The organism is Jutongia huaianensis (assembly GCF_014384985.1).
GTDB lineage: Bacteria > Bacillota > Clostridia > Lachnospirales > Lachnospiraceae > Jutongia > Jutongia huaianensis.
Genome location: NZ_JACRSX010000019.1, coordinates 1 through 54,770, shown reverse-complemented (window position 1 = coordinate 54,770; position 54,770 = coordinate 1). Strand labels below are relative to the sequence as shown.

Sequence of the window (54,770 nt, the reverse complement as noted above, 5' to 3'; positions counted from 1 at the left end):
GAATGTTGAAGATATAAAAAAACTTCAGAGTAAATTATTGGTTCGATTGGTTAAACGAATGTATATAAATGTGCCATATTACCAAAAAAAGTTACGAAATTTAGGTATAGATTTAGAAGAAATTAAGGGGATAGGAGATATATATAAATTACCATTTATGACAAAGGATGACTTGAAAAAAGCATATCCAGATAAATTATTGGCAGTGCCTAAATCTGAGTGTGTGAGAATTCAATCTACAAGTGGTACGACAGGAAAACGTGTCATTGCATATTACACTAAAAATGATATAGAAATATGGGAAGAATGCTGTGCGAGAGCGATAGTTGCAGCTGGGGGAGATAGTCAAGATGTTTGTCAAGTGAGCTTTGGATATGGCTTATTTACTGGTGGTGCAGGAATGAATGGAGGGGCGCAAAAGGTAGGATGTTTGACATTACCAATGTCAATAGGAAATACTAAAAGGCAAATTCAATTTATGACAGATTTAAATACGACAATATTATGCTGTACGCCATCTTATGCAGCAAATTTAGGTGAATATATAGAAAAAAATGATTTATTGGATAAACTTTCTCTAAAAACTGGAATATTTGGTGCAGAACCATGGACTAATGAGATGAGAAGAGAACTTGAAAAAAAATTAAGGATAAATGCGTATGATATATATGGATTAACTGAAATAATGGGACCGGGTGTAGCTTTTGAGTGTATTCAGAAAGATGGAATGCATATTCAAGAGGACCATTTTTATGCAGAGGTTGTTGATCCGATAGATGGACATGTGTTGCCAGAGGGGGCATTAGGGGAGTTAGTGTTGACGAGTTTAACAAAACAAGCATTTCCTTTGATAAGATATAGAACGAGGGATTTATGCAAGATATCGAGAAAAAAGTGTTTGTGTGGCAGAACACATATAAAAATGAGCAAACCCATAGGGAGAAGCGATGATATGATTATAATTAAAGGAGTAAATGTTTGGCCTACTCAAGTGGAAGCTGTTTTGTTAGAAAATGGATACTCGTCAAATTATTTATTGGAAGTTGATCGTACAAATTGTCAGGATTCTTTGGTTATAAAGGTGGAAAATGATAAAAAGATACGAGATGAAGAAATAAAAAAAAGAGAGATTATTAAGTTAGAGAATGAACTGAGATCGACGTTAGGAATTAGAGGGACAGTGGTATTTGTTGATATTGGAGTAATTAAACGAAGTGAAGGAAAGTCTCAAAGAGTAATTGACCATAGAAAGTTATATTAATATGTGTTTAAAAAGAAATAAGTTGAAACATTGTAGGAGTGCTGAGAATTCGATATATATGATATGTATTATATATTGATAATATGCGAAAAATGCTGTTTTCTACATGACAATTTCCGTAATTTGCCTAGTACAAAACGGCATTTATCTAATTCATATTGCGAACCCGTTATCTTCCTGTTATACTGTCGAAAATTACAGCATAACAGGAAAGCAGACATTGTTACAAAGGAATATACGAGAGAACCTCATGTATTTGCAGATGCATTTAATTTTTTACCGTATGATGGCAGACATGTGATCAAACCGTCGGAGCTGAAGGAGTTGGATACGGCATAATTGATGTATGTTTTTGGCAGCAATATTTCCAAGAAGGTAAAAGGTGTACAGAAATATAGGGATGTTTTGAAATACATGACGGCTATGAGAGAAATGGAAGCATCCTATATCATATTTGGAATGGAGAATCAAACAGATATTCATTATGCTATGTTGGTAAAAATATGATCTATGATGCATTGCAGTATGTTGGACAGGTATCAAAAATATCTGCTGTTCATTTGGAAGAATCGGGATATGAAACAATGAGCAGTGCTGAGTTTTAGTCCGGATTCACGAGAGGAGATAAGCTGTAGCCAGTGATTACTCTGGTGGTACATTTTGGAGCAACCCCATAGGACGGCCCTCTGTCTTTGCATGAAATGTTTTCTGTGCGGAATGATACAATACTGAGATATGCACAGGATTACCGGGTACATTTGCTGGATTCCAGCAGAATATCCCAGAATGACTTCAAAAAGTTTGCATCAAGCTTGTGGGAAGTGTTAAAATATATAAAGTATTCGAAGGATGAGAAAGGGCTGGCAAGGCTTCTGTAGGAGGATGAACGCCTCAAGACACTGGAGACGGGAGCAGTCCGTGTAATAGAGACAATAACCCATACAGATTTTGCAATCGATGAGAAAACAGAGGTGGTCAATGTTTGCCAGGCAGTAGAGGATATGATGAAGACGAGGGAACAGAAAGGCAGGGAACTGGGACAGGGGGATATGTTGGTACAGTTAGTCCGGAAGGGACTTCTCAGCGTAGCAGACGCTGCATCTGAGGCAGGACTGTCCAGTGAGGTATTTGAGCAGCAAATGAAGTCGCAAAAGTCTTAAGGGCTTTGTATTATTTTTAGTATTTTACATCAGGAGGAACTGGTCAATGGTTACATTTATTCCCCCGTATATGGGTGAGGAGATCAAGAGCAATGCAGAACGGAAAATGTATGATGTATTGCAGGAGTTGAATTTAAAGAATGCCTGTGTGCTTCATTCTTTGGGGCTTCCCAGACATCGGTCTAAGATTTACGGAGAGATTGATTTTGCGGTAGTTTGTGAGCGGGGCGTTGCCTGTCTGGAGATTAAGGGGGGACGCGTGGAATGTCGTGACGGACAATGGACCTTTATTGATCGGTATGGGACGGAACGGGTGAAGCCGGAGGGACCTTTTGCGCAGGTGACAGGCAATATGTTCAGTCTGCGTGATATCCTGAAAAAGCGTTTTGAAGGAAATCCTCATATGAAAAACATTCTGATGGCCAGCGGTGTGGTATTTCCGGACATTACATTTCATTCTGATTCCCAGGAGATCATCCCGGAGATTATTTATGACCGCACGACGGAGGATATTTCTGAGTATATGAATCGGGTGTTTGACTACTGGCAGCAGAGACAGCACCGGGAGCCGAGCAAATTATCCCCGTCGGATATCCGTGAGGTTGTCCGGTTTTTGCGGGCAGACTTTTGTTTTATTCCTTCCCTGAATGATCGTTTGGAGCAGGTAGAGCAGAAGCTGGTTCGCTTGACGGCAGAGCAGGCACAGCTGATGGAGGCATTGGGGATGAATGATCATCTGATTGTAGAAGGCGGAGCGGGCACCGGCAAAACTCTTCTGGCTGCAGAGTTTGCGAGACGTCAGCTGGAGCAGGGGGCCAGAGTTCTCTACCTTACTTACAATAAAAATCTTGCACATCATGTAATGCGTTCGCTGCCGGAGACAGATCAGTTAAAGGTAGTAAACATTCATGCTCTTTTTGGTGAATATGTCCCGGTGGATGTGGAGGAGCTGCAAAAGGATCCCCAAAAGTATTTTGCCCAGATTTTACCGGAGAGATTTTATGATTATATCAGTGAGAAACAGTCTACAGATCCAGATGCGGCTGATATGCAGTATGATCTGTTGATCATGGATGAAGGACAGGATATTTTAAAGCCGTTATATTTGTATTCTCTGGACTGTCTGCTGAAAGGCGGGCTGGATCACGGGAAATGGGCCGTGTTTTATGATGAGAAGCAGAATATTTACAATCCGGAATATCAGGACGGAATGGATATTCTCCGGTCCTATTCCCATACAAAGTTCCGTTTATTTGTAAATTGCAGAAATACGGTGCAGATCGGCACATACAGTGCAAAGGCAAGTGGTGTGACGTTTGCGGAATTTATGCGGGAAAATGGGGAAGAGGTAGGAAAGATTTCCTATGAGGATGAAAAGGATTTTGGTGGGAAGATTAAGGAGATAATGAAAACTTTAAGAGAAGGAAAAGTATCTCCCGGAGACATTACATTTTTGTCGCCCAAAAAGTACCAAAATTCGAAACTGGCAACATTAAAGCTTACAGTAAATGAATTGCGGGATGATTTTAAACCGGACCCGTCCGTGCCTGTCTTTGCAACGATACAGGGCTTTAAAGGGCTGGATGCGAAGGTTGTGATCCTTTGTGATGTAGAGGCTTTGCGGCGTGAGACGTTTTCGCAGTATATATATCTTGCCGGGACGAGGGCCCGGACGCTGTTATATATTGTTGGGACGAAAGATTTTTGGGAGGAGCATCAGGTGGAATAAGTGCAATAAAAGGAATTGGATAGACGGTAGAGGATATGATGAAGGCGAGGGAAAAAGGCAGGGAACCGGATCAGAGGGATACTAGGAAAAAATGATCTATTGCCGTTTTCTACACTGCAATTTCGGTAATCTGCCTAGTACAAAGCGGCATTTACCTAATTCATATTGCGAACCCGTTACCCTCCTGTTATACTGTCGAAAATCACAGAATAACAGGAGAAAATTGGTATGGGACAGGCAGATATTGTTACGAAAGAATATATGAGAGAGCCACATGTATTTGCAGATGCATTTAATTTTTTGTTGTATGATGGCAGACAGGTGATCAAACCGTCAGAGCTTAAGGAACTGGATACGGCAGAAATGATGTATATTTTTGGTGGCGGAGCCCCAAAGAGGGGGACGGGCGTGCAGAAGTATCGGGATATTTTGAAATATGTTACGGTTATGAGTGGAGCGAAGGCTGCTTACATTCTTTTGGGAGTAGAGAACCAAACAGATATTCATTATGCTATGCCGGTAAAAAATATGGTTTATGATGCGATGCAGTATGCCGAGCAGGTATCACGAATAGCTTCTGATCATAGAAATAATTCAAATAAGGGAACTATGAGCAGTGCCGAGTTTCTGTCCGGTTTTACGAGAGAGGACAGACTGCAGCCGGTGATTACGCTGGTGGTACATTTTGGAGCAGATCCATGGGATGGACCTACATCGTTGCATGAAATGTTGGCAGTGCAGGATGACACAATACGGAGATATGCACAGGATTATCGGGTGCATATGCTGGATCCCGGCAGAATATCCCAGAATGACTTCAAAAAGTTTGCATCAAGCCTGCGGGAAGTGTTAAACTATATAAAGTATTCGAAGGATGAGAAGGGGCTGGCAAGGCTTCTGGAGGAGGATGAACGCCTCAAGAAGCTGGAGGTAGAAGCCGCCCGGGTAATAGAGACAATAACCCATACAGATTTTGCAATCGATGAGAAAACGGAGGTGGTCAATGTGTGTCAGGCAGTAGAGGATATGATGAAGACGAGGGAACAGAAAGGCAGGGAACTGGGACAGAGGGACATGTTGGTACAGTTAGTCAGGAAGGGACTTCTCAGCGTAGCAGATGCTGCATCTGAGGCAGGATTATCCTGTGAGGCATTTGAGCGTGAGATGAAATCAGGAAAAAACTGATCTAGCAATCTGTGGCATCAGTTGGGGGCAAAATACTTTTTGCCCCCAACATCATATGATGGCGGATGATAGAAACCAGGTGATCGTATCCTTTGGGTCCATTCTATCGGATCGCTTCCCTGCACAGGCGCTGCAGATAACCAGATACGGATTCGTCTTCTTTCCGCTTGCTGAAATCGTTGCCGATTTCCTGAATAAGCTCTTCGATTTCCTGACAGTAGTATTGATATTCTGACTGTGCGGTATTAAAGAAGGTATTTGCGTGATCATTGATATCATCCTCCATTTCTGAGATGGCAGAGTGAATATCGGTGATCGTGTATTGGATACTGCCACCTGCCAGAGCTTCGAGGGCACGCAGGAGTCCTCCGTCAGAAATCCGGTTATCGTGTTCTTCCATTTCAACCTGATCCATAAAGTAATCAAATTGATACATTGCATAGAAATCGGCATTTTCGTGCAGCTCTGCTTCAAATAAAGAGGAGAGTGCTTTTTTACTTTGTTTGATCTTCTCCTGCAGCTTTTGAAAGAGCGAAGTTTTCTTGCGGATTTCACAGAGGTTCTGGAGTTTTTCCAATACCTCCGGAGTAAATACATCATGGATCTGCTTGCTGTAATGTTCGGTTGCAGCTTTTGCGATACATTTTGAATCTCCGGGAGAGATATAACGGCGGGCTTCGTTGTAGGCTTTTTCCAGAGCAGCTTTTTTGGCAGCAGTACATTCGGAACGGCTGTCAAAAAAGGTTCCCATAACAGACGAGTCAAAGGAAAGATGATAATGCTCATATATCCGGTATGTTTTCAACCGGTTATGAAACAGGGTTGCCAGAGCAGAATGGGATTCGTGGAAACTGTCATACCCGTTTGCGGCGGCAGCTACACGGGCGGCATCGGCTGTTTCCGGATTCTCTGTGACCGGAAGGGAGATATTTGTCATGGTAATCCCTGCTTTGCGGTACTGCTCCGGTGTGAAAGGATTCTCAATGGAAACATCGCCGATACCAATATATTCAATACCGGGCTTGGAAATAGGAATGGAGAAGCTTTCATTGCAAAGATAGATCTTTGGTTCATCGGCGTCGATCAGATGGGCAAGCTCTTCCTGATCGGTGGCAATGAGGGCTAGTTCTTTTAAGAGATTTTCATCCGCTTTGGTGTCGGAAATTACTTTTTTTACGGTTTCTTCTTTTTGCTTCTGCTGCTTTTTCTCTTCCTCTGATAAAGAGATGTAATCCATATGATTAACCCCGAAAACACGGCAGATTTTACGGAAACAGTTATTGTCACCGGAGCCGATCATGCAAAGCTGTTCCGCCTCTGTTTCATAATAGTGCTGCTGAAGCCACAGAAGCAGGTGGTCATCAGTAAAAGTTGCCAGGATCTCGTCGCGGTTGAAATGTTCCCGGAGCTCTTTCATGGAATGGATTGTTGTCCCTTGAAGTGTCAGTGTTACATTTTCAGGATTTTTGATATTTGCTTTTGAAACAGAACTTAATAATTGATTCATCATATACGTTCTCTCCTTTCGCTATGGTTCGTTGTTTGTTTGATAGATGTATCATAGGACTTGAAAATGACAGAAAGTGTCAATATAAAATAGCAGGGTAAAAAAAATTTTTATTCTAAAATGAAATTTTGATGATAAGCGGACTGAGCAAGCTCCCTCGCGTTGCGAATTCATGATATAATACTGGGACAGAATATATAATAAAAAAACTCGCATAAATTCATTAAAAATAGTATAATAGAAAGGGCATGAGCGGAAATAAGCAAAATGTGAGGTGAACCAGTATAGAACTGAAAATAGCAATTTGTGATGATGAAAAATACTACAGAGAACACATTAAAGAAATAGTTGAAAAATGTTTGGATGAGAAAAACATTATATATGATATTGTTCTTTTCAAAAGCGGAGTTAATTAAAGGGGGAGGAAGATGCAAAGAAAAACAGGTAAAATAGTGATATTTAGCTTTTTGATCTTAAATGTTATATTACGAATTATTTATCAATTTGTAATAAGAACGAGAATACCTTATACTTGGTGGGATGCACATAGATATATGCATTACCCGCAGAAAATAGCAGATCATTTAGCAGACTGTTTCTTTTTTATGAATTGTTTTATTGCCGGGTATATGGTATTTGAGGAAAAACACTATTGTAATAGTATAACAGAAGGTAGGCTGAAAAATAAATGGAGATATTGTGCCCAGATATGTCAAATCGCTGGACTGGCTGTTTACGCTGTTTTATGGCTTGGATTTACTGATGATTTATTGTTACCTATAGATACACCGAGGTCTTACGTATCTATGTTGTTTTATGAAAAGTTGTCTGAAAGACAGTGGCGTAATAGAGGTTATATATATTGTCAGAATTTAGCAATTATTTTAGCACCAGCTTTTATGTTTTTTGTTCTATATTGCATACAATTTTTTAGAATAAAAATTTGGCAAAAAAAAGTAGGATGTTTCGATAAAAAATGGAACACATGGAATATAATATATATTATTATTTTTTTACTTGTTTTTTGCTGGACCTTTGAAGCGCTTAGAGGCTTTGATTTGCTGTCAAAGATTCCGGTATTTAGCTCTTTTCTAAGAGAATATTATCGGAGAAATCCACCTTCAATACCTCCATCAGGGGTTTTTTAAGAGTTAAATTATACGAACAAGACAAGCAAGTGTATTCTGGAGAAACAGGATGCACTTTTTTGCTTTATAGGAAACTTGTCGTTTCCTATAAAGCGAAAAAAAGGATGATTACAGATAAGAAAAAAATGCCCACCAAAAGATGGGCATAAAAATAGATGAGATTGCTTAGAAGAGATAAAAAGTTACGCCATCGGTTCATGGAAAGATAAAACTTCCGTTTGGAAGGATGGATGGCAAAGTTGAATTTGTAATGAGCAATGTTTTTTCTGGCATACAGGCCGTAATATCGGATCTGCTTAAAGTGCTTCTCGGGAATATGCTGAACGAGCCGGTTGATAAAATCCAGGGAAGGGATCGTTTCCTGAACATATTTATCGTCCTCGTGCCGGTTGTAGTGGAAGGTTACAGTATCATTGGCAGGATCGTAATCATCGATACGGGAAGTGGCGATGACAGGGCGGTCAAGATAGCGTCCGATGTATTTGATGACTTTGGAAGGATTGCAGCGGTTAGGTTTTGCATAAACATAAAAACCGTTATTGTGATGTTTGTAGATCTGAGAAACCGTTTTATTAAAAGAAACAGGAGTTTTTTCTTAAGTTCCTTTAAGAGAGTAGTTTGGAAGGAATTGCGCATGAAAACATAGTTACAATGGTTTACGTTACGCCAAAGTCCGCTTTTGTCTAAACCGCCTTCGGAGAGAAGGCAGTGGATGTGGGGATTCCATTTGAGATCACGACCAAAAGTGTGAAGAACTAAAATAAAGCCCGGGGTAAAGAGCTCTGATTTGTTTTGCTTGTGAAACATGCGTAAGATAACACTTTTGACGGCAGAGAACAAGCAGTTTAGAAGAGAACGGTCTTTCAGAAAGAAAGGACGCAGTTTTTCGGCGATCGTGAAAACACAGTGTCTGTGCTTGACATGAATGATCTTAAAGGACATAGAAGTGGTGCGGTCGATGGAGTATTTGTTGCCGCAGGTTGGACAAAAACGGCTTTTGCATCGAAAAGGAGCAAATTTAAGATGTCCGCAGTTAGAACAGCCATACATGGCACCGCCGAAGGAGGGGGCGCCACAATGGATCATCCGATTGATATTTTCCATAACGGAATGACGAGGATGATTTTATAAAATATGTGCAAATTTTGTGAAAATTTCAGAAAACACTTTCATTTTTTGTGAAAATTTACTATAATATAGCTATGAAAATCACCGTTATATTTTTATAAAGAAAGGGAGAGTAGTATTATGGTAAACAGATTTGTATTGAATGAGACATCTTATCACGGAGCAGGAGCGATCAAGAGCATTGCAGATGAGGCAAAGGGACGTGCATTTAAAAAGGCCTTTGTATGTTCTGATCCGGATCTGGTGAAGTTTGGTGTCACACAGAAGGTTCTGGATGTATTGGAGGGAGCCGGTCTTGATTATGAGTTATATTCGAATATTAAGCCAAACCCAACGATTGAAAATGTTCAGACAGGTGTAGCAGCATGTAAGGCAGCAGGCGCTGATTACATTATTGCGATCGGTGGAGGTTCTTCTATGGATACCGCTAAGGGCGTTGGTATTATTATGGAGAATCCGGACTTTGCAGATGTGCGTAGTCTGGAGGGCGTTGCCGATACCAAACACAAGAGTATGCCGATTTTTGCTGTACCGACGACAGCAGGTACCGCTGCAGAGGTTACGATCAATTACGTTATTACAGATGTAGAGAAGAACCGCAAGATGGTATGTGTGGATCCGCATGATATTCCGGTTGTTGCATTTATTGATCCGGAGATGATGTCCAGTATGCCAAAGGGACTGACCGCAGCGACAGGTATGGACGCTCTGACACATGCGATCGAGGGTTACATTACAGCAGGCGCATGGGAGCTTTCTGATATGTTCCATCTGAAGGCAATCGAGATCATTTCCCGCTCATTAAGAGGTGCTGTTGATAACACACCGGAAGGCAGAGAGGGTATGGCACTGGGACAGTATGTTGCCGGTATGGGCTTCTCTAATGTAGGTCTTGGTATCGTTCATTCTATGGCTCACCCACTGGGAGCACTTTATGATACTCCCCATGGTGTGGCAAATGCGATCATTCTGCCAACAGTTATGGAATATAACGCAGAGGCAACAGGGGACAAGTATAAGTACATTGCACAGGCAATGGGCGTTGAGGGAACAGAGAGTATGTCTCAGGAGGAGTACCGTAAGGCCGCTGTAGATGCTGTTCGTAAGCTGTCTCAGGATGTTGGTATTCCGGCAGATCTCAAGGAGATTGTCAAGAAGGAGGATATTCCATTCCTTGCACAGTCTGCATATGATGATGCATGCCGTCCGGGTAATCCGAAGGAGACATCTGTTGAGGATATCACTGCATTGTATGAGAGCCTGATCTAATATGGCAGGTGATACGTTCTGATCGGTGATCGGATTTATTAAAGCATATATAGTAAAAACGAATAAAACGTGTCTGTGTTATCTTACGATTACCGGGAGATAATGCGGACACGTTTTTTGTCGGAATGTCCCAAAAACAATGGGGGTTATTCCGGGGCTGTACTTGCATTATCGGGAAGATAATGGTATATTTAGAAACAGTTTAGTAGAATTTACCTATGGAATGGAGGACAATCATGGAAAAAACAATGGAGAAGATTCAGGCATTGGCAAAGGCGAGAGGTTTTATCTACCCTGGATCAGAAATTTATGGTGGACTCGCCAATACATGGGATTATGGTAATCTCGGTGTAGAGCTTAAGAATAACGTAAAGCAGGCATGGTGGCAGAAGTTTATTCGTGAGAATAAATATAACGTTGGTATTGATTGTGCGATTCTGATGAATCCACAGACATGGGTTGCATCCGGTCATCTTGGAAGCTTTTCTGATCCGTTGATGGATTGTAAGGAGTGTCACGAGCGTTTCCGCGCAGACCAGCTGATCGAGAAGTTTGCTGAGGAGAACAGTATTGCGTTGGATGGCAGTGTAGATGGATGGAGCAATGAGAAAATGCAGGCCTTCATTTCAGAGCACAGCGTGCCATGTCCAACCTGTGGCAAGCATAACTTTACCGATATCCGTCAGTTCAACCTGATGTTCAAGACATTCCAGGGTGTTACCGAGGATGCCAAAAATACCGTTTATCTCCGTCCGGAGACAGCACAGGGTATTTTTGTCAATTTCAAAAATGTACAGAGAACATCCAGAAAGAAAATTCCATTTGGTATTGGCCAGGTTGGTAAGTCATTCCGTAATGAGATCACACCGGGTAACTTTACATTCCGTACACGCGAGTTTGAGCAGATGGAGCTGGAGTTCTTCTGTGAGCCGGATACAGATCTGGAGTGGTTTGCATACTGGAAAGATTTCTGTATTAACTGGCTGCAGACTCTGGGAATTAAGCCAGATGAGATGCGTGTTCGTGATCATGATAAGGAGGAGCTTTCTTTCTATAGTAAAGCAACTTCTGATATTGAGTTCCTGTTCCCGTTTGGCTGGGGTGAACTCTGGGGTATCGCTGATCGTACCAATTACGATCTGAGCCGTCACGCAGAGACCTCCGGTGAGGATATGAGTTACTTTGATGATACGAAGAATGAAAAATATATTCCTTATGTAATCGAGCCATCTCTTGGAGCTGATCGTGTGACGCTCGCATTCCTTTGCAGCGCATACGATGAAGAGGAGCTGGAAGGTGGAGATGTCCGTACCGTAATGCATTTCCATCCGGCAATTGCTCCGGTAAAGATCGGTGTGCTTCCATTATCCAAGAAGCTGGGTGAGCAGGCTGAAAAGATTTATGAGACATTGTCCAAAACATACAATTGTGAGTATGATGACAGAGGAAATATTGGAAAGCGTTATCGTCGTCAGGATGAGATCGGTACTCCATATTGTATCACATACGATTTTGACTCGGAGGAGGACGGTGCAGTGACAGTCCGTGACCGTGATACCATGGAGCAGGAGCGCATTAAGATCGAGGATCTGCCAAAATATTTTGAGGGAAAATTTACTTTTTAATATGAAATGTGGCAAAAACGTGTTATGAAAATGAGCACATATGACAAGGAAAAGAGATGGTGATTTTGTTTGTTCGACAAAATCACCATCTTTTTTTTAGTTTTGGAGAAAGTGACGGATATGTAATAAAAACTTAATAATCTTTTGTATATTGTGACGGTTGAATTGTGTCAGATGCCATGCTAGAATTCCGTCTGTAACAAGAAATCCATTATTATAAGGGGGAATAATCATGAAGACTTCTATGAAGAAAGTACTTTCATTGGCTCTGGCTGGAGCACTTGCACTTACAAGTGTATTTTCTGCAAATGTAGCAGATGCTTCTAATGCCAAGAAGGCAGCCGCTGTTCCTACAGCAAAGCTTTCAATCGCTGCAGCAAAGGATAAGGCAGTTAATGCTTCCACAACAGTAACAGGTGTTGCTGTTTCTACAAAGGGTGCACTTGCCTGCAAGTATGATGCAAAGCTTGCTACAAGTATTGCTTCTGCTTCCGCAGTTGTAGTTTCAGGAGATGCGATCAAGGTTACAGTTACAGCTACTAAGGCCGCTGTAGCATGTACAGATGCAGCAGTTAGCGTATTATCTGCTAATAAAGAGGTTGCTAAAGTTCTTGTAACAATTAAGGGCGCAGCTAAGACAAAGGCTACAAAGTCTCTTAAGTTCAAGAAGAATAAAGTTGTAGTAGCTGCGGGTAAGAGCACAAAGGTTGCTTACACCGTTAAGAAGGTAGCTACAGCAGACGCTGCAAAGAAGGTTACTGTGTCATCTGCCAATAAGAAGATTGCCAAGGCTACTCTTATAAAGGGTAAAAAGAAAGTTAAGGTTTCTGTACCTCGGACCGCTAAGGCCGGCACATCTACAAAGGTAACTCTTAAGTCTGGTTCTAAGAAGGCAGTTCTTAAGGTAGTTGTTAAGAATCCTGCAAAGAAGGTTACTGCAAAGAAATCTACTGTTGTGATCAAGAAGAATAAGACAAAGAAGATTAAAGTGACTGTTAAGGCTAAGAACAACAAGAAGGCTACAACAGATGCTGTTAAGGTTACATCTTCTAACAAGAAAGTTGTTAAGGTTAAGTCCGCAGTAGCTAAGAAGGGGAAAGTTGTTATCACGGTAAAGGCTAAGAAGGCTGGAAGAGCAAAACTGACTGTTAAGGTTGGTAAGAAGAAAGCAGCCGTTAATGTAAGAGTTAAATAATTACATTCTTTTGTGATGAAGCTTAAGGGTGTCGCACTGGTGACAGTGTGGCACCTTTTTTTCTTAGCGTATAGGAAAATATTTATAATATCATACGGAGGAAAATGAAATGGAAAAGCCAAGGAGAAAGAAACGCTGGGGGCGGAGAAAAGTACGCTGGACGGTTATGGGAGCCTGCATGGTATTTGTATGTATTTCTTTCGTGGTTTCTTCTATATGGAGCGATACAAGAAGGTTTTCCAAAGAAAAGGAGCGGAAGGCACAGGTATCCGAGAGAACCTTTGACCCGGCAGAAAAAAAGCGGCCGGAGACAGAGAAAACGGCAGAACCTACGACAGAGCCGACACGAAAGCCGGTGGACAAAACATTGCAGATCTATACTTATCTGCAGGGACCGAAGTCGTGGAATCAGGGGATTGACTGGTCAGGAGAGTGGGGAGAGAGCTATATGGACGGGGGATCTTTTGGCGGGTTTGGCTGTGGCTTGTGCTGTATGGCCAATATTTATTCTTCCCTGACACCATACCAGTGTTCTCCGGTGGACATGTACCGATATGTTAAGAAGCAGACGGGGTATGGAGGCGGCATGGCGATTGACTGGGGATATATCTGCAGGGGATTGACTTCGCTGGGGCTGCATTGCCATGTGGAGCGGAAGCAGGAAACATATCAGGAGTTCCGGGATAATATCCGTAAGTCGAAATGTGCCATTGTGCTGGTTTCCAGTGCAAATTCTACCGTACACTGGAAGAACACACCGGGGCACTATGTGACGATCTTTGAGTTTCAGGAGAAAACAGACAAGGTGTTTCTGGCGGATTCCGGAGATCCGGATCATAACCGGAGGTGGATCCATTTGAAAAAGGTATACCGGTCTTTAAAGACAGCAAGTAATTGGCAGTATCTGGTGGTCAGTGGCTATGATAAACAAAAGGATCATTGGCATCACAAGAAGGCTAACGGTACATGGAACCGCCCTTCGTATCTGAAGGTGAAAAGCTGATCCGGTAACAGACGGGCACGGCAGCAAATCAGAAGATACGGTAATGGGGCAGAGGAATCCCAAGCAGCAGGTAACGCATCAGATCAAACAACAGGATGGCAGGGCCGGAAAGAAGGAACCACAGGCAGCTGTTCAACAGGCAGATCTGTCCTTGAAGATTAAAAGGATGTCCGGTATAATCCCATACATTTAAATGGAGCTGGCGGTTGACCAGGACTCCTACCAGATATTCAATACCGGTGATCATGATTCCACACAGAAGCATTTGCAGCAACAGGGAGAGACGCCCCTGAAAGAGGGATTCAATGAAACCGATCAGCAGAAAACAGATCCCCGCTGTAAAAAACATCGAGATGTGGGAATATCCGCGATAGAGGATTTCGATACCGCAGTAAAGAAATCCTCCGGTAAAAAATATAATGGAATATGCCTGAAGAGAAGAAAGAGCCATATAAATACCATACCTTTCTAATGTAAATGATTGACAGAATTAGTATGATATTTTTTGTTTTTGTTTATACCTGTCTATTGAAGAATGGGATTGGAATATGTTACACTGTATAAAGGTATGCTTTTTGGATAAAAGCAGCTTATAAAAAGAAGCAGAGGTATTACAATGAACTACAATATATTAAATAAAGCAGATAAAGTGATCCAGGCAAAAATTAATGGGGATGAGATCAAGGGGGCCAGTCTCTGTGTGATCCATAAAGGGGATACCGTATATTTCCGTCAGTTTGGTATGGCGGATGTGGCACGGGATATTCCGATGACAAAGGATTCGATTTTTCGCTGTTATTCTATGACAAAGCCTGTTACGGCAGCAGCGGTGATGTCGGCAGTAGAGAAAGGGCTGATCTCGCTGAGTGATACGGTGGATATGTATCTGCCGGGATTTCGTGATCAGAAGGTTCTCAAGGACGGAAAGCTTGTTCCGGTTGAGCATAAGGTAACACTCCAGAATCTGTTAGACATGACAGCAGGAGTGACCTATCCGGATACCAGTTTTCCGGCCGGTACATATATGCAGAATATGATCGACCAGTATTATGCGGATCTGGAGGCAGGGAAGCCAACCACGACATATGATCTGGCCAATCTGATCGGTCAGCAGCCACTGGAGTTTGAGCCGGGAGAGGGCTGGAGATATTCCTTCTGTGCTGATGTGCTGGGAGCAGTGCTTGAGGTGGTTACCGGAAAGACATATGGGGAATACTTAAAGAAAACGATATTTGAACCGCTGGGTATGGTGGACACGGACTTTTATGTGCCGGAGGACAAGCAGAACCGCTTTATGGAGAATTATGAATATAAGCCGGAGAGCGGCACATTAGAGCCATGTACCTGGCAGCATCTGGGCTTATCCTATATGCACAAAAAGAAACCGGCATTTGAGTCCGGTGGGGCAGGTCTTGTATCGACAGTTGAAGATTATTCCCGTTTTGTGCAGATGATGATGCATGGGGGCAGTTACCGCGGTGTCCGCATTCTGGGACGCAAGTCTATTGAGCATATGACGACAAATCATCTGACACCGCAGCAGCTTCAGATGTATGACTGGGAGTCGTTACGGGGATATGGTTATGGTGATCTGATGCGTCAGATGATGGATGTACCAGCTTCTTATGGTCTGGGCTCTGTGGGAGAGTTTGGCTGGGATGGATGGCTTGGCTCTTATGTAGCGATGGATCCGGCAGAGGATCTGGCGATCATCTATGTGATCCAGAAATGCGGTGGCAATGGTTACCGGGATGTACAGGTGCTTCGCAATATTATTTACAGTGCGCTGTAGGGATAGCTTCGGGTATCTGTCTTTTGGAAGGGCGTGGTTACAGGCATGAAGATCATACAGGGAAAACAGGCAGTCGTGACACAGATCAGGACGAGGACAGCAGAGCAGAGGAAGCCGGCAGAGGCTGTCTGTCGGGGAGTTTCAGATCCGGTATACCAAAAGCTTCATTACCATAGTGTGCAGCCTGCGGCAGGACGGGAGACCGTTCCGGTAGTTTTTAATGGAGAGCCGGTGGAACAACCGGACATGGGTGTGCCGGTTACGGCAAGCGTCAGTGATGCGGGGGCGATGAAGCCGGTGATCGAGGAGAGACATCTGGCATCCATACAAAAGGAAATGACGTTGCAGGAGTTGTTTCAACAGGAGAAGGAATAGAGGAGAAGAACGGCAATGGTAGATCATATATTACGGCTGGATATAAAGCCGGTCAGAACGTATAACGATGGAAGGCAGCGCAAAACAACGCTGACCTCCTTTGAAAAGGTTCTGAAAAATAAAGAGAGTGGGATTCAGGACAGCACAGGAACATCTGCACAGAAAACAGAGACGCAGAAGGATACTGGGGCATCAGAGACAGAGAAGACCGGTCAAAGCAGTTCCGATACCCATAAGGTGGTTTTTTCTGATCCGGTGACAGGACAGGCTGTTACTTATGAGGATGTGGCAGCAGCTGACACGTCGGAGCACACGACCCGGACGGGGAGCGCATCAGCAGCATCCCGGACGACAACAGCGGATTCCATGAAAAAGACAAAGTATGATTCGTGGTTCCGGAAGGCGGCGCAGAAGTATAATGTTTCCGAAAGCCTTCTCAAGGGGATTGCAAAAGCGGAATCCAATTTTAATGCCAAAAGTGTTTCCAGTGCCGGGGCAATGGGAGTGATGCAGCTGATGCCTGCCACAGCGAAAAGTCTTGGTGTGACAGATCCCTATGATGCCGGCCAGAACATTATGGGAGGAGCAAAGTGTATTTCCCAGAAGCTCAAAGAATTTAACGGGGATGAGAGAATGGCACTGGCTGCTTACAATGCCGGCAGTGGAGCGGTAAAACGATATGGTGGCATACCTTCTTACTGCAAATCATATGTTAATAAGGTACAGAGCTACAAAAAGGCATATGAGACAGCCGGAGCCGTGTGAGAGCAGGGCGGCGGACAGACACATATGCCGGAGGATATGCTGACACAATGTATTAAGGGGAATTGACAATGAAAAAATATATAATCTGGGACTGGAATGGAACGATTGTCGATGATGCAGGTATTGCATTGGACGCAGTCAATGATATGCTCCGGGAGCAGCACAGACCGGAGATTACCTTAGAGGAGTATCGCAATGCAATGGATACTCCTATTCTTCGTTTTTATGAGCAGTTTTTTGATATGAAGGCAACGGATTTTAACTGGATCACCGAGCGTTTTCAGAGTTATTATGAGAACCATAAGGATCAGCTCAGGCTGCATGAGGGGGTAGAGGGATTATTGGAATACTGCCGCCAGAAGGGATGTCATCAGATTATTTTGTCCTCTTCCGCCACAAGGATCATTCAATTTTATGCGAAGTTGTTTGGAGTGGCAGATTATTTTGAGGCAGTGCTTGGAGCAGACGATCTGCTGGCAGCAGGAAAGATAGAGCGGGCTGTGGGGTATTTTGAGCAAAATAAAATACCAAAGGCAGAGACAGTCATGATCGGTGATTCGGTTCACGACTTTGATGTGTCTCAAGCCCTTGGTATTGATTGTATTTTAATGAGTGGCGGCCATCAGGATCTGCAAAGTCTGCAGTCGTGCGGATGCCCGGTCATTACTTCTTTTCAGGATCATTCCATCCCTGGATTCTGAGTCCCTTTGGATAATGGTTTTTAAGAAGTCCATTCCGGGCCTTGCCCCAGCCGAGAGTGCAGCCTTCATAGCAGACCAGGGTCCACCCCTTCCAGGTGTCAGGACATGAGATGGTTTCCCCCTGGAGATAGCGGCAGGCATCCTCATAGCTGCAATCGAGACTTTGCTGTGCGTCCGTTGGAACCAAAGTCTTTGCCAGAGCATGAGCCGGTTCAAAGCGGTTTTTCTTGCGGGTTCCAAGATGAAGCCCGGTTCGCAGAACCTTCAAACCGGCGAGGGACGGAACTGGAGCCGGGATCAGATAAAGCTCGTCCCCGAATAATTCCATTCTGCCGCCGGCAAGGGCAGGATATGGAGAGAATGACGTGTTTAAATAAGTATCTTTAAATTCGGTAAAGTCTGTCAGTTCAGGCTTTTTTTTGTTTTGTTTCCCTTTTTTCTTTTTGCCTTTGGAAGAATTTTTGGTTCCTGCGGCAGCGTCGCAAAGCAAAGAGACCGGGAGCGGTGTACCGGATTTTTGGAGACGTGCCGCAAAATGACCTTCTCCACGAAGCTTATGAGGCCAGAGGCGGAGCACCTTAGAAGAAATCTCGTCCGAAAAAATGCCTGCAAGCCCATCAGACAATCCGGCACATTCCGGAATACCGGCTACCTGTCGGCCCAGAGAAGTTTTATGCCAGTCAGTCAGTGTGTAATCGGGATGTGTTTCCAGAAACCACTGGATCATTGCTTCGTCCTCCTCCGGTGCGAAGGTACAGGTGGAGTAGACAAGGACTCCGCCCGGCTGCAGCATCTGATCGGCATGCTCCAGGATCATTTTCTGACGGTCTGCGCAGAGGGCAACATTATCAAGACTCCATTCATGAATGGCAGTATCATCCTTACGGAACATGCCTTCTCCGGAGCATGGAGCATCTACAACGATGCGGTGAAAAAACATAGGGAAATGAGATGCCATATTTTCGGTGGATTCGTTACACACCAAAGCATTTGGAATTCCCATGCGTTCGATATTTTGAGAGAGGATCCGGGCGCGGTTTGGAAAAATCTCATTGGAGACCAGCAGACCGTCCCCATGCAAAAGCGCGGCAATATGGGTGCTTTTGCCGCCGGGAGCCGCACACAGATCACAGACCAGCTCTCCGGGCTGTGGGTCCAACAGGCTTACCACGGACATGGCACTGGGCTCCTGGATATAATAAGCTCCGGCCTCATGAAGAGGATGTCTGCCGGGACGATCCCCCGGCCGGAAATAGTAACCGTCCGCTGCCCATGGAACAGGTTCCAGTGGAAAGGGAAGTGTCTTGCAGTCCTGAAATGGATTACGCCGGAGCCCGTAGGCCCGCGGCGTATCATACGACTGTAGAAAAGCTTCCCACTCTGATCCGAGAAGTGGTTGTCTCTCCCGGAGAAAATCAGGTGGTAATATTTTTGGCATAGTCAGTCTCCTATTAGATCAGATCAATGATATCAATATTATCTCCTGTAATACCAACCTGTGCGCCGTCAGCTGCCTCAGCAGAATCCGGATGGGCAATGAGCCATTTGTTTCTTGCCCAGAGATATTTATCATTGTCATTTGCCACTGTGATCTCAGGGGCATCCTCGTTGGTTCCCTTTGGAAGAACGATCACAACACGGAAGCCCTCGCCCTTTTTGGCACTGCATGGTGCGTAGTGAAGGGTAGTGGCGTAAAGCTCAACACCGGTTCCCTTTGGACAAAGGAAAGCTTCTGTCCTGGATGAGTCAATCTTGCCATCAACGATATCCTGCTGTCTTGCCACCAGAAGGATTGCATCATCTGCCGCAATGTCGATCTCACTGTCTCTGTGATACTCAAAGCAGTTGAGCTTGGTATTGGTACCGTTACAGTAACCGATCTCGATTGGCATACCGCCATAGCAGTTATCGCGAAGCTGTGCGTAAGCAGGAGTATCCTCAAGTTCTGCAACAGACGGAACATAAACTACGCTGTCTGCAGGCTTCGGTGTACCTGCCTCCAGACGCTCCAGGAGCAGTTTGTAATCATAGCCATCTACAACTCGTCCGTATGTACGGAATGCATCATCAAATACTGATTGGATCTTCATATAATATTCCTCCATTTCTGTGCCTGAAAGGCCGTTTGTTATATTTATAATTGTACCATATTTTTTGTGAAGAGGGAATGCTTCTGGGAGAAGTTTGCTATTGCCATATGGAGGGGATAAAGATATAATATAAAAGAATATGTAAAGATAGAGATACTACAGCGGTAGAAAACTCAAAGGAGTGTGAAACTTCATATGAGAATTGCATTGGGACAATTAAATATGGTGTGGGAGGACAAAGAGTTGTCCTTGCAAAAAGCAGAAAAACTGATGGAACAGGCATCGGCACAGAAGGCAGATATCCTTTTTTTTCCTGAGATGTCTTTCACGGGCTTTTCGATGAATCTGGCAAAGATCGGAGAATCCGGAGAGGCTTCGGATACGGTTCGTCAGATGAAAGAGCTGGCAGTCCGGTACAAAATGGCTGTGGGCTTTGGATGGGCAGCATTGCCGGAGCTGGGGCAGGAGAAGGGAACAAATCGTTTTACCTTACTGGACAAGGATGGACAGGAGCTGACGGAGTATGTCAAGCTGCATCCGTTCCGGTATGGAGGGGAAGCGGATGTTTATCAGGGAGGAGATCAATTGGTAACGGTACCGTTTTGTGGACACCGGATCAGCTTGTTTGTATGTTATGATCTGCGGTTTCCTGAGATATTCCAGGCGGTATCGGATCAGTCTGATCTGATGGTAGTTATTGCGGACTGGCCGGCTTCCCGTGCAGACCACTGGCTGGCTCTGCTGAAGGCACGAGCCATTGAAAACCAGTCTTATATGGCAGGGGTAAATTGCGTGGGAGATATTGACGGGCTAAGCTACAGTGGTGACAGCAGTATATTTGATCCTCTGGGACAGATGATCGGTACATTACACGGGCAGGAAGGGATCGTTGTCTGTGATATTGGAGAGGATGCAGAGAGACTCCGGCAGAAGTTTCAGATGAAGTGTGACCGCAGAAATGATTTTTATATACAGCAATACGAAAAAATAAGGAAGGTACAGAGTTTATGAGTAAATATGAGATGGCAGTGAGGATTTCCCAGGTGCAGAATCTGGTAGAGGAAAGAAAATATCGGAAGGCGGCAGCAGTGCTTTCGACGATAGATGTGCGTCAGGTGAAGTCCCAGTCGGAGCTGCAGACATTTGCAGAGGTTTATGTAAAGACGGAGCAGTTTGAAGCAGCAAAGGCAATCTATCTGCGGATCTACAAAAGAAACAGAAATAAAAAGGTGCTGTACCGTCTGATCTATCTCGCCATTCGGACCAATCATCTCGACGAGGCGGAGGAGTTTTATGAGGAGTTTCAGGACCTCAATCACAGTGAGCAGGAGAGCCTGATCCTGCGTTATCGTATCGATAAGGCAAAGGGAGTGCCTTTTAACCGCCTGATCGAGACGCTGGAGAGACTCAAGGAAGAGGATTATGTAGAGGAATGGGCATACGAGCTTGCAAAGCTGTATCAGAGAGCCGGCCGGGAGGAAGAATGCCGGAGAGAATGTGAAGATATCAAGCTCTGGTTTGGTGACGGAGAGATTGTGGAGCGGGCACAGGCGCTGCTTGATTATCTGGATGAGGATGAAACGATATACTATGAAGATAGAGATTATACAGTAGATCCTCCGGAGGAACCAAATCCGGAGGATACTGGTTCTCTGCCGGATCTGGGACCGGAGCTGATGAGGCAGGAAATCGAAAAAATGAAAAAGAAAAAACGTGAAGAGAAACGCCGGGAATATATAGAAGACGCTGATGATGAGGACGAGGATTTTGTAGACGATTACGATGACGAGACGGAGGATGGAGAGCTTTTAGTCGCACCGGAGGAGATCACACAGAAGGCGAAGGGTGGATTTCATCTGCTGAGAGGTCTTTGGAAGCACGGAGGCAAAGACAGGACGGAGGAAGAGACTACCGAGGAAGAACATCTGCAGGAGACTTATCCGGAGGATGAGGAAGCAGCCGATATGGTGCCTCAGACCACTGAACCGGCGCAAAACAGTAATGAGGAGACGGACGAGGCGGCGGCAGCCGTGGAGCCGGTATCTGCCGGGGAGGATGATCTGGATCAGTGGAGACCGGAGACTTCCGAGCGGACGGAGACAGCGCAGAGTACCGTTGCTCCGATGAGCCAGGAAATGAAAAATACTCTGGCGGCAGCCGTGGAAAATGTGCTGGCGGAGCAGGCAGCAGCGCAGGAGGAGACGGAAAAGCCGGAGAAGCCATCCCAGTCAGGTTTTGGTATTACCCAGGATCTGGCAAAAGAGATCACAGCGATCTTTGAGGCAGAAAAGAGAGAACAGCTGAAGGAGAAGGCAGTATCTGTTGTGGATGATGCCGCCGGAAGGATCAGCGATGTACCAAATCTTGCTTCGGACGTACTTGGCCGTATGACACAGGCGGTTCAGAGCAAGGTTGGAAAGACATATATTCCAATGGATGTATCGGAACCGGCAGAGGAGACAGCAGATGCGGAGATGGCTCCGGCTGAGGCTGTGGAAGAAGCAGACACAATTGCCGTAGAGCCGGAGGGCGTAGAGGAAGTTCAGCGTCCTGTCGGAATGGAGGAGATCGTATCCTCCGGAGTTCTTCCGGTGAAGGAGGATGACGTTACCATGATCGAACTGGATCAGATCATGCCGGAGCCTGATATACCGGAGCTTCGTCAGGTGATTCCGGAGGACAGCCCGGAGCTTGGCAATCTGCCGGAGCTGGAGGAGGATGAGCTGCCGACGACCAGAGCGCTTCATCATTCCTTTAATGATATTTTGACATTGATCGCTGGAGAGCTGGAGCCAAAGCATTTTGTACTGATGGGTGAAGGAGAGGACAAGATTATCGGTATCACGAAAAAAATAGTTCGTGTCAATTATGAGAAGGGCTTTCTTTCTACCAACCAGATTGCAAAGATCAGTTCTTCCCAGTTAAATCAGATGGATCTGTTAAGAGTATGTAACCAGATCAAGGGAAATTGCCTTCTGATCGACAATGCATCTGAGCTGGCATTTTCCACGATCACAAAGATTTTTGCCGTGATGGATGCCTTCCGTGGGGACTTTATTGTGGTTCTTGCAGACGATGGAAACACATTGGATGAGCTGTTCCGCGTGGCTCCGGCACTGGCAAGACGTTTTGAATATGTAATTGATATTGGGCAGTACAGTGAGGAGGATTATCAGTAAATGGCAGGAGAGGAAATACATGTAATCGGTCATATTAATCCGGATACGGATTCGGTATGCTCTGCAATTGCCTATGCGGCGTTCAAGCGGCAGATGACAGGCAAAAACTATACAGCAAAGAGAGCCGGCCAGATCAACTCGGAGACACGCTTTGTGCTTCAGAAGTTTGGGGTGCCGGAGCCGGAATATCTCAGCGATGTACGGACGCAGGTATTTGATATTGATGTGGTCCAGGTGCCGGGCGTGGGGAGTGATATTTCCCTGAAACGTGCATGGGAGATTATGAAGGAGGGTGGTCTGGCAACGCTGCCGGTGGTTTGCAAAAATGGCCAGCTGGAAGGTCTGATCACCATAGAAGATATTGCGAAATCTTACATGGATGTTTATGACAGTTGCATTATTGCCAAGGCAGAGACCCCATTCCGCAATTTGATCGAGACACTGGAGGGAGAGATGATTGTCGGAGACCCGGATGAGATCATTCAATCGGGAAAATGTCTGATCGCGGCCGCGAATCCGGATCTCATGGAGAATTATATTGAGAAGGATGACATTGTGATTCTGGGAAATCGTTATGAATCCCAGCTTTGTGCCATTGAGATGGGGGCAAAATGTATTATTGTGTGTGATGGTTCGCTGGTATCCTTTACGATCAAAAAGCTGGCGGAGAGCAAGGGCTGTTTTATCATCAAGACGCCATATGACACCTACACGGCAACACGACTGGTCAATCAGAGTATGCCAATCCGTTATTTCATGAAACAAAAGGCGTTGATCACATTTCAGCGCAATGATTATGTGGATGATATCCGGGAGACCATGGCCAAAAAACGATATCGTGATTTCCCGATTATGGATCTCAACGGCAGTTATTATGGTATGATCTCCAGACGAAGTCTGTTGGGGGCCCGCAAAAAGCGTCTGGTGCTGGTGGATCATAATGAAGTGACACAGGCGGTAGACGGTCTGGATGAGGCAGAGGTTCTGGAGGTGATCGACCATCACAGAATCGGCAGCCTGGAAACCATGAATCCGGTATATTTCCGCAATCAGCCATTGGGCTGTACGGCAACGATCATTTATCAGATGTACCGTGAGCAGGAGCTGGAAATCAGCAGGGAAATTGCTGGACTGCTTTGTTCTGCAATTCTTTCTGATACGTTGATCTTTCGTTCCCCGACATGCACGGAGACGGATAAAAAGGCGGCATACGCACTGGCGCAGATCGCCGGGATCGAGCCGGAAAGCTATGCGGCGGAAATGTTTGCCGCAGGGAGCAATCTGTCTGCTAAGACTCCGGAGGAAATATTTTATCAGGATTTCAAGAAATTTGTAGTAAATGACGTATCCTTTGGTGTTGGACAGATCAATTCCATGACCCAGAAGGATCTGGAGGATGTCCGGGAGCGGATGATACCATATATGGCAAAGGCGCTGACGGCGCATTCCATTCCGATGCTGTTCTTTATGTTGACGGATATCCTGCAGGGAACCACAGAGCTGCTTTGTGCAGGTAACGGAGCGAAGGAGCTTGCACTGGAGGCTTTTCATCTAAAGGACGATACCGATCAGATTATTCTGGAAAACACGGTGTCACGAAAGAAACAGCTGATTCCGGCACTGATGCAGGCAATCCAGCAATAATCAAAGTAAATTGTGTAAAAGATATTTTTCACAAAGTCAGTACAGAGGGGATATTGCGTAGATCTGACTGGAAATTGTAAGAAAATTGACAGAGATTTGACATAAACAGGGAATAAACTAATTATGGTAACCATTAAATTTATCATAAATCGCAAAAAAAGGGGGAGAGAAAGCGATATGTTTCAAGGGGAAAAAAGAAAACAAAAAAACAAAAGAATGTCAATGATGCTGGCAGTTATCATGCTGGCAGTGCAGCTGCTGGGAGCAATACCGGTAAGAACTGCTTCAGCTGCAAGTGACACGGCAGATCTCCGGATTATGTTTACCACCGATCTGCATGGACAGGTTGTGGATGTGGATTATTCAAAGGGAACCTTATTTGCCAATGGGGGATTGACAAAGGCTTCTACTTTGCTGACACAGGCGAAAAGTGAAGTGCCGGATGGCAATACACTTTTATTTGATCTGGGTGATGTAATGTATGATTACACCACGGATTATATTTATGAGCATGACCAGAATGAGATCCAGCCGATTTATCAGGCGATGGCATCGTTAAATTATGATGCGATCATTTTGGGAAACCACGATTATGAGTATACACTTCCTTATATCCAGAAGCAGTATGAAGCAACCGGACTGAAGGATAAGGTAATTGCATCAAACATTACGGATGCGGTGACAGGAAAACATGTTTTTAATGAGAACAAGATCATTGAAAAAACACTGACAACAGCAGATGGATCGCATGTAACGGTTAAGGTGGGGGTGATCGGAGAGTCGATTCCGACATTATCCAAAAAGAGATGTGATTATACCGGTGTACTTGCCGGAGAGGATATGGTTGCTAATGTACAGAAGGAGACCAAAAAGCTTAAGGATGCAGGCGCAGATGTAGTTGTTGTGCTGGCACATTCCGGTGTGGGAACAGAGCAGCCGGCTTTGATGGATGAAAATGTGGGATATGCCCTGACAAAGATTGACGGAGTGGATGCTGTTTTATGTGGTCATAAGCATTCTAACTTCTGTGCAGACGGGTCGACATATTATGATAAATATGAAGGTGTTGATACCAAGAACCATCTTGTGAATGGCAAAAATCTTGTGATGGTAGCCAACAGCGGACAGGGAATCGGCGTGATCGATCTGGGGATTTCTCCGGATAAAAGAATTGTAAGCAGAAAGTCGCAGATTCGCAAAACAAAAACAAATACGGCAATTGACCAGAAGATAGCCGCATATATGGATAAATGGGGCACTACATTTGCAGCGGACAGTACAGAGGTGCTTGCGGAGCTCAAGTCCGATGCCAGATGGCAGAATTATCTGGGTACGCTGGAGGACAGCAGCCCGATTCAGCTGTTAAATGATATGGCGATTTCCTATGGCATGGAATATCAAAATAATGATAATACGGATTGTAAGGGGCTTCCGGTAGTGGCTGCTTCGAGATATTCCCGGTATGGTGCGGGAAGTGGTCTGGACTATTATGATATTAAGGATTATTTTACCAGTGCAGATCTCTATCAGTTAATGAACTATAGAATACAGCTCTGGCGTTATAAAGTGACCGGAGCACAGTTGCGGGAATGGCTGGAATGGTCGGCCAGTGCTTATGAAACAGCCGGTAACAATGTGGTATCCGGATCGGCGATCAGCAGTAGTCCGGCACCGGAGGTCGCAGCTTCCGGGAAACCATCTGTGACACCGGAGACATCCGGAAAACCGGAGCAGATGCCGGGGGTATCAGATGTTCCGGATGTGACAACCGGGCCGGAAACGACACCTGAGGCTGTGGAAACAGCGGCAGTAACGGAAAATCCTTTTGAGACGCAGGAATTATCAGCAGGAAATAAAGGAATATCACAGACAAGTGATCTGTTGGCAGGCATTCTTAATTATAAAGGCTCAAGACCGCTGCAGTATTCTCTGCGGGAAATGTATCTGACAGATCTGAGCCGTTTCTATATTCTCGATGGTGTGGAGTATACGATTGATACCAGCGTAGCACCACGTTATGATTATGATGGCAAAAAGATTAATGATACCTGGCGTGTTACCAGCATGACCAGAAACGGGCAGGAGATTAAAGACACGGATCAGTTCCTGCTGATCGTCAACAGACTGGATACTACAGCAGTACCGGAAATGTTCAAGGTGGAGGCGATGACCAAGCTGAGTATGGCTGATACCAGAGATTATTTCAAAAAATATCTGATGAAGCAGGCAGAATGTGGTACGCTGGGAAATCTGGAGGATAATAACTGGAATGTAAAATATTCCGATAAGTATTATTACATACTGAAAACAGGATCTGCAGCCCAGGACATTGTAAATGCGAGATCCTGGATTAAAGAAAAGCTAGATTCCTCTGAGAATTTTGATTATTACAGAGCCAGACTGGATGCGATGGATCTGGCGGATCACAGTGGACCGGACTTGAATCTGGCAGCATTGACAGAGATCGAGACAAACCATCCGGTTAAGGTAGCCGTTCAGGCAACAGACCGCTCAGGAATTGTTTCGCTGTCCTATCTGAGTGGAAAGTATCTGGCAGATTCCATTGCCTGGAATAATGCCAAGGCAGTTCAGGACGGTGTTTTTGCGGCTGACAAGAATACCATATATTCGGTTAGAGCAGTGGATGGACAGGGAAATGTAACGATCCGTTATATCAGGATCAATAATATCAATGAAGGCATTCTGGAGGCACCGAAGGTAGATACCTATACCAATCGTAAGTCATATATTTCCGGTAAGGCAGAGCCTGTAACAACGATTTATTTCGAGTTGGAGGATTCGACGGTTTATAAGACTACTGTAAATGATAACGGTTCTTTCAAGTACGCTTTGCCACCACAGAATGCGGGCAAGAAAATATTTGTCTATGTAAAGGATGACGAGGGGCGCTGCAGTGCCAGAACCGTTGTCACGGTAAAGAGAACCGGACCGAACAAGCCGGTGATGGAGAAATTGACCACGGCGGTCAGAACGGTGACCGGAGAGATCAATGATAAAAATGTATATCCGTTCTTTATTTTGGACAGCAAAAAAACAGTATTTATGCAGGATGACGGAACAGAAGAACTGTATAAGCAGTGTGAGCTTTATAACAAGGATTATACGGTAGAGAAGATAGCAATGAATATTGCAAGTGATGGCAGCTATACATTTTCACTGCCGTATCTTCTGACAGCAAAAACCGAGGTGAAAATGCGTACCGTGGACGTTGCAAACCGTGTCAGCATGGGTACCAAAAGAGTCGTGAAGCAGACGGTTCCGGCAAAGCCGACCATGCAGACAGTGACAAATCTGTCTACCAAGGTAAAGGTATTCTCTGAAGAGAAGTGTAAAAGCGCTACGATCACAGTGGGCAAAAAGAAGTATAAGATCACCAAGAAAAAATATGTGGCTTCCAAGAAAATGTACCGTTACCAGAGGAAGATTACGAAGACCAATTCCGGAGTGAAGGTAAATGCATATCTTACCAATACAAAGGGAAACAGTCCGGTATTAAAGACAAAGAAAATAGAGGTTGTGCCGGATACTCCGAAGGTGGATAAGCTGAAAGCCGGTCTGAAAAAGGTTACCGGTCATGTTGATGTGGTCGGAGATGGAACAGAAGCCGATGGTGTGACCGTGGAGAATACCAATACCAAGGTATTTATCCTTGTCAATGGAAAGAAGTATATCGCTTCCATTGATTTTGGGGGCAATTATACGGTGAAGCTCAAGAAGCCTTTGATATCAAAAGATAAGGTAATCGTAAAAGCAAGAAATAAAAAGGGCATGGGAATCAAGAAAAAATATATTGTGAAATAGTATTCTGATTCGCAGGAATATGAAAAAGAGGGAGTTTTAATTCCCTCTTTTTTTTGTTGAAACTGTAATGAGATTGTAAGATGCGGATGCTATAATGAGCCTCAGAGAAAATCAAAAGGAAAGAGAGGAATAAAGATGGAAATATTAAAAACCATAGATTTATGTAAACAGTATGGGGAAGGGGAAAACGAAGTACACGCACTGGATCATGTTTCAATCTCGGTGGAGGAGGGAAAATTTATTGCAGTGGCCGGTTCCTCCGGTAGTGGAAAATCCACGCTGTTAAATATGCTGGGAGGTCTCGACAGACCTACCTCCGGAGAAGTCCTGGTGCGGGGAAAAGAAATTTTTAAAATGAATGACGAGGAGTTGACCATTTTTCGCCGCCGTAACATCGGCTTTGTATTTCAGAACTATAATCTGGTTCCTATCTTAAATGTATATGAGAATATTGTGCTGCCCATTGAGCTGGATGGCAGCAGGATTGATGAGGAGTATGTGAATACGATCATACGGACACTGGGGCTGGAGCACAAGATTACCGCAATGCCAAATCAGCTTTCCGGAGGACAGCAGCAGCGTGTTGCCATCGCCAGAGCTCTGGCAGCGAAGCCGGCGATCATTCTGGCAGATGAGCCTACGGGCAATCTGGACAGCCGGACCGGAATGGATGTGGTCTCTCTGTTGAAGGTGACCAGCCGGGAATTTCATCAGACCATTGTAATGATCACACATAATGAGGAAATTGCACAGATGGCAGATCAGGTGATCCGGATTGAGGATGGAAAAGCAGAGGCAGGTGAGGTATCGTGTTAAAAAATAATAATCAGGAGGTGCTTCGCCGCCTCAGCAGACGATCCATGAAAGCAGAACGTACGAGAAATTTTTTTGCAGTGCTGGCGATCATTTTGACCACATTTATGTTTACGTCTGTATTTAGCATTGGCGTCAGCCTGATACAGAATCTGGGGATTATGCAGATACGAAATCTGGGATCGCAGAGTACGATCTGGCTGGAGCAGCCATCAAAACAGCAGATGGATCAGATCAGGAAGATGCAGGATTTGCGGGCTATGGGAGTGCAGGTCAGTGCCGGCAGCAGAAAGGAAGCTTCCGGAGAAAAAACGGTGGCGTTGTGGTATTATGATACGGTAGAATATCAGAAGAATTTTATTCCGGCGATCAGCCGTATCCATGGAACATATCCGGAGAAGCAGGACGAGATTATGATGTCGGAGACGTCTCTTGCAGTGGCCGGAGTGAAAAAGCCGGAAATCGGAGAGAAAGTAACGCTTTATGATGGAGACCGGGAGGAAACCTTTACCTTGAGCGGGTGGTACCGGGACTATATTTATGGAAAAGCGGTGAGTCTTGTTTCAAAGAAATATGTCCAAAAAATGGGACTCGATAAAAGAGAAAATAAAACGCTGTCCATTTCAGCCCAAAGAGGGATGAAATATATTTTATATAAAAAATTGCAGAATCAGGTCAGCATGGATCAGATTATGGCAGCAAACGGTGTGAAACGAACGCAGGCATGGGAGTCGTCATTTAGCGAGGATCAGAATAATGCCGGCGAGAGACTGGTCGTTGTCGCTGTGTTACTTGCAGTAGGAGTGATCATAATCCTGAGCGGTTATCTGCTGATCTATAATGTGATGTATATTTCTGTGACGAAAGATATCCGGTTTTACGGAATGTTAAAAACAATCGGGACCACACCATTACAGATTCAGAAGCTTGTAAAGAAACAGGTCTGGCATCTGGCAGGGATTGGAATTCCGGCCGGAATATTCCTGGGAGTCGTCTGTGCATTTGGAATTGTTCCGGCGGCACTTCATGCTCTTGCGATCGGAGGAAATGATGCCATGCCTAGCCGGATACAGTTCCGGCCGGAGATCTTTGTGGCGACCGTTCTGTTTTCCCTGGTCACCATATGGATCAGCTGCCGTAAACCCGCAAAATTTGCCGGCAATATTTCTGCGGTAGAGGCTATGAAATATAACGGACAATATCAGGAAAAGCTGCGTTCCCATCATACCAAAAGGGGTGGGAAAATCCGGCGGATGGCGTTTCGCAATGTGTTTCGTGACAAAAAACGCGCGATTTTTGTATTTGCGTCATTATTTATGGGAATGATCGCTTTTTTGGCTGTAGATACGATTTTGGGAAGTATTAAACTGGAAAATTATCTGGAAACATATGTGCCAAATGATTATGTGATCTACACCGGCACCGATGAAAATAATGAGCAGATGAAGGAGCAGAAACGGTCATTGGAAACGATGGCAGGGGAGCTTCAGAAGATTCCGGGGATCACTTCTTTTCGATGGAACCGTACAGCAGATATTGTGCTTCCCTTCGATGAAAAGCTGTATAAGCCATTTCTGGATACTGATCAGATGATAGCGCAGGAGAGAGAAGAGAGCATTAAATTTTATCGCAGGGCACAGGAAAAAAAGAACAAAAAAAGTATGTACTCCTGTCCGGTCATTTCCATAGGCAAGGATGATATCCGAAAATATAATGAGCGTGCCGAAAAGGATCAGAGGATCGATGAGAAGGCATTTGAAGAAGGGGAAATATGTCTGATCGGAACGGTAGATACCAAAGAGCAGGCCCAGCAAATGAAAGGGAAAACACTTACATTGGTGGAACGGAAAACGGATAAAGAATCCACCATAAAGGTAGGTGCGTGTCTTACGTCCATGGAAGGTTTTGAGATTGGTTATTACTGGATGTCCATAGGAGCACCGGAGGCAATTCTGGTGAGTGATAAGGCGATTAGCCGGATCACGGATGATCCGGGTAGTGATAATATGATCTTAAACTGCAGGAAAGAAGCAGAAGCCAGTGTGACAAAAAGGGTGAAGGAGCTGGTAAAATCAAATACGGCTGTTGTCAATACCACGATAAAGTCAGAAGCCGCAAAGGAATTTTCCACCTCTATAATGACAATGAAGATTCTGGGAGGTGGGATCTCCGGAATTTTGATCATGATCGGAGTGCTGAATTATATCAATGTTATGCTTACCGGTGTCTTTACCAGACGAACAGAGCTTGCAGTGATGGAGAGTGTGGGAATGACGAAGAAGCAGGTCTGCCGTATGCTTTTGTGGGAGGGAGGCTATTATGGACTGATCAGTATGGGACTGCTGCTAACTTTTGGCAATGTGATAATTTTTTTGTTTGCGAGAGCGGCAAAGACAATGGCGGATTATGCGATATTTCATTATCCTGCCGGCGTTATGGCCGGGATTGCCGTGGTGTCACTGGTTATTTGTATGATCGTTCCGGCTGTGGTATATTATATGATATCAAAGGAGAGCGTGGTACAACGCATGAGACGGGAAGGATAAAAAGTGAAGACAATTTTAATCGTAGAAGATGATGTAAACCTGTGCGGAGGAGTGAAGTTGTATCTGGAAAAAAAGGGATATCAGGTATTGTGTGCCCATTCTCTTCATGAAGCACGACGGATAACGGACAAAGGAGCGGAGACGATTGCACTGATGCTTCTGGACTGCAACCTGCCGGATGGGGATGGCATGGAGTTTTGCAGAAACTGGCGGCGGAGACAGGCTGTACCGGTGATCTTTCTGACTGCCAGAGATACGGAGGAGGATATGATCCGGGGATTCCGGGCAGGAGCAGATGATTATATGGCAAAACCGTTTTCTGTGGAACTTCTGTCGGAACGGATCGCAGCGGTGCTCCGACGCAGTGCGGGAGAAGAGGATCGTCAGATGTTTTGTTATCGGGGACTTGCGGTAGATCTTGGCAAAAAGCAGGTCTTTCGGGAGCAGGAACCGGTAAAGTTGTCCGGAACGGAGTATCGGATTCTGGAGCTCTTAATTGACAATCGGAGTCAGGTTATGACACGGGAGATGCTGCTTCAAAAAATATGGGATATTGATGAAAATTATGTGGATGAAAATACACTCAATGTATATATCCGGAGACTCCGCCGGAAGCTGGAGAAGGATCCGAAGAATCCGGAATATATCATTACGGTATTTGGAATTGGCTATACATTTGGCGATATGTGAAATGACAGGGGGAATCAGTGATTGAAGGTCAGAGAATCCTATCAGAATAAAAAGAACTTTTTGATCGTCCTGTGTACGTTGGTCACAGTGATGATTCCGGTTTACATTGTGTGGGATACAGGGAAAAGCATGGCAGGCTGCATAGTAGGTGCGGCCTGCCTGTTTCTGGATGGAATGGTATATTGGCTGCATCGTATGGACAGATCATATATTACGGGAGTTGTGCAGGAACTGTCCGATTTGCTGGATACATTGATGGAGCTCACGGAGAGAGAGGTGTTTCCGGAGACGGAGGATACCATGCTTTCCAAGCTGCAGGGGAATGTGGTCAAGCTGATCCGGAGAATGCGTCATCAAAATGAAATGACGAGACAGGATCAGGAACGCATGAAGGGGATCATATCGGATCTGTCTCATCAGTTAAAAACGCCTCTGGCCAATCTGAAAATGTACAGTCGTTTTCTTCAAAAGGAAGAACTATCCGAAAAACAGTACAGAGAATATGTGGATATCATATGCCTGTCGGTGGAACGGCTGAACTTTCTGTCGGAGAATATGATCAAGATATCCCGTCTTGAGACGGGATTGATTCATCTGAAATGTCAGAAAAATAAGATCAGCGAAACGGTATTAAAGGCGGTGAAAGATATTTATCCCAAAGCACGTCACATGGGATGTGAAATCATTTACCGGGAGGACAGGGAAAAGGAGCTGTGGGCACAGTTTGACGCAGATTGGACGGCAGAAGCTATTTTTAATATGCTGGATAATGCTGTGAAATATTCTGAAAATGCGCAGAATAAGAGCATTATTTTATCTGTCCGGAAATTGGGACTTTTTGCAGAGATTTCCGTAGAAGATCAGAACGGTTCCATTCCGGAGGAAGAGAAAAACCGCATTTTTCAGAGATTTTACAGAGGAGAGAACAGCGAAGGAAAAGAGGGGATCGGGCTGGGACTTTACCTCACAAGGGAGATCGCATTGCGGCAGGGGGGATATGTTTCTGTGAAGGCAACGGAGCAGGGGAATATTTTTTCCATATATCTCAGGCTGTAAGGGATTTTCTTGAAACTCCGGGTAATTTATGGTACGCTATGTATAACTGTACAAATGCTGTAAGTGCGGAATGTTTTCTATTTTATTAGCAAAAATGTGTGAGGGAAGAGACATGGGAGAAAATGTAAAATTGATCGGTTTGTTTGTTGCAAGAACCTTTGAGGAGAACAATCTTAATTTTATACATGCAATGCAAAATCTCGGCAAGAAGGAGGGCTATAAGTTTGTTATCTTTTCTATGGATACAACAACTCCGTCGAGAGCTGACAGTACGCCGGCCGAGGCAGAACTCTGTGGTCTGGCGGAATATCTGCCTCTGGAGGCGTTTATTATTCTGGGTGAGACCATCAAGAACATGGAGTTGATCGATGGAATTGCAGGAATCGCACGGAGACGGCATATCCCATGCTTTTGTCTGGACAGGGAAGCGGGAGGTAGTTATCCGATCCGTCATGATTATACTTCCGGATTTGAGAAAATGGTGCGTCATGTGGTGGAGGAGCATGGGGCACGTCGTGTCAATATGCTGGCGGGATTTGAAGGTCATGCACTTTCTGAGGACAGAGTGATGGTCTATCGAAAAGTACTGGAGGAAAATGGCATTGCCTTTGAGGAGGAGCGGGTCGGATATGGACAGTTCTGGGAGGTCCCGGCAAGGAAGGAAATGGAACGGTTTCTCAAGTCGGATCTGCCGATGCCGGAGGCGATTGTCTGTGCCAATGATGTCATGGCTTTAGTCGCGTGTAATGTATTGGAGGAGGCTGGATATCGTGTGCCGGAGGATGTGATCGTGACCGGTTTTGACGGTGTGAATGACGGCAAATATTATCGTCCGGTTCTGGCAACCTGCGCTCCGGATTATGAGGGGGCGGTATGGTTTATCTTTGATAAAGTGCAGGAGTGGCGTGCGACCGGACAGATCCGACCGGAGTCCTTTTCCATTCGATATATTGTGAAAAAAAATGAGTCCTGTGGATGTCCTGCTGCCGGAAAAGTCAACAGAAATAAGATCATTCGCGGCTTAGCAGATTCTCTGGGAGATTGTGCATGGCATACTCACGCAATGAATCAGATGCTGACCTCAGCTCTGCCGTTACGCTCCATGCATGATCTGGCACAGATTCTGCCAAAGACAGAATATATCTGGCGTAATGATTTCCGGTATGCGGCTGTGAAGGAGGAACTGATACAGGGAACGGAGGTCAATGGAAAATATCATTCAATGGTTACTCTGATGTGTGGCGGTGATGGAAGATTTCAGAAGGCCGGAGAGCATTTTCCGATTGAAAAATGGATTGATGTGCTCAATGCGCAGGATGACAGCTGGGAGATCATTCTGGTTCGTGTACTCAATGCCGGAAAAACGGTGTATGGTTATTCGGTAGATGGTTTTCACGATATTCATCAGAGAGATGCACAAAGATGCGATGAGTTTAGTATGTTTCTTTCCAATTCCATCAATCTGGTACTGCAGAATCAGCAATTGAATTGTTTGAAACAAAATCTTCTCAGAGCCAATAAGGAGCTGGCCAATCTGTCGGAGCTGGATGCGATGACGGAGCTGTATAACCGGCGGGGCTTTTACAAGTATTTTACGAGAATGCTGTCGGAGACAACACGCAGGTATGCGGTGCTTGTCTCTGTGGATATGAACCGGTTAAAGCATATCAATGATACCTATGGTCATGCAGAGGGAGATTTTGCAATTTGTACCCTGGCTCATGGTGTAAAGGCGATTTGCGGAACGGAAGCGGTATGTGCCCGGTTTGGCGGGGATGAGTTTGACAGTATTGTTTTTGCGGATGATGTCACGGAGCTGACAGAGGAGATTCTGGGACAGCGGCTGCAGGAGCATATTGACCGGACAGCGGGAGTAGACGGAAAGCCATACAGGATTACAGCAAGTATCGGAGTGGTTATACAGGAACGGTCGCGGGATCTGAATATTGAGCAGATGATCGGCGAGGCGGATACATTGATGTACCGCAATAAGAAAAAGAACCGCTAGTCTACCCAGAATAACTCATCCAGTGTTTTATCTAAAACCTTGCAGATGGCAATACACAGATGGATCGTAGGATTATAATTGCCCTTCTCGATGGCATTGATGGTCTGTCTCGATACGCCGACGGCCGTAGCAAGATCCTGTTGGGACATATCCTTGGCGGCACGGGCAGATTTTAGTTTTAAGTTCTTCATAGCAACCCTACTTTCTTATTCCTCTGATCCTTTGTCATAGATAAGCTTCAGATCAAATAGAAGAGTGCTCAACAGGAACAGCATACCAACCATTAAATTAATGTAGCGGTACGAGATGGAATTATTGACAAGAAATGGCTGTTTTCTGTAAAGGGAAAGAAATCCGGGCACAAGATTTAAAATGCTGATCACAATTCCCATAATATTAAATTCCTTTGCATTCTCCTGCAGGGACAGATAGGCGTCTCTCCGGATGCATATGCTTACAAATACCAAAATAGAAAGACACACGCCAAGCCATAATCCACCAAAGGACATAAGCTGGGGACAGCCCAAAAACTCATCGAGACAGGATGCGGCCAGGACATAGCCTATCAGAACAAGAAATGCAGTCTGGTAGGCTTTTCCTCTGGCGAGGATCTGACGCTCATCGTATGTGATTTCCGGGTTTAACATTTTGGGGACGCGCCGATGTTTGCGACAAAGGATGCGAACGACCAAAATGACCAGAATAACAGCGGTAAACCCACTCAACATACCGACAATATAACTAATGGAATGATTCATACGAACACCTCAATTCTCAAAATGTAATCACATAAAATCTCAATCTTTGTATCGGATAGCAGATCACTAATTATTTTTCAGATTTTTCAATGCGGTCGTCAGCTTGATCGGATTACCATAGAGCAGAGTACCCATACGGTAGATCTTGGCGGCAAGCCATCCGGCTGCAAAGGTCGATACAAACAGGATCACTGCGGATGTCATGATTTCTGCCATGGTAACGCTTCCCATACCGATCCGCACAAACATAGCGGAATAGGAAGAAAATGGCAGGAAGGAGCAGACCTTCATCACGACGCTGTCCGGTGTCGGAAGCTGGAACATTACCACAAAATAGACGATCATAATAAGCATTTGCAGAGTTCCGGCAGATTTGTTGATATCCTCTGTCTTGGAGACAAGAGCACCCATTGCGCCATAAAGAAAGGCGTAGAACAGAAAACCGCCGATGCCAAATACGGCAAATCCCGCAAGGACACTGCCGGGAATCTTCAGGATCATATCCAGCTTATCGCCCCAGTATGTGTGATTGATGTTGTAACCGATCAGGGCCGATGCAAGGATCAGACTGATCTGTACGATTGCAGCAGTGGCTCCGGCAAATACTTTGCCGAACAGCAGATATTTTGCATCCACACTGGTGACAAGAACCTCGATGGATCGGTTGCTTTTTTCAACTGTGACCGAGGTGGCAACCATAACACCGTACAGGATGATCATCATAAAGATCACCATAACAAGGACATAGCAGTACCAGTAATTATCGCCGGCATCCTTTCCAAGGATCTTTTCGGTGCAGTTGACAGGAGCATCGTATTCGGCGGCAAAGGTTGCATAATCCAGACCCTTTTTCTGACAGTAAAGCTGCTGATGTACCTGGGAAAGAAGTCCCTCGAAGATCATCTGATTCTCGTCGTACATATCACGGTTTATCACATAATACTCGTAATTCAGATCATCCTTGACATCAAAGCCGGCCGACACGTCTTCTGCTTTCACGGCTTTTTTCAGCTCTTTTTCTGTCTTCATAGCAACGATGTCGGTATCCTCAAAGGTCTGTTTCAAAACAGACATGTCTCCGAGTATGCCGGTTTCATCAACAACGCCGATCTTTGTTTTATCCTTTTCGTCTGTTTTCGTTTTATCGGAGGTATCCTTGTTATCTCCGGACTCTGTGGAAGTCTTTTCGATGCCAAGCATATCTGACATATCAAAGAAACGAGGCAGAAAGGTGGCTGCAAAGAGCAGAACCACCAGAAGGATGGTTGTAATGGTAAAAGATTTATTTTTTAAATAACTTTTTAATTCAAATTCATATATGGTAAAAAATCGTTTCATAAGCTCTCCTTTTTGTGCTATTCACCGGCACGGGCAACAAAGATATCGTTCAGGGATGGTTTATAGGTTTCGAAATGCTCAATGGAAATGTCCTCCATCTGGGACAGCTTTGCCAGCAGCTCGCGGCGGCTTACGCCTTCATTGAGACGAACGATCACATCCTCTTTCGTCTGTCCTGTAATCTGGACAATGTCAGAAAGACGGCTCTGCAACTGATCCGTAAACTCCTCCGGGCTCAGATCAAGGGCACTTAAGACAAGCTGATCCTTTCCAAAGTCACGTTTAATGGTGTCCAGATGACCGGACAGAACCACTTCTCCGTGATTGATGATCACGATATCCTCACAGAATTCTTCCACATAGCTCATCTGGTGGCTGGAGAAGATGACAATTTTGCCATCCCGGATCATCTCCTGAACTACCTCCTGCAGAATCTGGGAATTGACCGGATCAAGACCGCTGAAGGGTTCATCCAGGATCACGATCTCCGGATCGCAGACCAGAGTGGAGGCAAGCTGGACCTTCTGCTGATTTCCTTTGGAAAGGGTCTCCAGAAGTCTATCCTGATATTGGGACACCTCCAGACGCTCCAGCCAGCGTTTTGCATTGGCAGAAGCCGTTTTCCGGCTGACACCCCGGAGCATAGCAAGGTATATCATCTGCTCCAGAACCTTTCGTTTGGGATATAACCCTCTCTCCTCCGGGAGATATCCAATCTGTACCTTGCGGGGCTCGAAGGGCTTACCGTCTAAGGTGATCTCACCGCTGTTTGCATGAAATACATCCATCAGGATGCGGATCGTGGTAGTCTTGCCGGCACCGTTCCGGCCCAGCAGTCCAAGGGCCTTACCGCTTTCAACAGAAAAGGAAATGCCCTTCAGGACATTTGTTTCGCCGAAAGACTTTGTAATATTTTTCACTTCCAGTTTCATAGGAACCTCCGTTCATATGGGAAAAGCGGTCGGATTGATATGTAAAACCGTCTTTTCTTCTGAGTTATTATGTGTGTTACTTGTATAAGAGTATAATGAGCTCATGACAAAATGTCAAGTATATTTTACAAAATGTCGTTTTGAAAGGAGGCTTGTTTTTTCTTGAAATTCTGTTCATAATAAGGAAAGTGAATTACAAACAGAAAATGTGAATCAGAGAATATAGAGAAAAGAGACGAGGAATGAATGATGAAGAATATAAAGCTTACTGCATTTGATATGGATGGAACACTTTTGAATGACCGGAAGGAGCTGCCGCCGGATTTTCCGGCGTGGGTGAAGAATCATCCGCAGATCCGTAAAGTGATCGCCAGCGGACGCCAGTATTATACTCTTCGGGATAATATGGGAGAGTTGAAGGACGAGTTTCTTTATGTGGCAGAAAACGGTGGTGTTGTCTATGAAAAGGAGGAGGCGTTATATTGTGATAAGATCCCGTCAGAGGATCTGCGTTATTGTGTGGACAGGCTGAACCGGATGGAAGGAGTCACCCCCATGCTCTGTGGCGTGAAAGGAGCATATATCCGACAGGATACGAAGGCAGCTGTTTTTAAAGAAGCATCCATGTATTATCACCGTCTGACGAAATGTGAGAATGTGATGGAAGAGGCACTAAAGGACCGGATTGTTAAGATTGCGATATTTGTAGAGAATTATCAGGTAGACAAGGCTGCGGCTGCATTTGCAGATCTGCCGGAGAGACTGGCAGTTGTGGTATCCGGGGACAGCTGGATCGATATCGCCAATGCCAGTGCCAATAAAGGAGCAGGAATTGCTGCGATTCAGAGAAAATATCAGATCAAGCCGGAGGAGTGTATGGCGTTTGGGGATTATCTCAATGATGTGGAGCTTTTGAAAAGCTGTGGGGAAAGCTATTGTATGGAAAACGGGCATCCCCGGTTGAAGGAGATTGCCCGTCATATTGCTCCGTCTAATAATGAATGTGGTGTGATGCAGGTCATCAATCAATTACCGTTTAATGTCTGATCGATTTCTGAAAAGTTGATCAGTAAATTTCCTTCGAAATAATTTACCGTTACTATTTTTACCGAAATATATAAAGCACAGTTTGCGGCAGATGTATAACAACTGCATTTTGAAATTACGTTTCATTTCCGGTTTTTTGTATGCAATCAGCGGCGAAACTGACGACATAATATAAGTGAAAGGGTAATAAATACATCGATGGAATCCAATCCTTTCAGTGAGGAGAGCAGCGTGACAATAGAAGAAATAGAACAAAGCATAGCATCTTATGGGGAGGATGTATTTCGGTTTTGCTGTTATCTGACAGGAAATCGAAGCAGTGCAGAGGATCTGTATCAGGATACATTTCTGAAGGCGATGGAAATTACGCGGCCTGTGGAGCCGGATATGGCAGGAAAGTTTCTGGCAGGCGTAGCAGCCAATCTTTGGAAAAATCAGTGGCGCAAGGAAAAACGCAGACAGAAATATGTAATGCAGAATATTGGTCCGGAAAATGGGACACTTGGTGAAGAAATACCGGGGGAAACAGATCTGTTGCAGGATTATGTGAAACAGGAGACAGGAAAGCTGGTACAGCGGGTGGTCAATGGGCTGCCCGAAAAGTATCGTGTTGTGGTATTACTTCATTACAGTATGGATCTGACAACACAGGAAATTGCAGATCAACTGAAGATTAGCAGGGGAACTGTGACAAGCCGGCTGCTTCGGGCAAGAAAAAAGATCAAACAGGAATTGGAGGCGAATGGATATGAAAGATAGAGTAGACGAGATTATCAGAGAAACATATCATCAGGGGAAACAGTTGTCGGGAGATCTGAACCGGAAGGTTTTGAAAATGGCGAACGAGAAGCAAAAGGAAAATTCCGGTGCTTTTGACGGTGGGAACAGAAATAATCGGAGAATGATAGGATTTACCTGGCAGAAGGCAGCGGTGGCTGCGGCACTGGTGGCCGTGGTACTGACAGCAGGAGCAGGGGGAGCTTATGCGGCAACGCATTATTTTGGAATACAGGATTTCTGGGGAAAATCAGGAAGTCATCTTACTGAAGATGCCAGAAAGCTGATTGAAAGTCATCCGGAGGTAACTATGGATGCTTCCCGGAAAAATGCAGATATTCTGGATTATGAAGTGGATTCTGTTCTTTGTGACAGCAAATATGTAACAGCCATTGTAAATGTAAATATTAAAAATCCGGATAAATATCTGCTGGTTATGGATCCGGATGAAATGACCTCTTCTGTTTCTGATCTGGGGATTGATGAAAACGCAGATATTTCCATTTCAGACTATTGTGAGAAAAAGGGGTTGATCCCGGTTCGGCTGCATTTACAGGAAAAGGATGCGAAGGATGCGGAAATCGTTTCAAGGGATGTGAAACAGTTATCCGGCACGAAGGGAGTTATTGAGGTCAATGCAAAACGTCGTTCCGGAAAACAGAAATTCCAGCTGACGATCCAGCCGCTTCTGATGCTGAATAACAGCAGTGAAACCCATTATGATCCGGCGATTGAAATTGATGTGAAGGATCACAGTACAGAAAAAAGTGCTTATTATGTGATGCAGGATCAGAAGAACAATCCGATACCGGGTACCCAGGTGACTTTAAAGGAAGTAAAACTGACGACGACAGAGGTGGGTTCTTATCTGACTGCACATTATGAAGAAAAGGGCGTGTCCGGGGACGCATCCGCAAGCTGGATGGAGCTTTGCGATGAGGACGGAAAGCCGGTTTCCTTTAGCGGCATGGATGGCGGAAGATGTTATGAAGCAGGAAAGAATGAGTATGTTTCCGAGGGCTGTTATGAAAGTATCGGCTTGCCGGAAAAGATTTATCTGTCCATCGGAGATTCCGGTGAGATTGTAGAGCTTACAAAACGGGAAAAATAATTAACAAAATATATGAAGAAAATGTCTGCATTAAAATATTTAAATCGCAGGCAGAAACAGAAAAAGGAGGTTTTGCCATCAGGGTAAAACCTCCTACTCGATTATCGGAAAATGCCTGTAGGATATTTGGCATCAGGCATGCTGATAATAAAATACGGCAAGCTGTGTCCTGTCTCTAAGCTCCAGCTTTTCCAGAATGCCGCTGAGATAATTACGGACGGTTCCCTCGCTGAGAAAGAGCCGGGCGGAAATCTCTTTATTGCTGAGACCCTGCGCCACCAAAGTGATGATTTCATATTCCTTTTCTGTGATGCCGTGGGAGTTGTAGTCGAAGGAGGGCTCCGGCCTCATAAGCTCCGGAAGTTTTTCTATGATCTCGCTTCCATAAACATTCTGCCCGGAGTAAACGGCGTTCAGTGCCGGAATGATGGTTTCATAGTCCTGCTTGACGATATAACCTTTGGCACCAAGCTGCAGGGCTTTGGTGATGTATTCGTCGTCTACAAAGGTAGTGAGAAAAAGAACTCTGGCATCGGGAAATTCTGCAAGGATATCAGATAATGCATCGGTTCCGCTGCGGTGCTGCATCCGGATATCCATTAGCACAACATCCGGGCGATACTGCCGGTATAAAGGAAGTGCATCATTGCCATCGTGGCCGATGGCGGTAACCTGAATGTTATCATCGGCTTCCAGGATCATTTTTAAGGACATGCAGACGAGCTGGTCATCATCGATCAAAACGATATTCATAATATAATTCCTTTCCTGTTTGTATTTTATAGGATAATATTGAAGCAGCAGAAGCCGCACGGCAAAGTAGTGTTAAGATTTCGGAATGGAGATAAATATTCGAAATCCGTGTTCCCGGCTGATATGCAGAATTCCGTGAAGAGCCTCGACACGATCCCGCATATTTGGAATGCCCATTCCGTCAGATGAGATTCCGTGGAAATCCGGGAAAGGTTTCGCCGAATTTCCGTTATCTTCGATCAACAACTGGTAAAATGCCGGATGTTCCCTGACGGTGATTAGCACTTTTGTGGCGTTGCTGTGTTTCATGATGTTATTGAGTGCTTCTTTGGTAACCGCCAGGAAACAGTATTTGACATTTTTGGAAATATGACGGGAAATATTACACTGTAACAGCACGGGACAAAAGGTGAAGGAATCGGTGATGTCCTGAAGTGCCGATTTTAAGTCAATGGATTCGTCTCGCAGATCATGAACACTATTGCGGATGTTATCCATGGCGAGGTTAAGGGTGTCCTTTAAAGCGGACAGATGAGGAGTAAGGGCTTCATCCCTGCAGATGGCAAGCAGTGCTCCTGTCTGCAGAATAGAGCGGGACAGCATATGACCGACATTATCATGAATCTCTCTGGCAATACGGTTCCTTTCCCGGAGCGTTGCAATATAAATCTGATCATTTTGATTTTCTAATATTTGGCGGTTTGCTTCCTGCAGAGTAAGCTCCCGCTCGACGCTGTCATCCCGGAGAGTATGGATCTGCTCCGTTAAACCGGCACGCATCCGGTTGGTGTGGGCAAGATAAAAGCTGATTGCTGTGATCAGCATGAGAAACAGGATCGGTTCACCGGATATCCGATAACTGTAGCTGATCACCGGCAGAAGATAAAGTCCGGAGGAGATATATTGCCGGTGCAGAAACAGCACATAGCAATGCCATGGTAAGAATACCGACATTTGCGGAAAAAACAAGCAGAGGATCAGAACGGTAATTCCAAGATATGCCCGCTGTTTATCGGATGAACATAGCAGTTCAAAGCAATATATCGTGATCAGAAACAGAATACCGGTAATGTGTATGGGATCCGGCCGGAAGGACGGACAGGCCAGAACACACAGGATAAACACGAAAATAGAATCTATGTAGGTAGACATTGTCATTAGCCCTCGTCTTTCTGTGAATTAAAATATCAAATCCGTAAATATACTGCTTTTATTATAAGGGATTTGAAAGGGGATATCCATAAGCATTTTGAGAATGTGACAAATGTCATATGGCATTTTTACAATTTTCACTACCATGGTACTGTTTATTTCGGTATTATAGAAGTATGTTTTACAGCAGGTGTGAAATTTTATGTCTGAGAAAGGGATATCATATTATGAAGGTTGTAAAAATTGAAAATTTAGTAAAAAGATACGGAGATCTGGTAGCCGTGGATCATTTTAATCTGGAGATTGAGGAGGGAGAGATTTTTGGCCTTCTGGGGCCAAACGGCAGTGGAAAATCTACAACGATCCATTGCCTTTTGTCGCTGCTTTCCTATGATAAAGGTCATATTGAAATCTTCGGACAGGAAATGACGCCTGCCAGCTATGATATCAAAAAGGATATCGGTATTATTATGCAGAATGTGGCAGTATTTCAGGAGCTGACTGTTTATGAAAATATTGACTATTTTTGCGGATTATATGTACCGGAAAAGGGACAGAGGAAAAGGCTGGTGGAGGAAGCGATTGAATTTGCCGGTCTGTCTGAGTTTCGGAAATTTTATCCGAAGAAGCTATCCGGAGGACTGCTCCGCCGCTTAAATATTGCATGTGGAATTGCCCATAAACCGAAGCTGATCATTCTGGATGAGCCCACGGTTGCGGTAGATCCCCAGAGCCGTAATAAGATTCTGGAGGGGATCCGGGAGCTGAACCGGCAGGGAGCCACGATCATTTACACGACGCATTACATGGAGGAGGTAGAGCAGATCTGTACCCGGATCGCCATTATGGATAAGGGAAGAAATCTGGCACTTGGCACGAAGGATGAGCTCAAGGCAATGATCGATCTGGGAGAGACGATCCAGATGGAGGTGATGGAGCTGTCGGAGGAGGTTTCCGATGCAATCCGAACCCTTCCCCATGTGATCGGTGTCAGCTATGATAAGGGATTTCTCAAGGTTCGTTTTTCGAAAGGAAAGCACAACTTACTCCGTCTTCTGGATCTGTTGAAGGAAAAGGAGACGGCGTTTGGAAATGTTCATTCAGAGCTTCCGACGCTGAATGATGTATTTTTGGAGATTACCGGCAAGGAGCTCAGGGACTGATGCGAAAAGGAGACTTTTATGATACATATCAAATATCGAATGAAAACTATGCTGCGGCAGAAAACATTGATCTTCTGGTCGTTAGCATTTCCTTTGATCCTTGGAATGCTGTTTTATTTTATGTTTAGCGGGATCAATGATCTGGAGCAGTTTCAGAAAGTGCCGGTGGGAGTAGTGAAAGGAGATGCGCTGCCGGAGGAGTTTGTCACCATGCTGAAAGCGGTAAAAACGGAGGATGAGATTCCGTTATTTCAGGTGAAGATATATGATGATCAGACCGGGGCAGAAAAAGCACTGCAGTCTGAGAAGATATATGGAATCATTCAGGCAAAGGACGATCTGTCATTGACAGTGAAATCATCGGATCATTACAGCAGTCTGATCAAAACATTTCTGGATCAGTATCGTGAAAATACAGCATTGATCACAGATATGGCGGAGAAGCATCCGGATCAGGTGTCGGCTTTTGTGATGGATATGGCGGCGGGAACACAGGCAAAAATTGCGGAAATCCCGTTAAAGGGGACCGATAAGGATCCCTATGCCCAGTATTTTTATGCGCTGATCGCGATGACCTGTCTGATCGGAACCATGGTGGGTATGTACAACGGAAATGACATTCAGGCGGACCTCACAGCAGTGGGGGCAAGGAGAAATGTTGCACCGACACCGAAGCTGCGTCAGGTACTGTACGATTTTACGGCCACATATATATTATATTGCATTATCGTAGCTGTTGTGATCGGTGCTTGTGTATTTGTTTATGACCAGGATTTCGGACAGAATGCAGGACTTGTCCTTCTGGGAGGATGGATCGGCAGCTTTACGGCACTGGCGATCGGAGAGGTGATCGCTGTCTTTATTAAAGGGCCGGTTCAGAAAAAGGAAGGAATCTGTGTGGCAGTATTTATGATCAGTTCCTTTCTGGCAGGTCTTCAGTGGGGGGACATTACATTTATCATTGAGAAAAAATGTCCGGTGGTCAACAGGATCAATCCGGGTACCCTGATCGTCAATGGTTTCAAGAGTCTGTCCGTATATGGGGATAGTCATCGTTATATGGTCAATATGGTGACGCTGGCACTGATCGGGATCATTTGTGTGATCATCAGTGTATGGAAGCTGAGGAGGGTACGATATGAGAGTATTTAAGTCATTTTTTCTGATATTAAATAAATACAAAGGAACTGTCTTTATCTTCTTTGCGGTTTTTATGTCTATGTCACTGATCATGGCGAAGGTGAATGGAGGGGGAAGAGAGTCCTCCTTTCAACAGGACAGTCTTGACATTGCTATTGTGGACGAAGATGATGGTGCGATGGCAGATCAGATAAGGGAGTATTTTGGAACCCATGATCAGGTGACCAAAATGAAAATGGATCAGGATAAAATTACAGATGCGTTGTATTGGAGAAGATTTGATTATGTGCTGGTGATCCCGGAGGGAGCAGGAAGGACGCTTGCCAAGGGAGAGATACCGGAGCTTTCCTGTATGAAGGTGCCCGGATATTTCGATTCGGCGTATTTTGAGGCGGCACTGCAGATGTATCTGCAGAAAATGGCAGCTCTGGTAAAAAACGGAGTTGATACAGATGCGGCACAACAGCAGCTGATGAAGCTGCAGCAGAAGGAAACGAAGGTGCATATGGCGTCTTTTGTCAATAAAAATCAGGGAGATATGAGTACCCGTTTCTTTTTGTATGTGCCATATCTGTTTATTGCGGCAGGCGTATCAGGAATTGGTCTGGTACTTCTGCGGATCAATGGGAAGGAGGTCCGGGAGAGAACGGAGTGTGGTGCCCTGCCAATGAAAAAGCGGGTAATGGGACTGACGGCAGCAATACTGGTATATGGTCTTTGCCTGTATCTGTTTGTGATGGTGGCGGCGGTGATTATATCAGGAGGAAACATACTGACAGATGCAAGACTTCCATGGTTTGCGGTCAACATTTTTACGATGCTTTTGTTTGGTATCAGCCTTGGCTTTTTTACCGGCATGACCGTGAAAAACGGCGATGCGGTAAATGGCGTGGTAAATGTAACCAGTCTGGTGCTTTGTTTTCTGGGTGGTGTATTTGTTCCGAGACAATTTTTTGGAGACGGTGTTATGAGGGTGGCAAAGCTTTTTCCGACATACTGGTATGTTGTGAATAACGAGATGATCGGAGCCATGAAAAATGCAACACAGAGCTTTGTATGGGATGTATTGATTCAATCGATAGTATCTGTGGGTTATGCACTTGTCCTGTTTGCTGTAACGCTGGTAATTGTATCTGCAAGGCGCAGCTCACGCCAGTGACCTTCTGAAAATATAAACAGATCGGTGGTACAGTGCCGGTAATAGATGAATTTAAAACAGGAACTTCTGCTTTTTTTGCAGGAGTTCTTGTTTTTATGGGTATAATTATTGTAAAATATAAGCAATGTTAGAAATGAAGATTGATATTTTGTCAAATATATTGGAAAGGGGTATATCCTATGGCATATGATGATTATTTGAAAGCACAGAAGCTGGCGTTGAAGGCTTATAAAAGCAAGACATTACAGGGCAGTTATCCATATCTTCCTGTATTGGATGAGATATTATCCCATGTGCATATTGAACGGGAAGAAAATCTGGGAACCATCAATATTCCTGCCAAGCAGGTGATCGGTACTTCTTCTGCTGGAAGAACGCAGGCATTTGCTTACAATTTTATGCCTCTTCTGAATTATGGAAGTGAATTTTCGGTGAAATGGTCACTGCTGTATGATGCACAGATTCAGGAAGGAATTCATACGCCGATCAAGGTATATGAGTTTTTAAATAAATATTATGTGATCGAGGGCAATAAGCGTACCAGCGTATTAAAATACGTGGGATCCCCTACGATTCCGGCAGAAGTGATCCGTAAGGTTCCCCGTCTGACGGAGGACAAAAATATACAGATATATTACGAATTTATGGACTTTTACAAAAATACAAAGATCAATTATGTGGTATTCAGTGAGAAGGGAAGTTATCAGAAGCTGTGCCAATATGTTGGAAAAGGTGCGGATGAACAGTGGACGGAGGATGACCGCATGAACTTCTCTTCCTTTCATGTGGCGTTCTACGGAGCTTATAAAGCTATGGGGGGCAACGAGATCAAAGGAATCACAGATGATGATGCTCTTTTATTCTATCTGTCCCTTTATCCGTACAGTGAGTCCGGAGACAAGCTGACAAGTGAGATCAAAAAGGATCTGTCCAAAATCTGGACGGAAATTAAAACGCTTGGTGAGGAGGAGCCGGTAGAGCTGCTGACGGTTCCAAATACAGAGACTTCTATGATCAAAAAAATGCAGTCGCCGAAGGTACACAAGGTAGCCTTTGTATATGATGTCAAGCCGTCAGAATCGGACTGGATCTATGGCCAGGAAATGGGAAGAAAGCATATTATTGACGCTTTTCACGGGGATATCGATGCGAAAGCATTTATTGCAACGCCTTATGAGGATGACGAAGAGATACTGCGGAAGCTCTGTGAGGAGGGGTATGACATTATCTTTGCGATCGCGCCAATGTTTGTGCGGGCCTGTATTAAGGTTGCTCCATTATACCCGAATACAAAGATACTGAACTGTTCGCTGAATTCCCCGCACGCGTCCATCCGGACATACGGAATCCGTATATATGAAGGGAAGCTTCTGCTGGGAATGCTGGCGGCCAGTCTCAGTGAGAAGGACGACATAGGTTATCTGGCGGATTATCCAATCTATGGCGTGATACCGGGAATCAATGCTTTTGCTTTGGGGGCAAGGATCATTAATCCGAGAGCAAGGGTCCATCTGCAGTGGTCTACTATGGAGAATTGTCGTTCCGATGAGTATTTTTTACAGCACGGGATCTCGATGATCTCTTCCCAGAATATGATTTCTCCAACCAAGGAGGATCGCGCACTGGGACTGTACCATTTATCGGACAAGGGCACAAAAAACATTGCGACCACCGTATATCAATGGGGTGCTTTCTATGAGGAGCTGATCAACAGTATTATGCGGGGGTCCTGGAAAACCGACACAACCAAAGAACCCAAGGCATTAAATTATTGGTGGGGATTATCGGCAAATGTACTGGATGTGATTCTGGGCAGCAGTGTTCCGGACAATACAAAGAGGCTGATCAATTTCCTGAAGGGCTCTATTGCCAATGGAAGCTTTCCGGTATTTTCCGGTATATTATATGATACGGAGCATAATCTGCGGTGTGGGGAAAACGAAACACTGGCACCGGAGGATGTTATGATGATGGATTGGCTGATCGAAGGCATAGTGGGAGAGATTCCTACCATTGACCAGCTCAGCGACCATGCAAAGGATCTGGTGCGTCTCAGGGGCTTGAAACAGACGCTGAGTGATCAGGAGAGATCATTGGTATAGCGGGGTGGGGAGAGAATCATGAAGATATTATTATTGGCTGATGAAGAGTCAAAATATTTATGGGATTTTTTTGAAAAAGAAAAGCTGGATGGCATTGATCTGATCATATCCTGTGGAGATCTGAAGGCGGAGTATCTGTCGTTTCTGGCGACGTTTACTACGGTTCCGGTTCTTTATGTTCATGGAAACCATGATGTGCATTATGACCGGAAAGCACCGGATGGCTGTGTATGTATTGACGATGAGGTGTTTGTCTATAAGGGACTCCGGATCGCCGGACTGGGAGGCTCTATGTGTTATTCCATGCGGAAGTATCAATACACAGAGCACCAGATGTATCAGCGGTGGTCACGGTTAAAATGGAAGGTCCGCATCCGTGGCGGTCTTGATATTCTGGTGGCTCATGCCCCGGCGAAGGATCTTGGGGATGGGGAGGATCTGCCCCATCAGGGTTTTCGGTGTTTCCGGTGGGTCATGAAGCATTATAAGCCGGAGTATTTTTTCCATGGTCATGTACATATGAATTATAACCGGAATCAGCCGAGGATAAGCAAGTATCTTGATACGACGATTATCAATGCATACGAGAGATATATTGTGGAGGTGCCGGAGCCGGAGAAGAAACGGAAGTTCTGGGAGCGGATGAATAAAAGACTTTATCCCAAGGACTATTATTGAGGATGTCTTTAAGGGAAAAAGTTTTGATCCGGTAGGAAAAGCACAGACATCTTCCCTCGCGCATAGGATAAAGGGAAAGCGTGAAAGAGGTATGTCATTATGCAGTCTTTTCCACAGCCTCCCAGCGCCAAAGAGGAAAAAGAGTATTTGCGAAGATGCCGGGCAGGAGATAAGGAAGCGAGGAATGCCCTGATTGAAAGGAATCTGCGTCTGGTGGCGTATATTGCCAAAAAATATGCTGCTCTGGATAAAGATATGGAGGATCTGATCTCAATCGGTACGATCGGTCTGATCAAGGCCGTGGATTCCTTTGATGAATCCAAAAAGATCCGGCTTGCAAGTTATGCCAGCAGGTGTATTGAAAATGAACTCCTGATGAATTTCCGTGCCCGGAAAAAAACAGCCAGAGATGTTTACCTGTATGATTCCATTGGTTCGGACAAAGAGGGCAATGAGATCAGTCTGATCGATATTATTGAATATGAAGATGAGGATATTTCAGAGCGGATCACAAGGGAACAGTATATGCAAAAGCTGAAGGGTTTTATGAATGAGGTCCTGACGGAACGGGAAAAGGAGATTTTGACTCTGCGTTATGGACTGGATGGTCAGGGGGAGAGAACACAGAAGGAAGTGGCACGGCTATACGGCATTTCCAGATCTTATGTATCCCGCATTGAAAAAAAAGCTTTGATGAAGCTGAATAAATGTTATCAGAGCATTTTGTGAATTTGTGTTTTTTTTCGCTGTACTCTTGTGAGTGAAGAATGATTGTGATACACTTAAATCAATTACGCATTGCAATAATCTATTGCAATTATGTATTGCTAAGACAGGGCAGTTGTGAATTGAGACAGAAAGGGATTATAGACACATGTATTACATTAATGAATATAAAGAAGGAGACAAATTTACAGGTATTTATCTGTGCAAGAGCAAGCAGATCTTAAAGACAAAGGCAGGGAAAACCTATTATTCTCTGCTCCTGCAGGATAAGACAGGTGTGATCGATGCAAAGATCTGGGAGCTTAATAACGGCATTGCTGATTTCGATGCCATGGATTTTGTAATGACAGATGGTATGGTGACCTCCTTTCAGGGGGCACGTCAGGTCAATATCCGCCGTCTGCGTAAGGCAGAGGAGGGAGAATATGATCCGGCAGAGTACATACCTTCTTCAAAATATGATATTGAGGAGATGTACCGTGAGCTTTGTGAAATGATTGCAACGATCAAGGAGCCGCATTTAAAGCAGCTCACGGAGAATACATTTCTAAAGGATGCTGCATTTATCAAGGAGTTTAAAGTACATTCGGCAGCTAAGTCAGTGCATCATGGATTTGTCGGAGGCCTGTTGCAGCACACACTGGCAGTCACCAGATTGTGTGACTTTATGGCGGCAAATTATCCGGTACTGGATCGTGATCTTTTGCTGACAGCAGCCATTTTCCATGATTTTGCAAAGGTATATGAGATATCAAGCTTTCCAACCAACGATTATACGGACGATGGACAGCTTTTGGGACACATCTTTATGGGGGCAGAGAAGATTGGACAGAAGATTCAGGAGGTCCCGGGGTTTCCAACGGTTCTGGCTTCTGAACTGCGCCACTGTATTTTGTCTCATCACGGAGAGCTGGAGTTTGGATCTCCGAAAAAACCGGCACTGGCAGAGGCAATCGCTTTGAGTTTTGCGGACAATACGGATGCCAAGCTGGAGACCATCACGGAAATCTATGATAAGGCAGAGCCGACTACAGAGTGGCTTGGATTCAGCCGTTATGTAGATTCCAATGTGCGCCAGAGTTCCGGGTATGTGCAAAAAAAGAAAATGGATAAAGGAGTCTGAGATGGAGATTAGAAAGGGACAGGAGTTTTCTCTGGAAATAGATGATATGGGAACGGACGGAGAGGGTATAGGCCATAAGGAGGGTTATACCCTCTTTGTTAAAGATGCTCTTGTGGGAGATATTGTCCGTGTAAAAGTGATCAAGGCGAAAAAGAAATTTGGCTATGGACGTCTGCTGGAGGTGATGAAACCTTCACCATGGCGTGTTGAGCCGGCGTGTGACTGTGCCCGTCAGTGCGGTGGCTGCCAGATCCAGCATTGCAGCTATGAAAAGCAGCTTGCATGGAAGGAAAAGAAGGTTCGAGACTGCCTTCAGAGAATTGGTGGCTTTGAGGAGATCCCCATGGAGCCGATCATGGGAATGGACGAGCCATATCATTATCGCAACAAGGCACAATATCCTGTGGGATATGACAAAGAGGGAAATCCTGTAGCCGGATTTTATGCGGGGAGAACCCACTCGATCATTCCAAATACAGACTGCGCCATTCAGCATCCTTGTAATCATATGATCCTGGAGACAATCCTTGCATTTATGAAGCAGTATGATATCCCGGTTTATGAAGAAAAGAAGCATACAGGGCTGGTCCGTCATATTCTCACCAGAGTGGGAAAATATACCGGCGAGGTTATGGTATGTCTGATCATCAATGGAAATAAGCTGCCACATCAGGACAAGCTGGTAGAGATGCTGAAAAAAGCAACTGATGTGGAAACGACATATAAAATAAAAAGCATCTGTCTCAATATCAATAAAGATAAAACGAACCGTATTCTTGGAGAAAAGGTTGTCCCAATATATGGACAGACCTATATTGAGGACAGAATAGGAAATATCACCTATCGGATCTCTCCGCTTTCCTTTTATCAGGTGAATCCGGAGCAGACACAGAAGCTCTACGGAACTGCTTTGGAATATGCAGATCTTAAGGGAAATGAAGTTGTCTGGGATCTCTATTGCGGCATTGGTACGATTTCCCTGTTTCTGGCTCAAAAGGCAGCAAAGGTCTGCGGAGTGGAAATCGTACCACAGGCGATTGAGGATGCCAGAGAAAATGCAAGCCGTAACGGATTTACCAACACAGAGTTTTTCGTGGGAGCTGCAGAAGATGTGGTGCCGGAACAGTATGAGCAGAGCGGAGGCTCTCTCAGGGCGGATGTGGTTACACTGGATCCGCCCCGGAAGGGATGTGATGAGAAGCTGCTTCGTACAGTTGTCCGGATGGAGCCGAAACGGATCGTGTATGTGAGCTGTGATCCGGCGACGCTGGCGAGGGATTTGAAATATTTGTGTGGGGAAGGGTATGAATTAAAGCGTGTCAGAGCGTGCGATATGTTTGGACATAGCAGCCATGTGGAGACGGTCTGCCTTCTGTCGAGAAAAGCCCAATAAATCAAAGGTTTCTGCCAATTTGGAGTAAAAATAGGTGTGTGTTTCTGTTTCCGTAGAGTGATAATATAAGTGGAGATTTACCCCAGAGGATAGGCTTTGGAGAACAGGAGATATACATTTTGGCGAAAGGATAGTTTTTCGCAAAAGAAACTCAAGTAATTAAGTAGGTATCACAATACTGATATTAGCGAGTAACAGAGGAGGAATGTTTTATGCCAAGAGTAGGAATTACTGCATACGATTTGCTAATTTCATGTCCGGGTGATGTGAATGGATTTATCGATATTATTAGGGAGTGTGTGGATAATTTTAATAGAGTATATGGAAATATTAATAATATGGAAATTGCAACAAAGCATTGGTCAACAGATAGTTATCCGCAATCAGGGGACAAACCGCAGGAATTGTTGAATAAACAATTTGTTCGGGAATGCGATGCTGCAGTAGCTATATTTTGGACAAAATTTGGTACACCGACAGATAAATATGGCTCTGGAACAGAAGAAGAAATTGAAGAAATGTTATCTTCAAATAAACAAGTATTTATGTATTTTCTTGATGCACCTGTAAACCCGTCTAATGTAGATATGGAACAATATAAAAAGGTGCAGGCCTTTAAAGAAAAGTACAGAGATAGAGGAATCTATTTTATAGTAAAAGATGAACATGAACTGAGACAGCTATTTACGAATCATTTAGGAATGCATTTTTTACCGTTAGCGGTAGGTAGGAAAAAGATATTTGAAAAAAAGGAAAGCCCCGTTCTTAAAATTAAGGCAGCATCGTTGGAAGAAGATAAATGTGCAGTTGTGGAGTACTCTGGATTTTCTGAGTGTAAACTGGTAAAGGATAAAAGAGAGAGTATTATTTCAAAAATTGCTTTATTACAGCAGGGATATCTGAATGCCAGAGAAAAGAAAAATACAGAGGACATTGAAAAAAGGGAAAATCCTTTATTGATCAATACCCCTGATTTGAATAAATTATTAGGAAAATCAGATTTTATGAAAGGTAAAATAATGGATGCAGATATTGCGGATAGATGGAAGAGTACCATTTGTAAATTCGCCAAAGAGAATGACATTGAAATCGAAGATTCTTTTTGGAATGTTGGAAATCTTAAAAAAAGGGTATCCACGCTGGTTCCATTTTATGGAGGTAGTGGTACAACTTTTGAAGGTAGTGAGGAAGAGAAAAAACGATATGATTCTATAGAGGAATTGTACTGGGCTATTGTTGATTATTATGAATATATTACCTTTTTTGAAAGGGTAGATAAACAAGGATTGGTTGATTTAACCGTGGCTAATATAGGGAATACGTTTGATGAAGACATTGATGTGAAAATTATTATTAAGAAAAATCATGTCTGCAAAATAAAGGATATAGCCATTCCGGAAAGTAATATTATTGAAGAAATATTGAAAATGAGATTTTTGGAATATGCCTATCAAATTGAAAGTAATGATGTTGTCGTTGAATATACGGGGTATCCTTTACAAACGCCCAATATGCCTTTAATTACTGATAATCTATTTAATAGACCATCAGCACAAGAAGAATATAATAGAAATAAAGAGGAGTATATAAAAAATCTAAACAGGATTTTCTGTTATGAGTATTATGAAAAAGAAGATGTTGATATTTTGATATTTCATATAGACTATCTTAAACATAATACTGTAATGGCATTTCCGTCAGTTTTGGTATTTAAGGAAATACCGGAT

Annotated in this window: 45 protein-coding genes and 1 pseudogene; 35 read left to right on the top strand and 11 right to left on the bottom strand. The window is 44.4% G+C overall.

Annotated features, from left to right (window positions below; all coding sequences use genetic code 11):
- The 5 genes from H8704_RS11980 to H8704_RS11960 all read left to right on the top strand — a co-directional run.
- Positions 1–1,261, top strand: a 1,261-nt coding sequence (locus H8704_RS11980; RefSeq protein WP_249298409.1) for a phenylacetate--CoA ligase family protein, incomplete at its 5' end; no start/stop codon positions are given.
- A gap of 710 nt (positions 1,262–1,971) precedes the next feature.
- On the top strand, positions 1,972–2,139 hold the full coding sequence (locus tag H8704_RS11975) for a hypothetical protein (RefSeq protein WP_249298408.1): 168 nt from the start codon (positions 1,972–1,974) through the stop codon (positions 2,137–2,139).
- Positions 2,140–2,265: 126 nt separating this feature from the next.
- A complete protein-coding gene (locus tag H8704_RS11970) occupies positions 2,266–2,421 on the top strand; it encodes a hypothetical protein (RefSeq protein WP_249298407.1) in 156 nt (51 codons plus the stop codon).
- Positions 2,422–2,467: 46 nt separating this feature from the next.
- A complete protein-coding gene (locus H8704_RS11965; RefSeq protein WP_249298406.1) occupies positions 2,468–4,150 on the top strand; it encodes a nuclease-related domain-containing DEAD/DEAH box helicase in 1,683 nt (560 codons plus the stop codon).
- Positions 4,151–4,378: 228 nt separating this feature from the next.
- Positions 4,379–5,335: an Rpn family recombination-promoting nuclease/putative transposase gene (locus tag H8704_RS11960; protein ID WP_249298405.1), complete on the top strand. Its 957-nt coding sequence runs from the start codon at positions 4,379–4,381 to the stop codon at positions 5,333–5,335.
- A gap of 103 nt (positions 5,336–5,438) precedes the next feature.
- On the opposite strand, the gene H8704_RS11955 is transcribed toward H8704_RS11960, so the two are convergent.
- Positions 5,439–6,845, bottom strand: a complete 1,407-nt coding sequence (locus tag H8704_RS11955; RefSeq protein WP_249298404.1) for a hypothetical protein — start codon at positions 6,843–6,845, stop codon at positions 5,439–5,441.
- Between the two features lie 425 nt (positions 6,846–7,270).
- Between H8704_RS11955 and H8704_RS11950 the strand changes: the two genes are divergently transcribed.
- A complete protein-coding gene (locus H8704_RS11950) occupies positions 7,271–7,990 on the top strand; it encodes a hypothetical protein (protein WP_249298403.1) in 720 nt (239 codons plus the stop codon).
- 169 nt (positions 7,991–8,159) lie between these two features.
- Here H8704_RS11950 and H8704_RS14615 read toward each other — a convergent pair.
- Positions 8,160–9,112, bottom strand: a pseudogene (locus tag H8704_RS14615) (IS91 family transposase); the annotation flags it as partial.
- A 126-nt stretch (positions 9,113–9,238) separates the two neighbouring features.
- Between H8704_RS14615 and fucO the strand changes: the two are divergent.
- The 4 genes from fucO to H8704_RS11925 all read left to right on the top strand — a co-directional run bounded on the left by fucO (position 9,239) and on the right by H8704_RS11925 (position 14,210).
- Positions 9,239–10,387 carry a lactaldehyde reductase gene (fucO, locus tag H8704_RS11940; RefSeq protein ID WP_022463754.1) on the top strand — a complete coding sequence of 383 codons (1,149 nt, stop codon included), beginning with the start codon at positions 9,239–9,241 and terminating at the stop codon, positions 10,385–10,387.
- A 236-nt stretch (positions 10,388–10,623) separates the two neighbouring features.
- A complete protein-coding gene (locus H8704_RS11935) occupies positions 10,624–12,012 on the top strand; it encodes a glycine--tRNA ligase (protein WP_249298402.1) in 1,389 nt (462 codons plus the stop codon).
- A 232-nt stretch (positions 12,013–12,244) separates the two neighbouring features.
- Positions 12,245–13,207 carry a hypothetical protein gene (locus H8704_RS11930; RefSeq protein WP_022463756.1) on the top strand — a complete coding sequence of 321 codons (963 nt, stop codon included), beginning with the start codon at positions 12,245–12,247 and terminating at the stop codon, positions 13,205–13,207.
- 109 nt (positions 13,208–13,316) lie between these two features.
- Positions 13,317–14,210: a cysteine peptidase family C39 domain-containing protein gene (locus H8704_RS11925; protein WP_249298401.1), complete on the top strand. Its 894-nt coding sequence runs from the start codon at positions 13,317–13,319 to the stop codon at positions 14,208–14,210.
- 28 nt (positions 14,211–14,238) lie between these two features.
- Here H8704_RS11925 and H8704_RS11920 read toward each other — a convergent pair whose 3' ends face one another.
- Positions 14,239–14,661, bottom strand: coding sequence for a putative ABC transporter permease (locus H8704_RS11920; RefSeq protein WP_118678472.1), 423 nt, complete (start codon positions 14,659–14,661; stop codon positions 14,239–14,241).
- Between the two features lie 165 nt (positions 14,662–14,826).
- Here H8704_RS11920 and H8704_RS11915 point away from each other — a divergent pair, with 165 nt between their 5' ends.
- From H8704_RS11915 to H8704_RS11900, 4 genes are all read left to right on the top strand, one after another.
- Positions 14,827–16,002 (top strand): serine hydrolase domain-containing protein, encoded by a 1,176-nt coding sequence (locus H8704_RS11915; protein ID WP_249298400.1) that lies wholly within the window; start codon positions 14,827–14,829, stop codon positions 16,000–16,002.
- 45 nt (positions 16,003–16,047) lie between these two features.
- Positions 16,048–16,377: a hypothetical protein gene (locus tag H8704_RS11910; RefSeq protein WP_249298399.1), complete on the top strand. Its 330-nt coding sequence runs from the start codon at positions 16,048–16,050 to the stop codon at positions 16,375–16,377.
- Positions 16,378–16,392: 15 nt separating this feature from the next.
- Positions 16,393–17,142 carry a lytic transglycosylase domain-containing protein gene (locus tag H8704_RS11905; protein ID WP_249298398.1) on the top strand — a complete coding sequence of 250 codons (750 nt, stop codon included), beginning with the start codon at positions 16,393–16,395 and terminating at the stop codon, positions 17,140–17,142.
- A gap of 68 nt (positions 17,143–17,210) precedes the next feature.
- Complete coding sequence (locus H8704_RS11900; RefSeq protein WP_249298397.1) at positions 17,211–17,843, top strand: HAD family hydrolase; 633 nt, start codon at positions 17,211–17,213, stop codon at positions 17,841–17,843.
- On the opposite strand, the gene H8704_RS11895 is transcribed toward H8704_RS11900, so the two are convergent.
- Together H8704_RS11895 and H8704_RS11890 are read right to left on the bottom strand one after the other, a co-directional pair.
- Positions 17,806–19,281 (bottom strand): RsmF rRNA methyltransferase first C-terminal domain-containing protein, encoded by a 1,476-nt coding sequence (locus tag H8704_RS11895; RefSeq protein ID WP_249298396.1) that lies wholly within the window; start codon positions 19,279–19,281, stop codon positions 17,806–17,808. The two genes, H8704_RS11900 and H8704_RS11895, sit on opposite strands and share 38 nt — an antisense overlap.
- A 13-nt stretch (positions 19,282–19,294) precedes the next feature.
- Positions 19,295–19,933: a DUF4867 family protein gene (locus tag H8704_RS11890; RefSeq protein ID WP_022463764.1), complete on the bottom strand. Its 639-nt coding sequence runs from the start codon at positions 19,931–19,933 to the stop codon at positions 19,295–19,297.
- Positions 19,934–20,128: 195 nt separating this feature from the next.
- On the opposite strand from H8704_RS11890, the gene H8704_RS11885 reads away from it, so the two are divergent.
- The 9 genes from H8704_RS11885 (at position 20,129) to H8704_RS11845 (ending at position 35,691) form a co-directional block, all read left to right on the top strand.
- Complete coding sequence (locus H8704_RS11885) at positions 20,129–20,944, top strand: nitrilase-related carbon-nitrogen hydrolase (RefSeq protein WP_249298395.1); 816 nt, start codon at positions 20,129–20,131, stop codon at positions 20,942–20,944.
- Positions 20,941–23,112 carry a tetratricopeptide repeat protein gene (locus tag H8704_RS11880; protein ID WP_249298394.1) on the top strand — a complete coding sequence of 724 codons (2,172 nt, stop codon included), beginning with the start codon at positions 20,941–20,943 and terminating at the stop codon, positions 23,110–23,112. Before H8704_RS11885 ends, H8704_RS11880 begins: the two co-directional genes overlap by 4 nt.
- The gene (locus H8704_RS11875) at positions 23,113–24,756 is read left to right on the top strand and encodes a putative manganese-dependent inorganic diphosphatase (RefSeq protein WP_022463767.1); all 1,644 of its coding nucleotides are present in this window, start codon (positions 23,113–23,115) and stop codon (positions 24,754–24,756) included.
- 177 nt (positions 24,757–24,933) lie between these two features.
- Positions 24,934–28,578: an Ig-like domain-containing protein gene (locus H8704_RS11870; protein WP_249298393.1), complete on the top strand. Its 3,645-nt coding sequence runs from the start codon at positions 24,934–24,936 to the stop codon at positions 28,576–28,578.
- Between the two features lie 135 nt (positions 28,579–28,713).
- Positions 28,714–29,394, top strand: a complete 681-nt coding sequence (locus tag H8704_RS11865; protein WP_118678454.1) for an ABC transporter ATP-binding protein — start codon at positions 28,714–28,716, stop codon at positions 29,392–29,394.
- Entirely contained in the window at positions 29,388–31,937 is a 2,550-nt protein-coding gene (locus tag H8704_RS11860) for an ABC transporter permease (protein ID WP_249298392.1), read from the top strand. Before H8704_RS11865 ends, H8704_RS11860 begins: the two co-directional genes overlap by 7 nt.
- Before the next feature lie 3 nt (positions 31,938–31,940).
- Complete coding sequence (locus tag H8704_RS14280; RefSeq protein ID WP_118678450.1) at positions 31,941–32,627, top strand: response regulator transcription factor; 687 nt, start codon at positions 31,941–31,943, stop codon at positions 32,625–32,627.
- A 21-nt stretch (positions 32,628–32,648) separates the two neighbouring features.
- Complete coding sequence (locus H8704_RS11850; RefSeq protein WP_118678448.1) at positions 32,649–33,683, top strand: sensor histidine kinase; 1,035 nt, start codon at positions 32,649–32,651, stop codon at positions 33,681–33,683.
- 112 nt (positions 33,684–33,795) lie between these two features.
- Positions 33,796–35,691, top strand: coding sequence for a GGDEF domain-containing protein (locus H8704_RS11845; RefSeq protein ID WP_249298391.1), 1,896 nt, complete (start codon positions 33,796–33,798; stop codon positions 35,689–35,691).
- Here H8704_RS11845 and H8704_RS11840 read toward each other — a convergent pair.
- The 4 genes from H8704_RS11840 to H8704_RS11825 all read right to left on the bottom strand — a co-directional run bounded on the left by H8704_RS11840 (position 35,688) and on the right by H8704_RS11825 (position 38,719).
- On the bottom strand, positions 35,688–35,882 hold the full coding sequence (locus H8704_RS11840) for a helix-turn-helix transcriptional regulator (protein ID WP_118678444.1): 195 nt from the start codon (positions 35,880–35,882) through the stop codon (positions 35,688–35,690). The genes H8704_RS11845 and H8704_RS11840 overlap by 4 nt on opposite strands.
- Positions 35,883–35,897: 15 nt before the next feature.
- Positions 35,898–36,449 carry a hypothetical protein gene (locus tag H8704_RS11835; protein WP_249298390.1) on the bottom strand — a complete coding sequence of 184 codons (552 nt, stop codon included), beginning with the start codon at positions 36,447–36,449 and terminating at the stop codon, positions 35,898–35,900.
- A 66-nt stretch (positions 36,450–36,515) separates the two neighbouring features.
- The gene (locus H8704_RS11830; protein WP_118678440.1) at positions 36,516–37,787 is read right to left on the bottom strand and encodes an ABC transporter permease; all 1,272 of its coding nucleotides are present in this window, start codon (positions 37,785–37,787) and stop codon (positions 36,516–36,518) included.
- A 17-nt stretch (positions 37,788–37,804) separates the two neighbouring features.
- Positions 37,805–38,719 (bottom strand): ABC transporter ATP-binding protein, encoded by a 915-nt coding sequence (locus H8704_RS11825; protein ID WP_118678438.1) that lies wholly within the window; start codon positions 38,717–38,719, stop codon positions 37,805–37,807.
- A gap of 246 nt (positions 38,720–38,965) precedes the next feature.
- Between H8704_RS11825 and H8704_RS11820 the strand changes: the two genes are divergently transcribed.
- The 3 genes from H8704_RS11820 (at position 38,966) to H8704_RS11810 (ending at position 41,654) form a co-directional block, all read left to right on the top strand.
- Complete coding sequence (locus tag H8704_RS11820) at positions 38,966–39,766, top strand: HAD family hydrolase (protein ID WP_249298389.1); 801 nt, start codon at positions 38,966–38,968, stop codon at positions 39,764–39,766.
- A gap of 231 nt (positions 39,767–39,997) precedes the next feature.
- The gene (locus H8704_RS11815; protein ID WP_249298388.1) at positions 39,998–40,525 is read left to right on the top strand and encodes an RNA polymerase sigma factor; all 528 of its coding nucleotides are present in this window, start codon (positions 39,998–40,000) and stop codon (positions 40,523–40,525) included.
- Positions 40,515–41,654, top strand: a complete 1,140-nt coding sequence (locus H8704_RS11810; RefSeq protein ID WP_249298387.1) for a hypothetical protein — start codon at positions 40,515–40,517, stop codon at positions 41,652–41,654. Before H8704_RS11815 ends, H8704_RS11810 begins: the two co-directional genes overlap by 11 nt.
- A 132-nt stretch (positions 41,655–41,786) precedes the next feature.
- Here H8704_RS11810 and H8704_RS11805 read toward each other — a convergent pair whose 3' ends face one another.
- Positions 41,787–42,407, bottom strand: a complete 621-nt coding sequence (locus H8704_RS11805) for a response regulator transcription factor (RefSeq protein WP_022463781.1) — start codon at positions 42,405–42,407, stop codon at positions 41,787–41,789.
- 72 nt (positions 42,408–42,479) lie between these two features.
- Positions 42,480–43,559: a sensor histidine kinase gene (locus H8704_RS11800; protein ID WP_249298386.1), complete on the bottom strand. Its 1,080-nt coding sequence runs from the start codon at positions 43,557–43,559 to the stop codon at positions 42,480–42,482.
- 227 nt (positions 43,560–43,786) lie between these two features.
- Between H8704_RS11800 and H8704_RS11795 the strand changes: the two genes are divergently transcribed.
- The 9 genes from H8704_RS11795 to H8704_RS11755 all read left to right on the top strand — a co-directional run.
- Positions 43,787–44,722: an ABC transporter ATP-binding protein gene (locus H8704_RS11795; RefSeq protein WP_249298385.1), complete on the top strand. Its 936-nt coding sequence runs from the start codon at positions 43,787–43,789 to the stop codon at positions 44,720–44,722.
- Positions 44,723–44,740: 18 nt separating this feature from the next.
- Positions 44,741–45,874 carry an ABC transporter permease gene (locus H8704_RS11790; protein ID WP_249298384.1) on the top strand — a complete coding sequence of 378 codons (1,134 nt, stop codon included), beginning with the start codon at positions 44,741–44,743 and terminating at the stop codon, positions 45,872–45,874.
- Positions 45,861–47,021 (top strand): ABC transporter permease, encoded by a 1,161-nt coding sequence (locus H8704_RS11785; RefSeq protein ID WP_249298383.1) that lies wholly within the window; start codon positions 45,861–45,863, stop codon positions 47,019–47,021. Before H8704_RS11790 ends, H8704_RS11785 begins: the two co-directional genes overlap by 14 nt.
- 179 nt (positions 47,022–47,200) lie before the next feature.
- Complete coding sequence (locus H8704_RS11780) at positions 47,201–49,123, top strand: BMP family ABC transporter substrate-binding protein (RefSeq protein WP_249298382.1); 1,923 nt, start codon at positions 47,201–47,203, stop codon at positions 49,121–49,123.
- A gap of 18 nt (positions 49,124–49,141) precedes the next feature.
- Positions 49,142–49,801 carry a metallophosphoesterase family protein gene (locus H8704_RS11775; RefSeq protein ID WP_249298381.1) on the top strand — a complete coding sequence of 220 codons (660 nt, stop codon included), beginning with the start codon at positions 49,142–49,144 and terminating at the stop codon, positions 49,799–49,801.
- A 99-nt stretch (positions 49,802–49,900) separates the two neighbouring features.
- On the top strand, positions 49,901–50,530 hold the full coding sequence (gene sigK / locus H8704_RS11770) for an RNA polymerase sporulation sigma factor SigK (RefSeq protein WP_249298380.1): 630 nt from the start codon (positions 49,901–49,903) through the stop codon (positions 50,528–50,530).
- A gap of 145 nt (positions 50,531–50,675) precedes the next feature.
- Positions 50,676–51,650: a 3'-5' exoribonuclease YhaM family protein gene (locus H8704_RS11765; protein ID WP_022463789.1), complete on the top strand. Its 975-nt coding sequence runs from the start codon at positions 50,676–50,678 to the stop codon at positions 51,648–51,650.
- Between the two features lies 1 nt (position 51,651).
- On the top strand, positions 51,652–53,043 hold the full coding sequence (gene rlmD, locus H8704_RS11760) for a 23S rRNA (uracil(1939)-C(5))-methyltransferase RlmD (protein WP_249298379.1): 1,392 nt from the start codon (positions 51,652–51,654) through the stop codon (positions 53,041–53,043).
- Positions 53,044–53,255: 212 nt separating this feature from the next.
- Positions 53,256–54,770, top strand: a 1,515-nt coding sequence (locus tag H8704_RS11755) for a hypothetical protein (RefSeq protein ID WP_249298378.1), incomplete at its 3' end; no start/stop codon positions are given.

What these genes read in the sequence shown, in the direction of transcription:
- H8704_RS11970 (WP_249298407.1), top strand. Translation starts at nt 2,266, where the DNA reads ATGAAGACGAGGGAACAGAAAGGCAGGGAACTGGGACAGGGGGATATG.
- H8704_RS11965 (WP_249298406.1), top strand. Translation starts at nt 2,468, where the DNA reads ATGGTTACATTTATTCCCCCGTATATGGGTGAGGAGATCAAGAGCAAT.
- H8704_RS11960 (WP_249298405.1), top strand. Translation starts at nt 4,379, where the DNA reads ATGGGACAGGCAGATATTGTTACGAAAGAATATATGAGAGAGCCACAT.
- H8704_RS11955 (WP_249298404.1), bottom strand. Translation starts at nt 6,845, where the DNA reads ATGATGAATCAATTATTAAGTTCTGTTTCAAAAGCAAATATCAAAAAT.
- H8704_RS11950 (WP_249298403.1), top strand. Translation starts at nt 7,271, where the DNA reads ATGCAAAGAAAAACAGGTAAAATAGTGATATTTAGCTTTTTGATCTTA.
- fucO (WP_022463754.1), top strand. Translation starts at nt 9,239, where the DNA reads ATGGTAAACAGATTTGTATTGAATGAGACATCTTATCACGGAGCAGGA.
- H8704_RS11935 (WP_249298402.1), top strand. Translation starts at nt 10,624, where the DNA reads ATGGAAAAAACAATGGAGAAGATTCAGGCATTGGCAAAGGCGAGAGGT.
- H8704_RS11930 (WP_022463756.1), top strand. Translation starts at nt 12,245, where the DNA reads ATGAAGACTTCTATGAAGAAAGTACTTTCATTGGCTCTGGCTGGAGCA.
- H8704_RS11925 (WP_249298401.1), top strand. Translation starts at nt 13,317, where the DNA reads ATGGAAAAGCCAAGGAGAAAGAAACGCTGGGGGCGGAGAAAAGTACGC.
- H8704_RS11920 (WP_118678472.1), bottom strand. Translation starts at nt 14,661, where the DNA reads ATGGCTCTTTCTTCTCTTCAGGCATATTCCATTATATTTTTTACCGGA.
- H8704_RS11915 (WP_249298400.1), top strand. Translation starts at nt 14,827, where the DNA reads ATGAACTACAATATATTAAATAAAGCAGATAAAGTGATCCAGGCAAAA.
- H8704_RS11910 (WP_249298399.1), top strand. Translation starts at nt 16,048, where the DNA reads ATGAAGATCATACAGGGAAAACAGGCAGTCGTGACACAGATCAGGACG.
- H8704_RS11905 (WP_249298398.1), top strand. Translation starts at nt 16,393, where the DNA reads ATGGTAGATCATATATTACGGCTGGATATAAAGCCGGTCAGAACGTAT.
- H8704_RS11900 (WP_249298397.1), top strand. Translation starts at nt 17,211, where the DNA reads ATGAAAAAATATATAATCTGGGACTGGAATGGAACGATTGTCGATGAT.
- H8704_RS11895 (WP_249298396.1), bottom strand. Translation starts at nt 19,281, where the DNA reads ATGCCAAAAATATTACCACCTGATTTTCTCCGGGAGAGACAACCACTT.
- H8704_RS11890 (WP_022463764.1), bottom strand. Translation starts at nt 19,933, where the DNA reads ATGAAGATCCAATCAGTATTTGATGATGCATTCCGTACATACGGACGA.
- H8704_RS11885 (WP_249298395.1), top strand. Translation starts at nt 20,129, where the DNA reads ATGAGAATTGCATTGGGACAATTAAATATGGTGTGGGAGGACAAAGAG.
- H8704_RS11880 (WP_249298394.1), top strand. Translation starts at nt 20,941, where the DNA reads ATGAGTAAATATGAGATGGCAGTGAGGATTTCCCAGGTGCAGAATCTG.
- H8704_RS11875 (WP_022463767.1), top strand. Translation starts at nt 23,113, where the DNA reads ATGGCAGGAGAGGAAATACATGTAATCGGTCATATTAATCCGGATACG.
- H8704_RS11870 (WP_249298393.1), top strand. Translation starts at nt 24,934, where the DNA reads ATGTTTCAAGGGGAAAAAAGAAAACAAAAAAACAAAAGAATGTCAATG.
- H8704_RS11865 (WP_118678454.1), top strand. Translation starts at nt 28,714, where the DNA reads ATGGAAATATTAAAAACCATAGATTTATGTAAACAGTATGGGGAAGGG.
- H8704_RS11845 (WP_249298391.1), top strand. Translation starts at nt 33,796, where the DNA reads ATGGGAGAAAATGTAAAATTGATCGGTTTGTTTGTTGCAAGAACCTTT.
- H8704_RS11840 (WP_118678444.1), bottom strand. Translation starts at nt 35,882, where the DNA reads ATGAAGAACTTAAAACTAAAATCTGCCCGTGCCGCCAAGGATATGTCC.
- H8704_RS11835 (WP_249298390.1), bottom strand. Translation starts at nt 36,449, where the DNA reads ATGAATCATTCCATTAGTTATATTGTCGGTATGTTGAGTGGGTTTACC.
- H8704_RS11830 (WP_118678440.1), bottom strand. Translation starts at nt 37,787, where the DNA reads ATGAAACGATTTTTTACCATATATGAATTTGAATTAAAAAGTTATTTA.
- H8704_RS11825 (WP_118678438.1), bottom strand. Translation starts at nt 38,719, where the DNA reads ATGAAACTGGAAGTGAAAAATATTACAAAGTCTTTCGGCGAAACAAAT.
- H8704_RS11820 (WP_249298389.1), top strand. Translation starts at nt 38,966, where the DNA reads ATGATGAAGAATATAAAGCTTACTGCATTTGATATGGATGGAACACTT.
- H8704_RS11810 (WP_249298387.1), top strand. Translation starts at nt 40,515, where the DNA reads ATGAAAGATAGAGTAGACGAGATTATCAGAGAAACATATCATCAGGGG.
- H8704_RS11805 (WP_022463781.1), bottom strand. Translation starts at nt 42,407, where the DNA reads ATGAATATCGTTTTGATCGATGATGACCAGCTCGTCTGCATGTCCTTA.
- H8704_RS11800 (WP_249298386.1), bottom strand. Translation starts at nt 43,559, where the DNA reads ATGTCTACCTACATAGATTCTATTTTCGTGTTTATCCTGTGTGTTCTG.
- H8704_RS11795 (WP_249298385.1), top strand. Translation starts at nt 43,787, where the DNA reads ATGAAGGTTGTAAAAATTGAAAATTTAGTAAAAAGATACGGAGATCTG.
- H8704_RS11790 (WP_249298384.1), top strand. Translation starts at nt 44,741, where the DNA reads ATGATACATATCAAATATCGAATGAAAACTATGCTGCGGCAGAAAACA.
- H8704_RS11785 (WP_249298383.1), top strand. Translation starts at nt 45,861, where the DNA reads ATGAGAGTATTTAAGTCATTTTTTCTGATATTAAATAAATACAAAGGA.
- H8704_RS11780 (WP_249298382.1), top strand. Translation starts at nt 47,201, where the DNA reads ATGGCATATGATGATTATTTGAAAGCACAGAAGCTGGCGTTGAAGGCT.
- H8704_RS11775 (WP_249298381.1), top strand. Translation starts at nt 49,142, where the DNA reads ATGAAGATATTATTATTGGCTGATGAAGAGTCAAAATATTTATGGGAT.
- sigK (WP_249298380.1), top strand. Translation starts at nt 49,901, where the DNA reads ATGCAGTCTTTTCCACAGCCTCCCAGCGCCAAAGAGGAAAAAGAGTAT.
- H8704_RS11765 (WP_022463789.1), top strand. Translation starts at nt 50,676, where the DNA reads ATGTATTACATTAATGAATATAAAGAAGGAGACAAATTTACAGGTATT.
- rlmD (WP_249298379.1), top strand. Translation starts at nt 51,652, where the DNA reads ATGGAGATTAGAAAGGGACAGGAGTTTTCTCTGGAAATAGATGATATG.